The sequence below is a fragment of the Alterinioella sp. genome, assembly GCF_058343375.1.
The window spans coordinates 1-43,075 of the sequence record NZ_JBTUJH010000061.1 but is presented as its reverse complement, the minus strand read 5'-3'; the positions used below and the strand labels follow the sequence as shown (position 1 = coordinate 43,075).

42 protein-coding genes and 2 tRNA genes are annotated in these 43,075 nt (G+C 61.5%); 20 read left to right on the top strand and 24 right to left on the bottom strand.

Annotated elements, in window-relative coordinates:
- Positions 1-167 precede the first annotated feature (167 nt).
- A complete protein-coding gene (locus tag ACW8PS_RS09195) occupies positions 168-506 on the top strand; it encodes a P-II family nitrogen regulator (protein ID WP_491527070.1) in 339 nt (112 codons plus the stop codon).
- A 60-nt stretch (positions 507-566) separates the two neighbouring features.
- Positions 567-1,973 (top strand): type I glutamate--ammonia ligase, encoded by a 1,407-nt coding sequence (gene glnA / locus ACW8PS_RS09190; RefSeq protein ID WP_491527069.1) that lies wholly within the window; start codon positions 567-569, stop codon positions 1,971-1,973.
- A gap of 110 nt (positions 1,974-2,083) precedes the next feature.
- Here glnA and ACW8PS_RS09185 read toward each other — a convergent pair whose 3' ends face one another.
- Positions 2,084-2,740 (bottom strand): CDP-alcohol phosphatidyltransferase family protein, encoded by a 657-nt coding sequence (locus ACW8PS_RS09185; protein ID WP_491527068.1) that lies wholly within the window; start codon positions 2,738-2,740, stop codon positions 2,084-2,086.
- A 242-nt stretch (positions 2,741-2,982) separates the two neighbouring features.
- On the opposite strand from ACW8PS_RS09185, the gene ACW8PS_RS09180 reads away from it, so the two are divergent.
- Complete coding sequence (locus tag ACW8PS_RS09180; protein WP_491527067.1) at positions 2,983-3,471, top strand: FAD synthase family protein; 489 nt, start codon at positions 2,983-2,985, stop codon at positions 3,469-3,471.
- A gap of 228 nt (positions 3,472-3,699) precedes the next feature.
- Here the strand turns inward: ACW8PS_RS09180 and ACW8PS_RS09175 are convergent, their stop codons facing one another.
- The 14 genes from ACW8PS_RS09175 to ACW8PS_RS09110 all read right to left on the bottom strand — a co-directional run bounded on the left by ACW8PS_RS09175 (position 3,700) and on the right by ACW8PS_RS09110 (position 14,527).
- Complete coding sequence (locus tag ACW8PS_RS09175) at positions 3,700-4,971, bottom strand: ABC transporter permease (RefSeq protein WP_491527066.1); 1,272 nt, start codon at positions 4,969-4,971, stop codon at positions 3,700-3,702.
- Positions 4,971-5,777, bottom strand: coding sequence for a taurine ABC transporter ATP-binding protein (locus ACW8PS_RS09170; protein WP_491527065.1), 807 nt, complete (start codon positions 5,775-5,777; stop codon positions 4,971-4,973). Before ACW8PS_RS09170 ends, ACW8PS_RS09175 begins: the two co-directional genes overlap by 1 nt.
- 89 nt (positions 5,778-5,866) lie before the next feature.
- Positions 5,867-6,868, bottom strand: a complete 1,002-nt coding sequence (locus tag ACW8PS_RS09165; RefSeq protein ID WP_491527064.1) for a taurine ABC transporter substrate-binding protein — start codon at positions 6,866-6,868, stop codon at positions 5,867-5,869.
- 344 nt (positions 6,869-7,212) lie between these two features.
- Entirely contained in the window at positions 7,213-7,395 is a 183-nt protein-coding gene (locus ACW8PS_RS09160; protein ID WP_491527063.1) for a DNA gyrase inhibitor YacG, read from the bottom strand.
- Entirely contained in the window at positions 7,392-8,441 is a 1,050-nt protein-coding gene (locus tag ACW8PS_RS09155; protein ID WP_491527062.1) for a ribonuclease E/G, read from the bottom strand. Before ACW8PS_RS09155 ends, ACW8PS_RS09160 begins: the two co-directional genes overlap by 4 nt.
- Positions 8,438-9,013, bottom strand: coding sequence for a Maf family protein (locus ACW8PS_RS09150; protein ID WP_491527061.1), 576 nt, complete (start codon positions 9,011-9,013; stop codon positions 8,438-8,440). Before ACW8PS_RS09150 ends, ACW8PS_RS09155 begins: the two co-directional genes overlap by 4 nt.
- Positions 9,014-9,024: 11 nt before the next feature.
- Positions 9,025-9,243, bottom strand: a complete 219-nt coding sequence (infA, locus tag ACW8PS_RS09145; protein ID WP_008186030.1) for a translation initiation factor IF-1 — start codon at positions 9,241-9,243, stop codon at positions 9,025-9,027.
- A 489-nt stretch (positions 9,244-9,732) separates the two neighbouring features.
- On the bottom strand, positions 9,733-10,134 hold the full coding sequence (locus ACW8PS_RS09140; RefSeq protein ID WP_491527060.1) for an arsenate-mycothiol transferase ArsC: 402 nt from the start codon (positions 10,132-10,134) through the stop codon (positions 9,733-9,735).
- A 68-nt stretch (positions 10,135-10,202) separates the two neighbouring features.
- Entirely contained in the window at positions 10,203-10,685 is a 483-nt protein-coding gene (locus ACW8PS_RS09135) for a UPF0262 family protein (protein ID WP_491527059.1), read from the bottom strand.
- Position 10,686: 1 nt separating this feature from the next.
- Positions 10,687-11,994: a histidinol dehydrogenase gene (gene hisD, locus ACW8PS_RS09130; protein ID WP_491527058.1), complete on the bottom strand. Its 1,308-nt coding sequence runs from the start codon at positions 11,992-11,994 to the stop codon at positions 10,687-10,689.
- Positions 11,995-12,065: 71 nt separating this feature from the next.
- Positions 12,066-12,581: a GNAT family N-acetyltransferase gene (locus tag ACW8PS_RS09125; protein ID WP_491527057.1), complete on the bottom strand. Its 516-nt coding sequence runs from the start codon at positions 12,579-12,581 to the stop codon at positions 12,066-12,068.
- Positions 12,578-13,048, bottom strand: coding sequence for a DUF2948 family protein (locus tag ACW8PS_RS09120; protein ID WP_491527056.1), 471 nt, complete (start codon positions 13,046-13,048; stop codon positions 12,578-12,580). Before ACW8PS_RS09120 ends, ACW8PS_RS09125 begins: the two co-directional genes overlap by 4 nt.
- A complete protein-coding gene (gene murA / locus ACW8PS_RS09115; protein ID WP_491527055.1) occupies positions 13,041-14,312 on the bottom strand; it encodes a UDP-N-acetylglucosamine 1-carboxyvinyltransferase in 1,272 nt (423 codons plus the stop codon). Before murA ends, ACW8PS_RS09120 begins: the two co-directional genes overlap by 8 nt.
- A gap of 44 nt (positions 14,313-14,356) precedes the next feature.
- Positions 14,357-14,527, bottom strand: a complete 171-nt coding sequence (locus tag ACW8PS_RS09110; protein ID WP_491527054.1) for a hypothetical protein — start codon at positions 14,525-14,527, stop codon at positions 14,357-14,359.
- 130 nt (positions 14,528-14,657) lie between these two features.
- Here ACW8PS_RS09110 and ACW8PS_RS09105 point away from each other — a divergent pair.
- Positions 14,658-14,732: transfer RNA gene (locus ACW8PS_RS09105), tRNA-Thr, on the top strand.
- An 88-nt stretch (positions 14,733-14,820) separates the two neighbouring features.
- Here the strand turns inward: ACW8PS_RS09105 and ACW8PS_RS09100 are convergent.
- The 5 genes from ACW8PS_RS09100 to ACW8PS_RS09080 all read right to left on the bottom strand — a co-directional run bounded on the left by ACW8PS_RS09100 (position 14,821) and on the right by ACW8PS_RS09080 (position 20,747).
- A complete protein-coding gene (locus tag ACW8PS_RS09100) occupies positions 14,821-16,713 on the bottom strand; it encodes an acyl-CoA synthetase (protein WP_491527052.1) in 1,893 nt (630 codons plus the stop codon).
- Between the two features lie 121 nt (positions 16,714-16,834).
- Positions 16,835-18,643, bottom strand: a complete 1,809-nt coding sequence (locus ACW8PS_RS09095; RefSeq protein ID WP_491527051.1) for an ABC transporter transmembrane domain-containing protein — start codon at positions 18,641-18,643, stop codon at positions 16,835-16,837.
- Between the two features lie 87 nt (positions 18,644-18,730).
- Positions 18,731-19,540: a metal ABC transporter permease gene (locus tag ACW8PS_RS09090; RefSeq protein ID WP_491527050.1), complete on the bottom strand. Its 810-nt coding sequence runs from the start codon at positions 19,538-19,540 to the stop codon at positions 18,731-18,733.
- Positions 19,537-20,268: an ATP-binding cassette domain-containing protein gene (locus ACW8PS_RS09085; RefSeq protein WP_491527049.1), complete on the bottom strand. Its 732-nt coding sequence runs from the start codon at positions 20,266-20,268 to the stop codon at positions 19,537-19,539. The genes ACW8PS_RS09090 and ACW8PS_RS09085 overlap by 4 nt, the downstream gene beginning before the upstream one ends.
- A complete protein-coding gene (locus ACW8PS_RS09080) occupies positions 20,265-20,747 on the bottom strand; it encodes a Fur family transcriptional regulator (protein ID WP_491527048.1) in 483 nt (160 codons plus the stop codon). Before ACW8PS_RS09080 ends, ACW8PS_RS09085 begins: the two co-directional genes overlap by 4 nt.
- 94 nt (positions 20,748-20,841) lie before the next feature.
- On the opposite strand from ACW8PS_RS09080, the gene ACW8PS_RS09075 reads away from it, so the two are divergent.
- Complete coding sequence (locus ACW8PS_RS09075; protein WP_491527047.1) at positions 20,842-21,747, top strand: zinc ABC transporter substrate-binding protein; 906 nt, start codon at positions 20,842-20,844, stop codon at positions 21,745-21,747.
- 36 nt (positions 21,748-21,783) lie between these two features.
- Here ACW8PS_RS09075 and ACW8PS_RS09070 read toward each other — a convergent pair.
- Positions 21,784-21,857 (bottom strand) — tRNA-Gly (locus ACW8PS_RS09070).
- Positions 21,858-22,251: 394 nt separating this feature from the next.
- Here ACW8PS_RS09070 and ACW8PS_RS09065 point away from each other — a divergent pair.
- Positions 22,252-24,048 carry a PHA/PHB synthase family protein gene (locus tag ACW8PS_RS09065; protein ID WP_491527046.1) on the top strand — a complete coding sequence of 599 codons (1,797 nt, stop codon included), beginning with the start codon at positions 22,252-22,254 and terminating at the stop codon, positions 24,046-24,048.
- On the opposite strand, the gene ACW8PS_RS09060 is transcribed toward ACW8PS_RS09065, so the two are convergent.
- Positions 24,039-26,804: a cation-translocating P-type ATPase gene (locus ACW8PS_RS09060; RefSeq protein ID WP_491527045.1), complete on the bottom strand. Its 2,766-nt coding sequence runs from the start codon at positions 26,802-26,804 to the stop codon at positions 24,039-24,041. The two genes, ACW8PS_RS09065 and ACW8PS_RS09060, sit on opposite strands and share 10 nt — an antisense overlap.
- Positions 26,805-27,311: 507 nt before the next feature.
- On the opposite strand from ACW8PS_RS09060, the gene ACW8PS_RS09055 reads away from it, so the two are divergent.
- The 9 genes from ACW8PS_RS09055 (at position 27,312) to ACW8PS_RS09015 (ending at position 36,264) form a co-directional block, all read left to right on the top strand.
- The gene (locus tag ACW8PS_RS09055) at positions 27,312-27,803 is read left to right on the top strand and encodes a hypothetical protein (protein WP_491527044.1); all 492 of its coding nucleotides are present in this window, start codon (positions 27,312-27,314) and stop codon (positions 27,801-27,803) included.
- A 274-nt stretch (positions 27,804-28,077) separates the two neighbouring features.
- Positions 28,078-28,974, top strand: a complete 897-nt coding sequence (locus ACW8PS_RS09050) for a DMT family transporter (RefSeq protein WP_491527043.1) — start codon at positions 28,078-28,080, stop codon at positions 28,972-28,974.
- Between the two features lie 144 nt (positions 28,975-29,118).
- On the top strand, positions 29,119-30,210 hold the full coding sequence (locus tag ACW8PS_RS09045; RefSeq protein WP_491527042.1) for an OmpP1/FadL family transporter: 1,092 nt from the start codon (positions 29,119-29,121) through the stop codon (positions 30,208-30,210).
- A 139-nt stretch (positions 30,211-30,349) separates the two neighbouring features.
- Positions 30,350-31,222 carry an ATPase gene (locus tag ACW8PS_RS09040; protein WP_491527071.1) on the top strand — a complete coding sequence of 291 codons (873 nt, stop codon included), beginning with the start codon at positions 30,350-30,352 and terminating at the stop codon, positions 31,220-31,222.
- A gap of 15 nt (positions 31,223-31,237) precedes the next feature.
- Positions 31,238-32,182, top strand: coding sequence for a homoserine O-succinyltransferase (locus ACW8PS_RS09035; RefSeq protein WP_491527041.1), 945 nt, complete (start codon positions 31,238-31,240; stop codon positions 32,180-32,182).
- Positions 32,183-32,286: 104 nt separating this feature from the next.
- Positions 32,287-33,174 carry a polyphosphate kinase 2 gene (gene ppk2, locus ACW8PS_RS09030; RefSeq protein WP_491527040.1) on the top strand — a complete coding sequence of 296 codons (888 nt, stop codon included), beginning with the start codon at positions 32,287-32,289 and terminating at the stop codon, positions 33,172-33,174.
- The gene (locus ACW8PS_RS09025; RefSeq protein ID WP_491527039.1) at positions 33,167-33,784 is read left to right on the top strand and encodes a TetR/AcrR family transcriptional regulator; all 618 of its coding nucleotides are present in this window, start codon (positions 33,167-33,169) and stop codon (positions 33,782-33,784) included. The genes ppk2 and ACW8PS_RS09025 overlap by 8 nt, the downstream gene beginning before the upstream one ends.
- Positions 33,785-34,051: 267 nt before the next feature.
- Entirely contained in the window at positions 34,052-35,230 is a 1,179-nt protein-coding gene (locus ACW8PS_RS09020; protein WP_491527038.1) for a phosphoglycerate kinase, read from the top strand.
- 140 nt (positions 35,231-35,370) lie between these two features.
- Positions 35,371-36,264, top strand: a complete 894-nt coding sequence (locus ACW8PS_RS09015) for a fructose bisphosphate aldolase (protein WP_491527037.1) — start codon at positions 35,371-35,373, stop codon at positions 36,262-36,264.
- Positions 36,265-36,308: 44 nt separating this feature from the next.
- On the opposite strand, the gene ACW8PS_RS09010 is transcribed toward ACW8PS_RS09015, so the two are convergent.
- Both ACW8PS_RS09010 and ACW8PS_RS09005 read right to left on the bottom strand, forming a co-directional pair.
- Positions 36,309-36,791: a bacterioferritin gene (locus ACW8PS_RS09010; RefSeq protein ID WP_491527036.1), complete on the bottom strand. Its 483-nt coding sequence runs from the start codon at positions 36,789-36,791 to the stop codon at positions 36,309-36,311.
- A gap of 119 nt (positions 36,792-36,910) precedes the next feature.
- Positions 36,911-38,509: an acyl-CoA dehydrogenase family protein gene (locus tag ACW8PS_RS09005; RefSeq protein WP_491527035.1), complete on the bottom strand. Its 1,599-nt coding sequence runs from the start codon at positions 38,507-38,509 to the stop codon at positions 36,911-36,913.
- 157 nt (positions 38,510-38,666) lie between these two features.
- On the opposite strand from ACW8PS_RS09005, the gene ACW8PS_RS09000 reads away from it, so the two are divergent.
- The 5 genes from ACW8PS_RS09000 (at position 38,667) to ACW8PS_RS08980 (ending at position 43,048) form a co-directional block, all read left to right on the top strand.
- A complete protein-coding gene (locus ACW8PS_RS09000; protein WP_491527034.1) occupies positions 38,667-38,960 on the top strand; it encodes an FtsB family cell division protein in 294 nt (97 codons plus the stop codon).
- 129 nt (positions 38,961-39,089) lie between these two features.
- Positions 39,090-40,097 carry a pyruvate dehydrogenase (acetyl-transferring) E1 component subunit alpha gene (gene pdhA, locus ACW8PS_RS08995; RefSeq protein WP_491527033.1) on the top strand — a complete coding sequence of 336 codons (1,008 nt, stop codon included), beginning with the start codon at positions 39,090-39,092 and terminating at the stop codon, positions 40,095-40,097.
- 15 nt (positions 40,098-40,112) lie between these two features.
- A complete protein-coding gene (locus ACW8PS_RS08990) occupies positions 40,113-41,483 on the top strand; it encodes a pyruvate dehydrogenase complex E1 component subunit beta (RefSeq protein WP_491527032.1) in 1,371 nt (456 codons plus the stop codon).
- Positions 41,484-41,486: 3 nt separating this feature from the next.
- On the top strand, positions 41,487-41,744 hold the full coding sequence (locus ACW8PS_RS08985) for a hypothetical protein (protein WP_491527031.1): 258 nt from the start codon (positions 41,487-41,489) through the stop codon (positions 41,742-41,744).
- Positions 41,745-41,749: 5 nt separating this feature from the next.
- Entirely contained in the window at positions 41,750-43,048 is a 1,299-nt protein-coding gene (locus ACW8PS_RS08980) for a pyruvate dehydrogenase complex dihydrolipoamide acetyltransferase (protein ID WP_491527030.1), read from the top strand.
- Positions 43,049-43,075: the final 27 nt, after the last annotated feature.

Below are 43,075 nucleotides of genomic sequence, written 5' to 3'. Positions count from 1 at the left end.
GCCCCCTTTTTACAAACTGCCCGCTTTATGGGCGCATCGCATAATTATTGGGCACTGCGCAGGATTTCCCTGCGCCAAACCCGCCCCACCCCATGCTACCTGATTGCCCCCCGCCCGCGAAAGTGGTGTCACGGGCCCCAGATATGGGGCCACAGGGAGTCGGGCAGATGAAAAAGATCGAAGCCATCATAAAACCCTTCAAACTCGACGAGGTGAAGGAAGCGCTGCAAGAGATTGGCATTCAGGGCCTCAGCGTGACCGAGGTCAAGGGCTTTGGCCGCCAGAAGGGCCATACCGAACTGTATCGCGGGGCCGAATATGTGGTCGATTTCCTGCCCAAGGTGAAGATCGAGGTGGTGCTGTCCGATGATATGGTCGATGGCGCGATCGAGGCGATCGTGGAGGCCGCCCGCACCGACAAGATCGGCGATGGCAAGATCTTCGTCTCGAGCATCGAGCAGGCCATCCGCATCCGCACCGGCGAAAGCGGCGACGACGCGCTTTAGAAATATCCGGGGGGCCGAACGCGCCCCCTCAAGACACACAGAAACCAAGGAACACTGGACATGAGCAACGAAACCGTTCTGAACCTCATCCGAGACGAGGATATTGACTATGTCGATATCCGTTTCACCGACCCGCGCGGCAGGCTGCAACATGTCACCGTCGTGGCCGATCTTGTCGACGAGGATTTTCTTGAAGAAGGCTTCATGTTCGACGGCTCGTCGATCGCCGGCTGGAAGTCGATCGAAGAATCCGACATGAAGCTGATGCCCGACACCAGCAGCGGCTATATCGACCCGTTCTATGCCGAGAAAACCCTGTGCCTGCATTGCACCGTGGTCGAACCCGATACCGGCGAAAGCTATGGCCGCGATCCGCGTGGCACCGCAGAGCGGGCCGAGGCCTATCTGATCTCCTCGGGCATTGGCGACACCTCCTATTGGGGCCCCGAGGCCGAGTTTTTCCTGTTTGACGATGTGCGCTTCTCGGTCGAGATGAACAAGGTTTCCTTTGAAGTCGACGCCCAGGACGCCTCGTGGAATTCCGACAGCGAATATGAGATGGGCAATATGGGCCACCGCGCCGGCATCAAGGGCGGCTATTTCCCGGTCAACCCGACCGATTCGGCACAGGATCTGCGTTCGGAAATGCTGTCGACCATGAAGCGGATCGGCATGAAGGTGGACAAGCATCACCACGAGGTGGCGTCCTGCCAGCATGAGCTTGGCCTGATCTTCGGGTCATTGGTTCATCAGGCCGATGAGCTGCAGAAATACAAATACATCATCCACAATGTCGCCCATGCCTATGGCAAGACCGCGACATTCATGCCGAAACCCATCTCGGGCGATAACGGCACCGGAATGCATGTCAACATGTCAATCTGGAAGGATGGCAAGCCATTGTTTGCAGGCGATAAATACGCCGACCTGTCCGATCAGGCGCTGTATTTCATCGGCGGCATCCTGAAACACGCCAAAACCCTGAATGCCTTCACCAACCCCGCGACCAACAGCTACAAGCGCCTGATCCCGGGCTTTGAAGCGCCGGTTCTGCGCGCCTATTCGGCGCGCAACCGCTCTGGCTGTGTGCGGATCCCCTGGGCCGAAAGCCCGAACGCCAAACGGGTCGAGGCCCGCTTCCCCGATCCGGCCGCCAACCCCTATCTGTGTTTCTCGGCGCTTTTGATGGCAGGCCTTGACGGCATCACCAACAAGATCCACCCCGGTGAGCCGTCGGACAAGGATCTGTATGATCTGCCACCCGAGGAACTGGCCGGCATCCCCACGGTTTGCGCCAGCCTGCGCGAGGCGCTGGAAAGCCTGGAGGCCGATCACGATTTCCTGCTGGCCGGTGGCGTCTTTACCAAGGATCAGATCGACGGCTATCTGGAGCTGAAATGGGAGGAGGTCTATGCCTATGAGCACACCCCCCACCCGGTAGAATACAAGATGTATTACAGCTGCTGAACGGCCGCGCATTCCAATGACATCAAAACGGGTGCCGACCATGTCGGGCACCCGTTTTTCATCACCGGTTATCGGTGGCTGGTCCAATCAATTGCCATTTCAGGCCATATTCAAACCAAAGTCCAACCATAGAAAATGGATACGGCCAGCGTATAGATCGCAAGAAGGGCAACGTTGACGGGATTGCCGGAAAGCTTTGGCGTCTTTATCTGGGAAACATTCAAGGCCGCGAGGCATAAACCGCTGGCCGCGAGAATGATCGCAAATACCGGGCGATCGACATAGCCGGCGAACATAAAGATGAAGACAAGAATGATGCTGTTATTATCAATAGCCAAGCCAGTATACCTGGCATTATCCGATAGCCCGAAAGTGCTGAAATAGCTCAGCCGGATTGCGCCAAAAACCAGCATTATGAACGCCACTGGCAAAAAGGCGGGGCTGAAATTTGCATAGCTCAAGATCAAGATGGCGGGTGTGACGCCATAGCTTACGATATCAATGAGCAGATCAAGCTGGCCGCCGAATTTCCGATCAGCGCCCGTTCTTCCCGACATCCTGCGCGCGATCAGCCCATCAGCCCAGTCAAAGGCGACCGCCCAGATCATGCCAATCATGGCTGCGGCATATACACCCACTATAAGAAAATAGATCGCCAACAACGTGCAACCCAGGCCTGCGAGCGAGCAGATATTGGGAAGATCCCTGACATATGACAGGATCGGTCTTGTCGGTAGCTCTGGGTCTGCGGCGTTTTTGGTTGTCATGGCATGTCCTTTGAACTATAGCATCAGGTTCCTGGTCAACGTTTGACAGGTAAGCACTGCTTCACATTCTGCGTGCATTTGAAACGTGTAGTTTTCAAAACACCAACCGTCTCCGGGCTTCTGTCGGGCTGGAGACATCTCAGTTTAATTGTTTGAAGCTAACGGTTAAATTTCACGTTTGCGTGCATTCAGACGCTGCTTGCTAGCACTGTTTCCGGGTGGACAAAAGGATAAAGCGAATAATGATCGTCTATACAGTTGGTACCTTTGATTTACTTCATGTCGGGCATGTTGCCCTGTTGAACCATTGCAAAACACTGGGCGATGTCCTTGCTGTCGGCGTTGCTTCAGATGAGGTCGTGAACCTTTACAAACCCAATGTTCCCGTCGTTCCTTTGGAACAACGCGTGGAGATGTTGCAAGCGTTACGCTGTGTCGACATTGTCCGCCCCTACCATGAACTTGAATATGTTTCAGGCTGCAAAGCGGTAAACGCGGATATATTTGTGGTTGGCGAGGATTGGGGGACAAAACCTCACAACCTGGATGTGGTTGCCTATTTGAAAGAAATGGGGAAAGAGATTTCCCAGGTTCGTTACAATCCGCGAACGTCTTCCACGAAAATCAAGCAAATGGTTCTGGCGCAGTCCCGGGCACGGGCAAGGCCAAGCAAGATGCTCTCCCCAAGGGTTTTCGGTTACCATCAGCAGAACCTCGAGGCGACTGAATAGCTCTTGCCTGTTCGATCGGCCCTGTTGCACGCGTCGGTTGAAAGAGTCATGGCGTGAAACCGGTGTGGTGGCTGGCGGTCATGAGTATCTCGATACCAACGGCCTCGCACACAGGATTGCTGACAGTCCCGCGCATTGAGCGATACTGCCCGCTCAGTGCCTCTCTGCGCGTGACTTCGACCGACAGGCACCGAAGTTCCGGATCCGCGCCGGACAGTCCGCGCCAGGTCAGGATTTACCCTTCCACGGAACCAGCAGACGTTCGGCCCAGCGCATCAGCATGTCGATGCCATAGCCGATGATGCCAATCAGGATGATACCCATGATCACGATATCGGTCAGCTGGAACTTGGACGCCGCCACGATCATCTGACCGGCACCTTGTTCGGCCGCCACCAGTTCCGCTGCCACAACCGTGCCCCAACAGACCCCCATCGCCACCCGCGCACCGGTGAATATCTCGGGCAGGCTGTTGGGAACGATCACATGGCGCATGATCTGGCTTTTCGACGCCCCCAGCGAATAGGCCGCATGGATCTTCGAGATGCTGACACCCGATACCCCTGCCCTTGCCGCGATCGTCATGATCCAGAGCGACGCGAGGAACAGAAGGAATATCTTGCCGCTTTCGTCGATCCCGAACCAGATGATCACCAGCGGGATCAGCGCCAATGGCGGCACCGGGCGCATGAATTCGACAATCGGGTCAAACCAGCCGCGGAACCAGTTGCTGAGCCCCATCGCATAGCCAAGCGGAATGCCCAGCAAAGCCCCAAGAGCAAAGCCCGCCAGCACCCGGAACAGCGAATAGCCCAGATGCTCGGCCAGGGTGAAACCGCGATAGCCATCGCGGGAAATTTCCACCAGGCGCAGCCAGACATCCTCGGGCGCGGGCAACCAGATCTTTTCCATCTGCCAGCCGGCATAGGGGGTGAAGCGCACCGTGCCCCGGCGGCTGAGCGTCACGACCCCATCGCCGATATCGACCTCACCCAATTCCGGCTCCAGCGGCTCGCCGTTGATCGCGACCACGCGGAACCCGTCCGCATCGGCCCCTTCGTCATTTTCGCCGGTCTGGATCAGGCTGGAGCGCCCGACACCAACCGCGACACTGTCATCACGGGCAAAGCCGCCACCGCCGCCATCGCCCTCGGGCAGCTCCACATTCTGGCCCACCGGTCTGACAATGACGCGCACCGTGGCGTCATCGCGTTCGCCCGCCGCGTTTTCGGCGGTATAGGTGAACTCGGTTTCGCCCAGAAACGGCCCCGGAACATGGATCGGTGTAATGCTGGAACCGGTGAAAGCGCCCCAGATCAGAAAGATCGAAATGACCGAGATGACCGAGGCGGCCCGGTTCGGGCGCACCGCGCTTTCGTCGCCAAAAGTCACCGTCTTCAGCGAGGTGAAATCATGGCGCGATTCGCGCATCGATGTGAAGGCTTTGACCGAATAGTAGGCGACGACAAAGATCGTAATATAGATAGCTGCGATAAACATCAGGCCGCCCCTTCCATGCGGCCCATGATCTCTTCTTCCATATCCCAGATCATCGACAGTATTTCATCGCGCGTTTCGCCAAAAAGATCGGTTTTCTTGATATCGCGCAGGTCTGCGTCAACCCCCTGTTCCGCAAATGGCAGCCTGTATTCCTTTTGAATCCGGCCCGGGCGCGGGGCCATGACCAACAGGCGCTCGCCCAGAAGCAGCGCTTCTTCCACCGAATGGGTGATCAGGATGATGGTCTTGCCGGTCTCTTTCCACAGTTTCAGCACCAGGCCCTGCATCTTTTCACGGGTCAGCGCGTCCAGCGCGCCAAGCGGCTCATCCATCAAGATCACATCGGGATCATTGGCCAGACAGCGCGCCAGGGCCACACGCTGCTGCATGCCGCCAGACAGCTCATAGACCGCCTTTTCCTTGAAATCATGCAGGCCCACGACCTCCAGCAGGTGGTCGGTGATCTCATCGCGTTCGCGTTTGGCCATACCTTTCATGCGGGGGCCGAAATCGACGTTCTGACGCACGCTCATCCATTCAAAAAGTGCGCCCTTCTGAAACACCATGCCGCGTTCGGCACCGGGGGCCGTCACGTAATGGCCATTCAGCTCGATGGTGCCCTCGGTCGGTGCCAGAAACCCTGCCAGGATATTCAGCAGCGTTGTCTTGCCGCAGCCCGAGGGCCCCAGAACCGACATCAGCTCACCCTCCCCGATGGTCAGCGTGATGTCCTTCAGCGCCTGAACCGACCCTCCGTCGGGCAGGTCGAAACGCATGGAAATCCTGTCGAGCACAAGCCCAGTCATGGCGGCCATTCCTTCCAGGTGGCAGGGGTCGTCGATGGCAGGATCAGCGGCAGGAAAACCTGTCCCATGCCGCTGATCCAACTGGATTTCTACATATCGCCGTTTGCGATCATCAGCGGGCCGATATTGACCGCGCTGTCATAGCTGTCGCGCGCGGCGTCGATATTGCCGGTGGCGACAAAGAAATTGCCGACCTCCAGCAAGAACTCCTGCGTGCCGCCACCCAGCCAGGTCTCACTCAGCTGTTCCTCGATCGAGGGAAACTCGAAACCGGCCAGCGTTGCGGCGGTGGCATCTTCGTCCATACCGGCATCAGCCGCGATAACGGGCAGCATCTCGTCGGTGTAGTCGCCCGAATTCCACATATCATTCATGCGACCGGTGATGGCGAGGAACCCGGCCAGAAGCTCGGGCTCTTCTTCCGCGAAGGACGCCGGAACCGAGGTCACGTCAAAGACGTAGATACCAAGCTCCTGCTTTTCAGCGCCGCTCAGCAGCACATTGCCATGCTCCAGCATGCGGCGCAGCGCGCCGCCCCAGCCACAGGCCATGTCAAGCGAGCCTTGCGCCAGCGCCGCGGCGGAATCGGCGGGGGCCATATCCACCACTTCGAGACTGCTCACATCGATACCGAAATATTCCATCTGGCGCAAAAACCCATAATGGGCCGCGGTGCCGATCGGCACGCCGACACGGGCACCGGCCAGATCCTCGACGTTGCTGGCGTCGATCTCCATCGCTGCATTCACAACGCAATTGTCATTCTCGGAATAGCTCACCGCCACATCGACAACCTGCAAATCCTGACCGGCAGAGGCCGCGACGACGAAAGGTGGCACGCCCTGGCTGACTGCGATCTGCACATCGCCCGACGCCATCGCCGCCGACATTGCAGTGCCGGTATCAAAGGACCGCCAGTTGATGGTCACGCCCAGTTCTTCCTCATAGATGCCCATCTGCTTGGCATATTGGAACGGCATCGGCCATTCGAGAAAATAGGCGACGGTCAGTTCATCCATGCCCTGTGCAAAACTTGATGTTGCAGACATGACGAGGCCGATGGCGGCCCCGGAAAGAAGCGTCTTTTTCATTTAAATCTCCCTGTGTGTTACGTGGCCGATCTTGTTGCACGGCCTGTCGCGTCCATCAGCTTGCGTGGCAGGCAGGGCTTGCGTCAAGAAATTCGTTTTATCTGGACTGATGGAAGGCGGAGTCTGGACTGATGCGATTTCAGGCCCTCTGCGCCGAATCGGACCTGGGCACACCGGCAGAAAACGGCCAATATGTCTGTATTTCCTGATAAACACGGCATTTTCCACCCGCGCAGCGGCACACGGGGCAAAGGTCAGAACCCGAAGCGCCGGGGTCCGCGATAAGTCCAGTTTCAGCGGAATTTGTTACCAGTAACGTGCATTGTTCAGGTCCTGCCGCAGCTCTAATGTAAGCGCTTGCCCTCAGCGGTGATTGCGGCGGCGACCTGTTCCGCCTCCTCGGGCTCATCCGAAGGCACGGCGTAGCTGCCATTCAGCCAGCGGCCCAGATCGACATCGGCGCAGCGGCGCGAACAAAACGGACGGTAGGACCTATCCGTCGGTTTCTTGCAGATCGGGCATGTCATGACGGCAGCAAATCCTTCAGCGGCCAGCGGTCGCGTTTTCGTTGCAGTTCATAAAGCCCCAATGGGGTCCAGCCTGCAAGAACCGTGTCAGTGGCGTCGGCCCTAAAGGCGCGGCGCAGGGCATCCTCGAACTGGCGACGGTCCTTCTTGGGCATCGGCGCGACATCCAGCGTGATCTGCCCGCCCAGCCCGCGCAGGCGCAGCTGGCGCGGCAAGTCGCGCGCGGCGGCCAGATTGGCCTTGAGACCCGCGGCAAGGCTGGCATCGGCCCCGGTATTCACATCAACCGCGACAAGGGCCGAGGTCGGCTCGATGATCATCGAGGCCCCGGCAACCAGCGGCACATGGCGCGTCAGGGCCGCATCGAGCGCCTCCCGGACGCCATGCGTGGCAAACGCCCCGGCCCCGTCTTCGATTGCATCAGGGGCAGGCGATGACCAGTCGCGCCAGGCCAGCAGATGCGCGTCCGGCGCATCCAGCAGCAGTTCAGGCACGCCGTCCCGATCGGCCGTTACCGCCGCTGCCAGATCGCGCATCGCGGCGATATCATCCAGCAGCAGATCCTCAGCCAGCCCATCACTGGCCGATCGCAGGATCAGGCCGAAATGGTCCGGCGCGCCGGCCATGCCGATATGGGCAATCTCCAGCAGCCGGTCGCGTTCTGCATCATCGCGGATCGAGCGGGCGATATTGAGCCCCGGCGCATCGGGCGTGACAATTGCATAGCGGCTTTTGAACAGCAGCCGCGTGGTCACCGGCGTGGCCTTGGCACCCTGGCCCAGGCCGGTCACCTGCACCAGCAGAACCTGCCCGGGGCTGAGGCCCCTGGCCTGACGCAAAAACCCGCTTTGACCATCGGGCAGGCGCAGGATCATGCCGCCCTGCCCTTTCAAGGGCCGGTCACAGACCGCGCGCAGGATGGCACCGGTGCCGGGCGGCCCACCTTCAGGCGGGTCGATCAGGACATCCTCCAGACGGCCATCGACCATCAGCGCCGCGGCGGCGCGATCCTCGATCCGGTCCAGAATGATGATCCGCCCCTTCACGACCCCCTCCAGACCGGCCAGCCCGCCGCAGCCAGCAATTGCGCGGTTTCCGCCAGCGGCAGCCCCATGATGGCCGAATGGCTGCCCGAAATCCACGGGATGAACGCGCCGGCCGGTCCCTGAATCGAGTAGCCGCCCGCCTTGCCCTGCCAATCGCCACTGGCAAGATAGCCGTTCAATTCAAGATCGCTGAGGCGCTTCATCCGGACCCGGCTTTCGACATCGCGCTGCCATAGCCGGGTGCCCCGGCGCACCGCCAGCGCGGTATGGACCCGGTGGCGACGCCCGGCCAATGCGGTCAGGAATGCCGCCGCCTCGCCTGCGTCGCGTGGTTTGCCCATGATCCGGCGGCCCATGGCGACGGTGGTATCGGCGCAGAGCACGATATCATCCGGCCCGGCCTCAACCGCCATTGCCTTTTGCCGCGCCACACGGGCGCAATAGGGGCGCGGCAGTTCGCCCTTTTGCGGATCTTCGTCAATATCGGGGGGGCAGACCGCATCGGGAGTGATACCCAGAACCCGCAACAGTTCCAGCCGCCTGGGGCTTGCCGATCCGAGGATGAGGCGCATGGGCGCGCTACTTATTTGAAACGGTAGTTGATCCGACCCTTGGTCAGATCATAGGGGGTCATCTCGACCTGCACCTTGTCGCCAGCCAGAACACGGATGCGGTTCTTGCGCATCTTGCCTGCCGTATGTGCGATGATCGTATGGCCGTTTTCCAACTCGACCAGGAATGTCGCATTCGGCAGGAGTTCCTTTACGACACCGGGGAATTCGAGCAGTTCTTCCTTGGCCATGGTCTCTCCTGAGTGTTTACGCCGCGACAGGCGCGGAATGGCGGCTAGATGCGCCCGAATGCCAAGGAATTCAAGCCAAAACTGCCAATGTCGCGATTTCGGCCTCAGAAGTGTTGATTTTTCGGGGCCCGGATTGCTGATCCGCAATTATCCCTGCAATCCACGCGACTTATAGCGCGTCGCGCCTGATCGGGTTCGAGCATTCATCGGCCGGACCGAGGCAGCGTTCGCGCAATCGAATGCGTTCGGGTCGGCCGGTGAATTCGATTTGGCGCGACGCGACTTAGCGTGTCGCGTTCATTCGCATTCACGCGAGACGCTCTAACGCCTTGTTTTCGCATGTCCGAGAAGCTCAAAACCGGTTCCCACTTTTGAGCGACATGCTCTAGGGTCGGGGCCCATCAATCCTGCCCATTTCCCGCGAAACGCGCATTCAGACGGGCGGACAGGCCGGCGACGTGAAGTGATGCAAACGGGCGGCAACCGGCGTCAGGCATCAGGCTGGGTGGGCGGGCCGAACTTGGCCTTGATCCGATCCACCAGCATATCGCGCGATTGCCGATAGGCGGCCAGCTTCGCCTCGCGCTCTTCGCTCAGGCCGGTCGGATCCAGAACCGGCCAATATTCCACATCGACATGGAAAAGACGCGTCAGATCCAGCGCCCGGCGCTGGCTGGCGGGCGAGAGCGCGACGATCAGGTCAAATCCCGACAGGTCATCGCCCCATTGCTCCATCTCGTCGAAACTGCGCGACCGGTGGCTGTCCAGTTCGACCCCCATTTCGGCGCAGACCGCGATGGCAAAGCCGTCAATCTCAAGATCATTATGGACCCCCGCCGATTGCACATAGGCGGTGTGGCCATAGAATTTCTTCATCAGGCCCTCGGCCATGGGGGATCGTATCGCGTTGTGATCGCAACAAAACAGGACAGAACTGGGAAAGTCCTCACCCAAGTTGATCAGCCCCCGAAATGCAAGACACAGACAAGGGTAAAGAGGCGCCGGGCGGTGTCGTGATCAATATCGGCCTTGCCTTCCAGGCGTTCCTGCAACACCCGTGCGCCTTCGTCATGGATCCCGCGCCGCCCCATATCTATCGCCTCGATCTGACTGGGCGGCAGTTTCTTCACCGCGTCATAATAGCTTTCGCAGATCTGCCAGTAATCCTTGACCACTTGCCGGAACGGGCTGAGCGACAGGTGAAATTCGGCCGCATCCTGGCCGTCTTCGGTATCGACGTCAAACACCAGGCGGCGTTCGCGAATACCCAGATGAATGCGATAGGGGCCTTGCGGGGTGACCCGGCCATCGCGCAGGGGCAGCGAAAAATTATTGGCTTCCAGCAGGTCGAAAATGGCAACCTTGCGTTCCTGCTCGATCTCGGGCGTGGGCGCAGGCAGGCCGCTATCGTCGATCTCGATCTGGTAGATATCACCGCTCATTTCAGCCCCCCTCATTCAACCGGTCCAGACGCGCCCGCACCGATAATCCATGCGCCTCGAGGCTCTCGGATTTGGCCAGAGTCTCGGCCGCCGGTCCGATCGAGCTGAGCGCCGCCGGGGTCATCTTTGCCACAGTCGTGCGCTTTAGGAAATCCATCACCGACAGGCCGGAGGAAAACCGCGCCGAGCGGGCCGTGGGCAACACGTGATTGGGCCCGCCGACATAATCGCCGATCGCCTCGGGCGTCCAGGGGCCCAGAAACAGCGCGCCCGCATGTCTGACGCGGGCCGCAAGCGCGTCGACATCGGCCACGCATAGCTCCAGATGTTCGGGCGCGATCCGATCCGACAGGGCGGCGGCCTCCTCCAGCGATTGCACCGTAATCACCGCGCCGAAATCGCGCCAGCTTGCGCCCGCGATGGCGCGGCGTTGCAGCGTTTGCAGGCGGGTTTCGACAGCCGCGGCCACAGCCTGGCCAAAACCCGCATCATCGGTGATCAGGATGGATTGCGCGCTTTCGTCATGTTCAGCCTGGCTGAGCAGATCGAGCGCGATCCAGTCGGGGTCATTGTCGCGGTCGGCAATCACCAGAATTTCGGACGGCCCCGCGATCATGTCGATGCCCACCTTGCCGAACACGCGCCGCTTGGCCGCCGCGACATAGGCGTTGCCCGGCCCGGTGATCTTGTCGACCGGCGCGATGGTTTGCGTGCCATAGGCCATGGCGGCAATCGCCTGCGCGCCGCCGATACGGTAGATGGTCTGGACGCCCGATAGATGCGCCGCCAGCAGAACCAGCGGATTGACCTTGCCGCCCGGTGTGGGGGCGCAGATCACCAGGTTTTCGACGCCAGCAACCTGCGCCGGTATCGCGTTCATCAGCACCGAGGACGGGTAAGAGGCCAGCCCGCCCGGCACGTAAAGACCCGCCGCGCCAACCGGCGTCCAGCGCCAGCCCAGCGTGGCCCCGGTCTCATCCTGCCAGGACACATCTTCGGGCATCTGGCGGGCGTGATAGGCGCGGATGCGGGCGGCGGCCAGCTCCAGCGCGGCGCGTTCCGGGGCTGGCACCGCCGTGACGGCCTGCGCGATCTCCTCGGCGGTAAACGCCAGCGTATCGGGCGTCAGCGCAAGCCGGTCGAACCGCTCGGTCAGTTCGATCACCGCCACATCGCCGCGCGCCCGCACATCGGCGATGATGCCGGCCACCACATCATCGACCTCGGGCGCATCTTCGCGCTTCATATCCAGCAGGGCAGCAAAACGAGCCTCAAAATCGGCATCGCGCGTATCGAGGAACTGGGGCATCTGGCTCTCCTTGATCGGGCCTTGACCGGGCCTTGCCCGGGCCTGCCAAATACCGGCTTGGTGCGGCGGCCTCAAGCGCGGATCGGTCGCATCATGCGGATAAGGTCGAGAAGCTGGCCATCGCGGGCCAGCGCGCGCGGCCCCTGCCCGGCGGGCCGGAACCCCGCCGCCTTGTAAAACCGCAGCGCCGGATCATTGCCAAGCGCCACCGTCAACGCCAGCCGCGCCATGCCGGCCCCCTTTGCCTGCGCCTCGACCACGCGTAGCAGATCCTGCGCGATACCCTGCCCGCGATAGCCCGTTTTCACGTAAACGGCGGTCACAAGCCCGATCTCGGGAATGTCCGGATCAGGGTCCAACGCGGTGGAGCCGACCAGTGCGCCCTCGCGAAACGCGCCCAGAATGATGCCCGATGTCAGCCGCTCGGCAAAGGCCTGCAAGGGCTGCCCGGCCCAGTCATCATGGCTCGATCCATAGGCTTCGGGATGCCGCAACAAGGCCTCGAGCCGCAGATCCCGCCAGATCGCGGCATCCCTCGCCAACAGACGGCGGATGGTGGCGCGCGTCTTGCGCCGGTGCCAGATCATTCAGGATGGTCCGGCACCTTGCCCGAGGGCGCAAAATAGGGCCGGGTCACGTCGCGCAATGTCACCTCGAGGCATTCCACATCCACCGCCACCGCACCGTCACCGGCCAGAATCAGCGACAGCCGCCCGGTGCCGTCCTCCCCCGGGCTCCAGTCGATGGTCAGAAGCGACAGCACCGTTTCGCTGTCGGACAGGTCAATGCCCTGGCTGGCCACCGCCATCGCATCCTCGATCACCAGCACCGATTGCACACGCTCGGGCTTGTGGTCGCCGATGCGGGCCCCCTCCTCCCACCGGAACCGGTTGATCAGCAGCGCAAAACGGCGCGCCTTGCGGTCCCATGTCATCTCGTTGATCGGAAAGATCGCATCCTGCGTCAGGGTCGAGATCACCTTCAGATCATCGGCGTCAAGTGCGCGCAGCGCCAGCGGTGCTTCGCCGCCATCTTCAAACCGTGCATCAGACATTTTCGGCAACCCGTTCAATTTGTGCGCCGCAGGCGCGCAGCTTTTCCTCGACCCGTTCATAGCCGCGATCAAGGTGATAGACCCGGCTCACCACGGTTTCGCCCTCGGCCGCCAATGCCGCAAGGATCAGCGATACCGACGCCCTGAGATCGGTTGCCATTACCGGCGCGCCGCGCAGCCGGTCAACCCCCGTCACCGTGGCATGACCGCCATGGACATCAATCCGCGCGCCCATGCGCATCAGTTCGGGCGCATGCATGAACCGGTTTTCAAAGATCTTTTCCTCCAGCACCGAAACCCCGTCGGCGGTGCACATCAGCGCCATCATCTGGGCCTGCAGGTCGGTGGGAAAACCGGGGAAAGGCGCGGTCACCACATTTACGGCATTCACCCGGCCATTGGCGCGTTTGACGCGCAGGCCGCGGTCGGTCTCGGATACGTCAATGCCCGCCTCATGCAGCTTTTCGGCAAAGCTTTCGACCAGATCCAGGCGGCCGCCGATCAGTTCGACATCGCCGCCGGTAATGGCCGGGGCCAGCATATAGGTGCCAAGCTCGATCCGGTCGGTGACAACCGGGTGGGTGGCACCATGCAGCCGGTCAACGCCTTGAATGGTGATCTCGCCGGTGCCCTCGCCCGCGATCTCGGCCCCCATGGCGCGCAGGCAATGCACCAGATCCACGATCTCGGGCTCGCGGGCGGCATTTTTCAGCACCGTGGTGCCCTTGGCCAATGTCGCCGCCATCACGGTGTTTTCCGTGGCCCCGACCGAGGCAAAGCCAAGCGTATGGACCATGCCTTTCAACCCGCCCGGGGCCTCGGCATGCAGATAGCCGTCGCGCAGCTCGATCCTGGCACCCATCGCCTCCAGCGCGGTGATATGCAGATCCATCGGCCGCGCGCCAATGGCGCAGCCGCCCGGCAGGCTGACCTCGGCCCGGCCATGGCGCGCCAGCAACGGGCCCAGAACCAGATTGGAGGCCCGCATCTTGCGCACGATGTCATAATGCGCGACCGGATTGTCGGCCTTATGCGAGGACAGGGCGATGACCTTGCCGTCATTGAGCGATGACACCTCGGCCCCAAGCGATTGCAGCAGCTCGGTCATGGTGGCGATATCGGACAGGCGCGGCGCATTGGTCAGCGTCAGCGGCTCATCGCTGAGCAGGGTCGCGGGCATCAGCGTCAGGCAGGCGTTCTTGGCCCCTGCAATGGGTATTTCGCCGGCAAGCTTCGCGCCGCCCTGAATTATGATCCGATCCACTGCTCGTACGCCTTTTCTGCCCGTTCCGGCCTGCCTGTCACAGCTCAGCCCTGGTCTTTGTCGTCATCGGCGGCAGCCCGTGCGCGCGCGCGGGCCTGTGCCTTGCGACGGCCCATATTCGCCTTTAGCGCCGCCTTCAACCGATCCTCGCGGGTCGGCGCGGATCTGCCCGCTTTCGGTGTCGCGCTTTGGCTGGTGGTCTTCGATGTGCTCATATCAGCTCTCTTACAGGCTGCGGGAAAAAGCGTCCAGATAACGCTTGCGCCCGTAGGGAATTGGGGCTAATTCACCGCCCACACTGTCAAGCCTGACCGATCACAGATCGCTTGGGCACGATGCTGGAATGCTGTGGTAGCTCAGTGGTAGAGCACACCCTTGGTAAGGGTGAGGTCGGGAGTTCGATCCTCCCTCACAGCACCAGCCGATCCCGCCAAAATCCGGCAATCTCTGTTCAGATCCCGCCCTCATCCCCAATCGCACTCATCAAAGGCGCGGACGACCCCCTTGATCACTCCTCAGCCCAGGCCCAGGGGCGGGTGAACTCACCCAGAACCGCATTGATCGCGGCCTCATCGACATCGCCCGATTTGGTGACCTGCGCCACCAGCCCCAGTTTCTTGCTTTCGATGACCGATGTCACCTGCGCCGCAATCCCGGCCTCCTCCAGCGCGGCATTATAGATGCGCGTGATGGCCCGCTTGCGCAGATCGGGCTTGAACACTTTCCCGACCGCCGTTTTGGGCAGCTCATCCATGATTTCCAGATATTTGGGCTTGGCTGCACGTTCATGCACGTTTTCGTCGCAATGCGCCTTCAACTCGGCGATGCTGACCTCGGCCCCATCGACCAGTTCGACATAGACGCAGGGCAATTCCCCGGCAAAGGCATCGGGTTGCCCGATGGCCCCGGCAAAGGCCACGGCCGGGTGGCTGGCCAGCGCCTCCTCGATCTCGGCGGGGTCGATATTATGGCCGCCGCGAATGATCAGATCCTTGGCGCGGCCGGTGATCCACAGATACCCGTCCGCATCAATCCGCCCCAGATCGCCGGTGCGCAGATAGATGTCATCGTGAAACAGGTCGATATTCTTGTCGCTCTCGGTATAGGTCGAGCCTTCGAACACGCCGGGATTGTCGATGCAGATCTCGCCCACCTCATCGGTGCCGCAGACGATCACACCTTCGGGTGTATGATTCAGAATGCGCACTTCCGTATGGGGCAGCGGCACACCGACCGAGCCGATCTTCTTTTCACCTTCCACCGGGTTACAGGCGACCAGACAGGTGGCTTCGGTCAGGCCATAGCCCTCGACCAGGGTCACGCCGGTTGCGCTCTCAAAGCGTTTGAACAGCTCCACCGGCAACGGCGATGACCCGGAAAACGCCGTCTTGATCGACGAAATATCGGCATCAACAGGGCGCTGCATCATCGCAGCAATCGCCGTCGGCACGGTGATGATGAACGTGACTTGCCAGCGTTCGATAAGCTTCCAGAAATTATCAAACACGCCCTCGCCGCGATAGCCCTGCGGCGTCGGAAACACCACATGCGCCCCGGACGCGATCATCGCCATCAGGATCACATGGCAGGCAAAGACATGAAACAGCGGCAGCGGGCAGATGATGGTATCACCATCATCAAACAGCAGCGTGTCACCCAGCCAGCCATTATAGATCATGCCGGAATATTTATGCTGCGCCACTTTGGGCATGCCGGTGGTGCCGCCGGTATGGAAATAGGCCGCGACACGGTCCTTTGTGCTGTCGGCGAAGGTCAGGCTGTCGGCGGGCTGTTTTGCCACTTCGGCGGTGAAATCGAGCACCCGCGCGCGATGCGTGACCGGGTTTTTCGGCCGGATCAGCGGCACGATCCAGCTTTTGGGCGGGCTGAGATAGCGCAGCAGATCCACCTCGAGCACGGTTTCCACATTGGGGGCCAGTGTCAGCGCCTCGGCCACTTTCTGCGCCACGTCGGTCTTGGGAAAGGCGCGCAATGTGACCAGAACCTTGGCATTGGTTTCGCGCAGGATGGCCGCGATCTGTTCGGCATCCAGCAGCGGGTTGATCGGATTGGCGATGCCCGCGACGCATCCGCCCAGCAGGGTCGTGGTGGTTTCGGTGCAATTGGGCAGCACATAGGCCACCGTGTCGGTTTCTCCGATGCCAAGCTCGCGCAACAGGTTTGCGACCTGCGTGACCTTGCGATGATATTGCCGCCAGGTCAGGGTCTCGGCCTTGTCTTTCGGGCCCGAAAGCAGCTGGAACGACACCGCGTTGTTGTCGGGCACGCGATCTGCGGTTTGTGACAGCAGTTGATACAGCGTTACCGCCGGTTGGCATTCAGGCCATGGTTGCGCCTTTTCAATAGCGCGCACATCAGCGATATTCGCAAAACGTGACATCCGGTCTCCTCCCATTCATCCGTCATCCGGCCCGTCATTTTGATATCGCGGGCCGTCATTTCAGATCAGGATGGGCAGAACCGGCCTGCAACGCAAGCGATTCAGGACAATGCGGGCAGGATTACTCTGCGGCAAGCCCTTCGGTGAACTGAAGCCGCGCCAGCCGGGCATAAAGCCCGCCCTGAGCCACCAGCGCGTCATGGCTGCCCTCGGCCACGATCCGGCCCGCGTCAAACACCACGATCCGGTCGGCCTGTTTGACGGTGGCCAGACGATGCGCGACAATCAAGGTGGTGCGGTTGGCGCTAAGCTCGGCCACCGCCCTCTGCACCGCGCGTTCGCTTTCAGCATCCAGCGCCGATGTCGCCTCATCCAGCAGCAATATCGGCGCATCACGCAGGATCGCGCGGGCGATGGCGATGCGCTGTTTCTGGCCGCCCGACAACATGATGCCGCGTTCCCCGACATAAGTGTCGTAGCCATCCGGCAGCGCGGCAAGAAAATCATGCGCAGCAGCGGCGCGGGCGGCATCCTCGACCTCTGCATCACTGGCACCGGGGCGGCCGAACCGGATGTTTTCGCGCGCCGAGGCGGCAAAGATCACCGGATCCTGCGGCACCAGTGCCATCGCCGCGCGAAAGGTTTCGCGGGTCATGTCGCGCAAGGGCACGCCGTCAATCGTGATCTGCCCCGAAATGGGATCATAAAACCGCAGAAGCAGCTGAAATATCGTTGATTTTCCGGCCCCCGACGGGCCGACCAGAGCCACGGTTTCGCCTGGATTGATGGTCAGGCTGACCCCGGAAATTGCCGCCGCATCGGGGCGCGTGGGGTAATGGAAATGCACATCCTCAAAGGCGATTGCGCCGGCCCCGCCCTGCGGCAGCGGCAGGCCGCGGGCGGGGTCGGCCACGCTGTCCTCATCCTGCAACAATTCCACCAGCCGTTCGGTGGCCCCCGCGGCGCGTTGCAATTCGCCCCAGATTTCCGACAGTGACCCGACCGCGCCTGCCACCATGATCGCATAGATCAGGAACTGGATCAGCTCGCCGATGCTCATCATCTCGGCGCGCACATCGCGCGCGCCAATCCACAGCACGCCCACCACGCCCGAAAACACCAGTGCAATGACGATCACCGTCATGATGGCGCGGGTGCGGATGCGGGCCTTGGCGCTGTCAAAGCTGGCTTCGGTGACGGTATCGAACTGCGCCGCGATGGCGCGTTCATTGGTGAATGCCTGCACCGCCTGCGCACTCAGCAGCGCCTCGGATGCCTTGCCCGAGCTTTCGGCGATCCAGTCCTGGTTCTGGCGGCTCAGGTGGCGCAGCCGCCGCCCCAAAAGGACGATTGGCACGATGATCACCGGCACGATCAGCAGCACAAGACCCGTCAGCTTGGGCGAGGAATAGAGCATAAGGCCCAGGCCACCGAGAAAAATCAGCAGGTTGCGCAGCGCCACCGAAACCGACGATCCGATCACCGACAGCAACAGCGTGGTATCAGTGGTGATCCGGCTCAGCACCTCACCGGTCATGATGCGCTCGAAAAACGCCGGGCTCATGTGAATCATCCGGGCAAACACCGCTTTGCGGATATCGGCCACCACCCGTTCGCCCAGCCGGGTCACCAGATAATAGCGCAGGCCGGTGCCAAGTGCGAGCAAACCCGCAATCGCCAGCGCGCCCAGAAAATACTGATCCAGCAGCGCCGCCGATTCCGTCTCGAACCCGTCAACCACCCGGCGCACGGCCAGCGGCAGCAAGAGCGATACGGTCGCCGTCAGGACAAGCGCGCATATGGCCGCAAGCACCAGCAGCCGATAGGGGGCCATGAACGGGGCCAGCGCCCGCAATGATCCGACGCTGCGCGATTTCTCACGTTCTTCCTCGGACCTCAGAGGCGCAGGGGGCGGGTTGGTGTCGGACATGCGGGTTATTCTGCCATATGAGGTTCCGGCAGGAGATACCCGCCCATCCGCGGGCAAGCAAGGGCAGGAAGGCCATCCTAGGGTAACTTACCGCAACGGTGCGCGCCGCAAGGCCATGCGCGCCAGAACAGACAGCACGAAAAGCCCCGCCGCCAAGCTCACGATGCTCGGCCCCGCCGGCGTGTCATAGGCCAGCGAAATCTGAAGCCCGCCCAGAACGGACACCGCACCGGATGCGGCCGCCAAGATCGCCATCCGCTCGGGCGTGGCCGCAAAGGGCCGGGCCGTGGCCGCCGGAATGATCAGCATCGCACCGATCAGCAAGACCCCCACCACCTTGATCGCCACCGCGACCACCAGCGCCAGCGCCACGGTCAGCACCAGTTCCTCGCGCCTGGGATTGATCCCCGCCGCATAGGCCAGATCAGGGTTCAGCGTTGCCGTCAGCAGGGCCTGCCACCGCCAGCCGACCAGGATCACAACCGTCACGGACCCGCCCCAGATCATCGCCAGATCCCCCCGCCCGACCGACAGGATATCACCAAAGAGATAGGCCATCAGGTCGATCCGAACCCCTTGCAGGAACGACACCGCGACCAGCCCGAAGGCCAGCGCCGAATGCGCCGCCACACCCAAAAGCGTATCCATCGCATAGCCGCGCCCCGACAGGGCCGTGACGCTGAGCGCCATGATCAGCGCCACGGCCAGCACGCCGGCAAAGATATTTATCGACAGCGCCAGCGACAGGGCCACGCCCAGGATCGCCGCATGTGCCGTAGCATCGCCGAAATAGGCCATCCGCCGCCACACCACGAAACACCCCAAAGGGGCCGCGGCCAGCGCCACGCCAAGCCCGGCCAGGGTGGCGCGGATCATGAAACTGTCAAGCAGGGTCATTGCGCGACCTCGTGATCATGGTCGTGACTATGGCTGTGTTCATGCCGATATAGCGCCAGCGCGCCGCCGGTCCCGGTGCCAAACAGAGCCCGGTATTCGGGGGCCGACGCGACTTGTTCGGGCGCGCCTTCACAGCAGATATGCCCATTCAGGCAGATCACCCGATCAGACGCCGCCATGACGACATGCAATTCATGGCTGACCATCAGCACCGCGCATCCCAGATGATCGCGCAATTTGGCGATGGTCTGATAAAACGCCGCCGATCCCGGTTGGTCCAACCCTTGCGTCGCCTCATCAAGGATCAGCAGTTCAGGGGCGTTCAGCACCGCGCGCGCCAGCAGCACACGCTGAAATTGCCCCCCCGACAGATCGGCCATCTGACGCGTTGCCAGGGCCCCGGCCCCGGCCTCGCTCAGGGCCGCGCCCGCCTGCGCCGCGCTCACCCGTTTTGGCAGGTCGAGAAACCGGCGCACGGTCAATGGCAGGGTCGGGTCGATATGCAGCTCTTGCGGCACGTAACCCAGCTGCAGCCCCGGTTTGCGCGTGATGGTCCCCGAGTCCGGCGAAAGCGCCCCGATGACGGCGCGCAGCATGGTCGATTTGCCCGACCCGTTGGGGCCGACAATGGTCACGATCTCGCCGGGTTCGATTGCAAAATCAACCTGATGCAGCACAATCTGCCCGCCAAGGCGCACGCAAAGCCCGCTAAGTTGCACAAGGCTCATTCTGCGCCCGCCTTCTGGCAATTGGGGCAGATGCCCCGGGCCTCGGTGACCAGGCGTTCAATCAAAAACCCGGCCTCTTCTGCTGCCCGGCCCAGATTGCCGCTGGCTGGTTCCACCAGCGCCTCGGCCACCGATGCGCAGACCCGGCAAATCAGGAACGCCGCCGAATGATCGGTGCCGGGATTGGTGCAGGCGATGAAGGCATTCAGTTGCTCGATCCGATGCGCAAATCCGTTCTTCACCAGAAAATCCAGCGCACGATAGGCCACCGGCGGCTGGCTGGCATGGCCCTCATCGCGCAGCCGGTCAAGGATTTCATAGGCCCCCAGGGCGCGATGTTCCTCCAGCAGTATTTCCAGCACCCGGCGGCGCACTGGTGTCAGCTGCAACCCCGCAATGCGGCACTGGTCTTCAACCTGCGCGATATTGCCCCGGCGACAGGCAGAATGGTCATGTTGTTCAAAGCCGATCGGATCCATGGCGCGGCCTTTGCCGTTTGAGTGTATTTCGACTTGCTATGTGATATCATCACATATATCAAGCCGCGCTGTTACATTATTGCGAGGAAAGCCGATGCTGCGCCCTGCCCTGATTGCCCTGTCATTGATTGTCGCGCCGATGGCCCGGGCCGAACCGCCGCGGGTCGCGGTCGATATCGCGCCGATCCACGGGCTTGTGGCGCAGGTCATGGGCGATCTTGGCGCGCCCGATCTGGTGATGACGCCCGGGGCCTCGCCGCATGATTACGCGCTGCGCCCATCCCAGGCGGCAGCACTTGAAGCCGCCGATCTGGTGATATGGATCGGCCCCGAGCTGACCCCATGGCTGGCGCGCAGCCTGGCAAACCTGGCCCCCGATGCGCAGGCAATTTCGCTGCTGGACGCGCCGCAAACCCTGAGCCTTGATGCCCGCGAGATGGCCATTTTTGCCACCCCAGAGCCGGATCAATCCGGTCACCGCACCCGCGACCCGCATGCCTGGCTGGACCCCGAAAACGCATATATCTGGGTCGGGCTGATCGCCGATGCGCTGGCAGATATCGACCCTGAAAACAGCGCCACCTACCGCGCCAACGCCGCCGCCGCCCTGACCGAAATCGCCGCCCTGCGGGCCGAGATCTCGGCCCGGATCGCCCCTGTTCGCGCCACGCCATTCATTGTGTTTCACGACGCCTACCAGTATTTCGAAACCCGGTTCGGCCTGAATTCCGTGGCGGCCATCGCGTTGACCGATGCCGCTGACCCCGGTGCCGCGCGGATCGAAGAGCTGCGCGCCATCATGGCCGCGCAGGATGTGGCATGTGTCTTTTCAGAGCCTCAGTTCAATGCCGGTCTGGTCGATACCGTGATGGCAGGGCGCGACGCCCGAACAACCGTGATCGACCCGATGGGCGTCGGTATTGCGCCCGGGCCGGAATTCTACCCGACTTTGCTGCGCAATGTCGCCGCGGCCTTTGTCGCGTGCCTGTCGGGCACTTGACCGCTTGTCGGGCATTTGGCCGCTTGTCGAAAAGGCTGGAGCGGGCGACGGGAATCGAACCCGTGTCTTCAGATTGGAAATCTGAGGTCTTACCATTACACAACGCCCGCGCGCGGTTTTCTTATGCCAAGCCGCATGGATGGTCAAGAAGTCCCAGACAATGCGACGGCAGGGCGGCAGATATCTGGGGTCGGCTCATCGGGCCGTCTCGATTTATCGACCATCCGAGACCGAAACGGGTTTGATCTGGTGATCCGGATGATCGGCCACGCCGGATTTGCGATGGCTATCTTGCGCTTGCGGTCCATCTTTGCGCGGGTCCTGCACCCATGGTGGCTTTTGGCATGTGTCCCGGTCCGGCCCCTGCCCGGCAGGGGCGCATCTTTTTCACCGCCCCTGGAATGATGCAGATCAATGAGGCCCGGAGCATTTTCACCTATCGTTCGGGCATGTTGCCCTGACATCGTGGTCTGGGCAGGTCTGTCAATCACACCGGAGACCCCAATGGCGAAGACCGCCCCCCGGCGCGGCACTGGAAAACCCGATCTGGCGCAGGTTCAATCATCGGCGAGGGTCACCGATCCACACCCGCACCAAAATCTTGATCGCGCATTGCGGGCGGCGGTTGCACGGTTGACCGGAGGCGTGTCGCCACATTCCGCAATAGCGGCCTGGAGTGACTGGGCCCTGCACCTGAGCCGCTCGCCCGGACGGCAATTGGAATTGGCTGAACGCGCCCAGAGCAATGCCCTGAAACTGCTCGAATTCTCGATGAGCGCTCAGAATCCCGAACCGAAGGCACCGCCTTTCGTTGCGCAAGACCATGATCACCGGTTTGCGGACAAGTCCTGGCAGAAACCGCCATTCAACCTGTGGCAGCAAAGCTTCCTTGCGGTTCAGGATTGGTGCGACGCCGCCACCGAAAACATGCGCGGCCTGCGCAAACAGGACGCCGACAGGACACGGTTCCAGGTTCGCCAGGCGCTTGACCTGATATCGCCATCCAATTTTCCCTGGATGAACCCCGAGATCATCGAAGAGACCCAAAAGCGTGGCGGCAGAAATCTGATCGAAGGTGCCCGGCACTTTTCACAGGACCTGTTCCAGACCCTGACGCAAAGCCGCAAGCCCGCCCCGCAGGGCTATCAGATTGGCAAAGACATCGCCTGCACGCCCGGGCAGGTGGTGTATCGCAATGACCTGTTTGAACTTATCCAGTATTCTCCGCAAACCGAAAAGGTTCACGCCGAACCGATCCTGCTGGTTCCGGCCTGGATCATGAAATACTATATTCTTGACCTTTCGCCGCATAATTCAATGGTGAATTACCTTGTGGGTCAGGGCTTTACCGTGTTCTTGATTTCGTGGTGCAACCCGACGGCCGATCAGGCCGAACTATCGCTCGAGGATTACAGGAAGACAGGCGTTTTAACCGCTCTGGATGCCATCAACGTGATCGTGCCGGGGGTCAGGATCCACGCCAACGGCTATTGCCTTGGCGGCACCCTGCTGGCGATAACGGCTGCAACCATGGCCCGCGATGGCGATGACAGGCTGGCCTCGATCACCCTGATGGCGGCACAGGTCGATTTCGCCGAAGCGGGCGAATTGCTGCTGTTTGTCGACGAAAGCCAGGTCGCCTTTGTCGAAGACATGATGTGGGATCAGGGCTATCTGGATCGCCCGCAAATGGCGCGGACCTTCGCCTCGATCCGGGCCGAGGATCTGATCTACACACGGGCCGTTAACCGGTATTTCCTTGGACGTGACGACCTGCCGACCGATATCGGCGTCTGGAACGGCGATACGACGCGGATGCCGGCCCGGATGCATTCGGAATATCTGAGATCTCTCTTTCTGGAAAACCGGCTTACAGCGGGGCGCTTTTCAGTCGAAGGAAAAGTGATTGCCCTCAAGGACATCGCCGCGCCCATGTTTGTGATCGGCACGGAAACCGATCATATCGCGCCGTGGCAATCCGTCTATAAGACCAAGCTCTTTACCGACTGCGACCTGACCTTCGCGCTGACCAAGGGCGGCCATAACGGCGGCATCATCAGCGAACCGGGGCACAAGGGCCGTCACTATCGGATCAGCCATCGCCCCGAGGGCGCTCTTTACGTCGGACCGGACGCCTGGCTGGCTCAGACCGCGACACAGCCCGGTTCCTGGTGGCCCGCCCTTTGCGAATGGCTGACATCTTGCAGCAGTGGAAAGGTCGAACTGCCACCAATGGGGGCTGCGGAAAAGGGGTTTGCGCCCATGGCGGCCGCCCCCGGCAGCTATATATATCAAACCTGACGGGCGGCAGTGCGATGCCGGATCGCCGATATAATCAGTCCGATCTGCCCCGAGACCAGCGGCACCAGGCTCATTCCGGAAATCAGCATCCAAGACGCGGCATCCGGCATGTGCAACTCAAGCGCGTCCGACGCCACGGGTATGAACAAAACCAGAAACAGCAGCCCCAAGCTCAGGGCGATGGCACCCCAGACAAATTTATTGCGGGTGATTTCATTGACGATCAGGCCCGATCTTGGATCGCGCATATTGAAGACATGCCACAGCTGCGCAAACGCAAGCGTCAGGAATGACACCGTGACCGCCTGCTGGATCGCAAGGTCGAGGAATTGTATCGCGATCACCAGCGCCCCCAGGGTTGCAGCCGTGATGCTCAGGCTGTGCAGCACAACCGCCACCCATATCGGGCGTGTCACAATGGGTTTGCCGGGGTCGCGGGGCGGATGTTGCAGGATTTTCGAACTGCCTTCGCCGGCAGCCAATGCAAAGGCCGGAAACACGTCCGTGACAAGGTTGAGGAACAGAATTTGCAAAGGCATCAGCGGCAGCGGCAGGCCCGAAAGGATCGCGAGGCCGACCACCAACACCTCGCTCAGATTGCATGACAGCAGATAGATGACAAATTTCTGGATATTTCTGAATATGATCCGTCCTTCACGGATTGCCGCGACGATCGAGCCAAACGCGTCATCGCGCAACACCATGGCAGCAGCTTCGCGCGCGACCTGCGTGCCGCGCAGGCCCATCGCAATACCGATATCGGCCTCCCGCAGGGCTGGCGCATCATTCACGCCATCCCCCGTCATCGCGACGATCTCGCCGTCATTCCGGTAGATCGAAATCAGGTCGAGTTTCTGGTCCGGGCTGACCCTGGCAAAAATATCCGCAGATTTGAGGGCGTCGATCTCGCTGCCCGACATTGCCGGCAATTGCGGCAAGCGCCTGCCTTCGATCACGACGGGATCGCCGTCGGCAAGTCCCACGGCGATCGCGATATTCCTTGCAGTCACCGCATGATCGCCTGTCATCATGATAACCCGAATTCCCGCTGATCTGCATTGTGCAATCGCTCTGTGCACATCGGGCCTGGGGGGATCGGACAAGCCGATCAGGCCCAGAAAGGTAAGCCCCGCATAATCGGCCGCCGCAACGTCACTGACCCGCCTTTTGGCAATTGCCAGAACACGCATACCCCGGGCGGCCATTTCATTCGTGCGCCTCTGCCAGATATCCGCCAGATCGCCGGACAGCTCTGCCACCGACCCGTCATTGCTGACAATTTCAGTGCAGGCATCCAACACGGCTTCGGGCGCGCCTTTGACCCACATCACATGATGACCCGCCGCCTGGTGAATCGTCGCCATCAGCTTGCTGGTCGAATCGAATGCAATCTCGCGCAGTTTCGGGAATTGCCGCGCATAATCGGATTTGTTTCTTGCCGCAGCCCTTCCTGCAATCAACAACGCCTGCTCCAGCGGGTCTCCTGTGTCGGGGTCGTCGCCCAGGCCAAGCTCGGCACTGTTGCACAGCACACTGGCCGTCAGGATCATGTCCAGACAGGGCAATTGCGCGGGGTTGACGGGTTCACCGGCCAAGGTGATGGCCGTATCCGACACCGAATAAACCGCCTCCGGGCAGTCTATTTCCTGCACGGTCATCTTGTTTTCGGTCAGGGTGCCGGTTTTGTCGGTGAAAATGATCGTCGTTGCCCCCAGCGTTTCAACCGCCGACAGACGCTCGATCAAGGCATTCTGTCTGGCCATGCGCCACATGCCGCGCGCCAGGGCCATCGTCGCGACCACAGGCAGGCCTTCGGGGATCGCGGCCACCGCCAATGCGATCGAGGCTTCGATCATCAAAACCACATCGCCGCCCTTGAGAATGCCCAGCACCCCCAGAACCGCGACCACGCCCAGCGTGAATTTGATCAATTGTCCGCTCAGCAGTTTCAACTGACGTTCAAGCGGTGAGCGTTCCGGCGCGGCCGCTTCGACAAGTTTGGATATCCGCCCCAGTTCGGACTGCATGCCCGTGGCCACAACCACCCCGACGCCACTGCCACGCGTCACGGCGGTCCCCTTGAACAACATGCAGGGCCGGTCCCCGATGGCGCAATCGGCATCAACGGCGGCGACAGTCTTGTCGACGGCAACGGATTCGCCCGTCAAAGCCGATTCGTCGGCAGACAGGTTTGAAGCCTCGACAAGACGAATATCTGCCGTAACCACATCCCCGCCCTCCAGAAGAACGATATCTCCGGGGACGATCTCGATTGCGGGCCGCATCACCGCGCGACCATCCCGCCTCAGCCGGGTCGCCTGACTGCCCAATGTGCGGAGCGCCTCCATCGACCGGGCCGCACGCCATTCCGTAACAAAGCCGATCAGCCCGTTGATCAGAAGGACCAGACAAACTGCAATGCTTTCTTTCCATTGCCCAAAGGCAAGTGCGATCGCAGCTGCCGCAGCCAGAAGCAGCACAACCGGGCTTTCGAACTGATGGATCATCAGGCGCAGCGCACTGGTCCGGTCCCGGAATTTCAGGGTATTGCGGCCGTATTCCAAAAGCCTCGCGGCAGCCTGGCGGTCAGACAGGCCGCTGGTTTGGGAGGTTTGCAGCAATGCGATCACACTGGCCGCACTTGCCGCATGCGGATTTGTGACGCCGGATTTGCGAACAGCCTGCTCCAACCCATCGGGTGGCATCACGCCCTGCGTCATGTCGTTTCTCGCCGGGAACGGGTTTTTGATGAGCATGTGCTGTTGTCCCTACCGAAACCGAAGACACCCCCCTTTGAGTTGGGCATTTCAGGGGCTCGAATTTTCCGCCCGGAGGCTTGCAGCCCGCTGCTGCCAAACATGGTGCCGATACGCCGCCATTTGACGCGATACCTGACCTTGTCTGCGCCAAAACCACCGTGAAGGAATTGATGCACGTCAAATCCGCCGCATAGGGTCAGGGCCCAATAGCCCGGATGAACGAATCCGCCCCAAGGTCAAACCGCCAATCACATGTTCGCCAGCCCAAGGGGCACCTGTCGCCAAAAGCGCGGATATATCCCTGCAGCGCCCGCCTCAATCTGCCCGATGATGACCTTGTGCTGACAAACCGGGAAATCGAACAGCTGCGACACATACCTGACATTAATTCCGCCCGGGATTGACTTTGATCAGCCGCCGTGGCGTCGGAATTGCGCCTTTGTCGCGCCGCACTGACCTGTGAAATCACGTATCAGGTAAAATAAATCAAACGGAGATCTTCTGATGACATTCCAACAGTTTATCAAATCCGAGAATGGCGCAGTGACCGTCGATTGGGTCGTGCTGACCGCCGCGATCGTGGGCCTGGGCCTGGCTGTCATGGCGGTCGTGTCCGGTGGCGTCGAGGATCTGTCGGGTGACACTGCGACAGAACTGGCCAGCGTCGAACCCGGCAGCATGTATGACTGGGCCTCCGGCGGCGCGTTGACGAATAGTGGCTGGGGCGATTTGGGAATTTTCTCGACCTCTCAATCCGCAACGGAAGCGGAATCCTATGCCGCGTCGGTATTGGCCGATAATGGCGGCGACTATCAGGCGGCCTATGACCAGCTTTATCAACAGGCGCTGGACATGACCTACGGGGATGGTGAATCCATCGACGATTTCGGCGCGTTCGAGGCGCTGGCCGCGGCAAATGGAGCCACGATCGATACCGGCAACAACCAGACCTATGCGGAACTGCACGCGACCTACAGCGCGAACGGCACTCTCTGAGCCTTGTGCCCGTTTCCCGCATATGACGGCCGATCTGCGACTGGATCGGCCGTCATTTGCCATCGGCCCAAGGCATTGTGCCCGGGAAATGTCGGCGCATGGATGCCGATGCTTTTGCGGCGCAGCAGGCCCGCGCAAAAGCCTCTGACCGGGGCCGGATCAGTGCCGGGTTGATGCGCGACCAAGCGCCCGAGGCTCTCTGACCGAGCGCTTGCCAAGGCCACGCCGCAATGTCACCACTGTGGCCTGCCCTTGCAACGCCCGAGCCCCGCCCATGTCCACCACTCCTTCTGCCCCGATGAACCCGGGCCGCGCCGCCCTGTGGATGATCGGGGCGATCGTGTCTTTCTCGGCCATGGCGGTGGCGGGGCGGGCGCTGGCGTCAAATCTCGATACGTTCGAGATGATGACATACCGGTCGATCATCGGGGTGGTGATCGTGGTCACCACCGCCGGGCTGACCGGTCGCCTGCACGAGATCACGACCCGCGACCTGGGCCATCACGCGATCCGCAACATTGCCCATTTCATCGGCCAGAACCTGTGGTTTTTCGCGCTGACCCTGATCCCGCTGGCGCAGGTCTTCGCGCTTGAATTCACCTCGCCGCTATGGCTGACGCTGCTGGCCCCGTTCTTTCTGGGCGAGCGCCTGACGCCGCTGAAACTGGTGGCGGTCGCGGCCGGGTTCCTGGGCATCCTGCTGGTGGCACAACCCGGCACCACGCCGCTGTCGATCGGCACGCTCGCCGCCGCCGCATCGGCCATTGCCTTTGCCTTTACCGGCATCTTCACCAAACAGCTGACGCGCCGGGCCTCGGTCACCTGCATCCTGTTCTACCTGACCGTGATGCAACTGGCCCTGGGGCTGATCACCGCCGGTATCGACGGCGATATCGCGCTGCCCGTCCTGGCCGACCTGCCCTGGATCCTGGTGATCGGGTTTGGCGGGCTGGCGGCGCATTTCTGCATCACCACGGCGCTGACCCTGGCCCCCGCCACCATCGTCCTGCCGATCGACTTTGGCCGCCTGCCGGTGATCGCGCTGATCGGGGTCTGGCTCTATGACGAGCCGATCAATCTGGCCGTGATTCTGGGCGCGCTGATGATTTTCGCCGCAAATTACCTGAATATTTCTTCCCAAACCCGCGACCGCCGCGCAGCCGGGCTGTAGCAAAAGAGCCACAATACGGGGGCCGCCTTGGGCACAAACCACCCCTGAAGCCACTTTACGCAAGGGAAGAATTGACCCCAATGGCTGATTTTTGTGACATCTATGGGAAGAGTTGGCCCAATGAGGCCTTGTGGAGGGACGAATTTGAAACACCTGATTTGGGCAACGACAGCCCTGATAGCCAGCACCGCACTGACACAGGCCGGTGGCATCGAACGCAACGCGCAAAGCGTCGGCATATTGTTTGAGGAAGGCACCTATGCCGAACTGGGCTTTGCCTGGTCCGATCCCGACGTTTCGGGCGACTGGAGCCTCCTGCCGGTAAGTTCGGGCGATATGGCCCCGTCCTATCTGGTCCCGTCGCTCAGCTACCGGATGGACCTGACCGATCAGCTGTCCTTTGCTTTCATCATGGGTGACCATGTCGGAGCTGACGCCAATTACCCGACCGGCACCGTGTATCCGGTGGCCGGCTCGACCGCGGAATTGAACGGCATGGCCTATACCGCGCTGCTCCGCTATGAATTCCGCTCCAATGTGTCGGTCTATGGCGGTCTGCGCATCAGCCAGTTGGATGGCGTGGTTTCCCTGCCCTGGTTTCCACCCGTCGGCTATACTGTTTCGGGTGATGCCGGAACCGAGCTTGGCTATGTCGTCGGTGCCGCCTATGAGCGCCCCGATATCGCGCTGCGCGTGTCGCTGACCTACAATTCGGCCATTGATCACACCTGGCAAGCAACGGAAACGCTTAACGGGGCCACCACCGCGACCACGTTCGAGACCACGATCCCGCAATCGCTGAACCTCGAATTTCAGTCCGGTGTGGCGGAAAACACGCTTGTTTTCGGCTCGATCCGTTGGGTCGACTGGTCCGAGTTCGACATCACCCCCCCCGTCTATACCGCTGCCACCGGCGGCGGATCGCTGGTGAATTATACCGATGACCGGATCACCTATACGCTTGGTGTCGGACGCCGCTTCAACGAGAACTGGGCCGGCGCGATCAGCGTGGTCCACGAACCTTCGGTGGGTGGCCAATCGGGCAATCTGGGCCCGACCGACGGGCGCAATGCCCTGGGCGTCGGCCTGACCTGGGAAAACGAGCAATTCGAGATCTCGGGCGGGGTGCAATATTCCTGGCTTGGCGACACTTTCACCGTGCCCGCCGTGGGGATCGGCACATTCTCCGACAATACGGCCATTTCGGCAGGCCTGCGGATCGGCATCCGTTTCTGATCCTTCCGCCTGACTTGAATTGGCCCCGTGCGACACCCCGCACGGGGCCTTTTTCGTTGCGCATTTCCGGATAGACCCCACCGCCCCTGCGCGGTATCCAAAGGCGTTCCCTGACCAGGAGGATAAAGGCAGCATGGGCCTGATCTACGAAACCGCCGGCGATTGGGCTGCTGCCCCCGAAAAACGGGTGCTGTTTTTCGGCATGTCGGGCCTGGGCAAGACCCATCTGGCAAATCTGCTGCGCGATCAGGGCAGCTGGTTCCATTACTCGGTCGATTACCGCATCGGCACCGCCTATATGGGCGATCACATCACCGATAACCTGAAGCGTCAGGCCATGCAGGTGCCGTTTCTGGCCGAGCTTCTGCGGTCGGATGCCATTTATATCGGATCCAACATTTCCTTCAACAATCTTGATCCGCTGTCGAGCTATCTGGGCAAACCCGGCGATCCCGACAAGGGCGGCCTGGCCTTTGCCGAATATATGCGCCGTCAGGATCTGCACCGCCGGGCCGAGATCAACGCGCTGCTGGATACGCCGCAATTCATCAAGCGGGCGCATGATCTCTATGGGTATGACAATTTCGTCTGCGATACCGGCGGGTCAATCTGCGAGGTCGTGGATCCCGCCGACCCGCGCGATGAGGTGCTGCGCACGCTTGGTGCCAACACGCTGATGGTCTGGATCGAAGGCAGCGAGGATCACACCGAGGAATTGATCCGACGGTTCGACAAATCCCCCAAGCCGATGTATTATCAGCCCCGGTTCATGCGAAAATTATGGGACGATTACAAGAATGAAAACAATCTTGTAGGAACTGACGTTAATCCTGATGCCTTCGTCCGATACGCCTATGGCCGTGCCTTGCGTCACCGCACGCCTCTCTATGATGCCATGGCGCGCAACTGGGGAATTTCGGTGCAAGCGGGCGATGTTGCCACCGTGCGCGACGCGGCCGATATCGATGCGCTGATCGCCTCGGCCCTGGCCGCCCGTCCCTCCTCTTCCTGATCCCGGACCGCTTTCATGCCCATCAAACTGCCCGCATCCCTGCCCGCCTATGAAGTCCTGTCCCGCGAGGGCATTCAGGTCATGGCCGAGGATGCCGCCGCGCGTCAGGATATTCGCCCGCTCAGGATCGGGTTGCTGAACCTGATGCCGAAAAAGATCCAGACCGAAAACCAGTTTGCCCGCCTGATCGCGGCCACCCCCCTGCAGATCGAGCTGAGCCTGATCCGGATGAGCGAACACCGCACCCGCAACACCGCCGCCGAACATATGGCCGAGTTCTACCGGCCCTTTTGCGAGGTGGCCGACTCGGGCGAGAAGCTCGACGGCCTGATCATCACCGGCGCGCCGATCGAGCACCTGCCCTTCGAGGAGGTGACCTATTGGGATGAACTGACCCGCGTCTTTGACTGGACGCAGACCCATGTGCATTCCACCTTTGGCGTCTGTTGGGGCGGCATGGCGATGATCAATTATTTTCACGGTGTCGCGAAACACATGTTGCAGGCCAAGGCCTTTGGCTGTTTCCGGCACCAGAATCTGGCCCCCGACAGCCCCTATCTGCGCGGATTTTCCGATGATTGCGTTATTCCCGTCAGCCGCTGGACAGAAATGCGCACCGATGAGATGCTGGCCGCAGATGGCCTGAAGATCCTGCTCGATTCATCCGATGTCGGCCCGGCGCTGGTTGAGGATCGGAGACATCGGGCGCTCTATATCTTCAACCATTTCGAGTATGACAGCAGCACCCTGAAACAGGAATATGACCGCGATATCGCGGAGGGAACGACGGTCAACGTGCCGATCAACTACTACCCCGGCGATGACCCCGCCAAACAACCGCAGAACCGTTGGCGCAGCCATGCGCATCTGCTGTATGGCAACTGGATCTCCGAGATTTATGGGACGACGCCCTATGACATGGCGCGGATCGGACAGGAGAAAACGGATCTGCGCGGCTAGGGGTGCAGGCTCTGGCCGGCCGGCCCTGCCGCGCCGGATTGCGCTGGACGCGCGCGCGGCCCATATTGAATCGCAAGAACAGCGCCAATGACATGAGGATTTCCATGGCCGATCTGCCCTTTGACGGCGCGATATCCGCATTTTTCAACGACGCGGCCCCAACGCATGTGCGCACGGCCATCGAGACGGCCAAGAAGGACCGCGTGCTGGATCCGTCCTTTCCCTATGGCAAGCGGATGGACCGCAAGGAATATGAGCGCGATCTGGCGGCGCTTCAGGTGGAACTGGTAAAATTCCAGGCCTGGGTCAAGGCGGGTGGCGCGCGGGTCGCGGTGGTGTTCGAGGGCCGCGATGCGGCAGGCAAGGGCGGCGCAATCAAACGGGTGCGCGAAAACCTGAACCCGCGGGTGGCTGGCGTGGTGGCGCTGTCGAAGCCCACCGACCGCGAGGCGCGGGAATGGTATTTCCAACGCTATATCCAGCATCTGCCTGCCGGCGGCGAGATCCGTCTGTTCGACCGGTCCTGGTATAATCGCGGCGTGGTCGAGCAGGTTTTCGGCTTTTGCGAGCCGGCACAGCGCGAAACCTTCTTCCGGCAATTGCCCGATTTCGAAAACATGCTGGTCGATGACGGCATCCATCTGGTGAAAATCTGGCTCAATGTCGGGCGCGCCGAACAGCTGCGCCGGTTTCTCGACCGGGAGGGCGATCCGCTCAAGCAATGGAAGCTGAGCTGGATTGATGTCGAGGGCCTGAAGAAATGGGACGCCTACAGTGCCGCAATCGGAGAAACGCTGACCCGCAGCCACAGCAAGCGGACCCCCTGGACGGTGATCCGGTCCGATGACAAACGCCGGGCGCGTCTGGCGGTGATCCGGCGCATCCTTGCCGGGCTTGACTATGCGGGCAAGGATCATCGGCTGGTGGGGCAGCCGGACCCAACCATCACCGGCGGCCCGGAAATCTGGACCGATGCGGGCCCGGATGTCTAAACGCGGCTATCACCACGGCAATCTGCGGCAGGCGCTGGTCGATGCGGCCCTGGTGCTGATCGAAGCGAAGGGCCCGACCGGGTTTACCCTGTCCGAGGCCGCCAAGACGGCGGGCGTGACGCCTGCGGCGGTCTATCGGCATTTCGAAGGCCGCGAAGATCTGATCGCCGAAGGCGCGCGACAGGGCCACGAAATCTTTGCCGATCTCATGGAATACGCGCTGGAAACCGGCGGCCCCACGGCGCTGGCCGCTTTTGAGGCCACCGGCCGCACCTATCTGGCCTTTGCCCGCAAATATCCCGGCCACTATATGGCGATGTTCGAAAGCGGCATCTCGGCCAATGCAAACCCCGCTCTGGCGGCGGCATCGGCGCGTTCCCGCGCCATCCTTGAACGCGCCGCCGAAGCCCTGTCGGAACATATTCCGCCCGACAAACGCCCGCCTGCGCGGATGTTTTCTGCCCATATCTGGGCGATGAGCCATGGCGTGGTAGAACTGTTCGCCCGCGGCAAGCCCGGCGGCAACGCCCCCTTCCCGCCCGAGGAATTGCTTGAGGCGGGGATCGGCATCTACCTGCGCGGGTTGGGGCTGATTGCGCCGGATCAGTGAGGATCGGACCACAGCCTCAAGCCGCGCATGCGAATGATGGGTCGGAATTTTGGATATTTGAAGCGCAAAGAAGGCCAGGCCGGGACTCAGGGCGGCGGCCGTTAACCTTAATATATGGGCTGTTAAGGTTAACGCGCACCCTTGATGGCCAGAATGATCCGCAGGCCTTCTTTGCGCTTCAAATATCCAAACCCTGCCCTCGCGGCCCGCGCCGCCGGGTGATATGACGCACCCGATCCGATCCAAACCGCCCGGAGGCACATTGCGATGACCTGGAAAACCCTCGATGACATGGACCTTGCCGGCAAGATCGTCCTGACCCGCGTTGACATCAACGTGCCGGTCAAGGATGGCGTGGTCACCGATGCCACCCGGATCAAGCGTATCGTGCCCACGATCACCGACATTCTGGCCAAAGGCGGCAAGCCGGTCCTGCTGGCCCATTTCGGCCGCCCAAAGGGCCAATATGTCCCTGAGTTGAGCCTGCGCGTGACCGTGCCCACCCTTGAGGAAAAAATGGGCCGGGCCGTCACTTTCGTTGAAAAGCCCGACCGGGCAATGCTGGAGGGTGCGGCAGCGGGCAGTATCATCCTGATCGAGAACACCCGTTTTTCCCCCATGGAGGAAGCCAACGACCCGAAAATGGCCAGGTTTCTGGCCTCTCTGGGCGATATCTACTGCAACGATGCTTTCTCGGCCGCGCATCGCGCCCATGCCTCGACCGAAGGCGTCGCGCGGTTGCTGCCCGCCTGCGCCGGGCGCCTGATGCAGGCCGAGTTGCAGGCGCTTGAGGCCGCGTTGGGCAACCCCGCGCGCCCCGTGGCCGCCGTGGTCGGCGGGGCCAAGGTGTCCTCCAAGCTCGACCTGCTGGGCAATCTGGTGGAAAAGGTCGATCACCTCATTATCGGCGGCGGCATGGCCAATACCTTTCTGGCAGCACAAGGTTTTGCGGTCGGCAGATCGCTGGCCGAACATGATCTGGCCGACACCGCGCGCGCGATCCTGGCCAAGGCCGCGACCACGGGTTGTGCCGTGCATCTGCCGGTCGATATCGTGGTTGCGCGCGAATTTGCCGCCCACGCGCCGCATCAGATCCTGGCCGCCGACCAGTGCCCCGAAGATGCCATGATCCTTGATGCAGGCCCAAAAACCGTGGCCGCACTTGCCGCCGTTTTTGCGAGTTGCAAGACGCTGATCTGGAACGGCCCGCTTGGCGCGTTCGAGCTTGAGCCTTTCAACGCAGCCACCAACGCGGCAGCCAGGATCGCGGCTGAACTGACCCAGGCCGGTGATCTGGTCTCGGTTGCAGGTGGCGGCGATACGGTCGCGGCGCTCAATCAGGCCGGCGTGGCCGATCAGTTCACCTATATCTCCACCGCGGGCGGGGCCTTTCTGGAATGGATGGAAGGCAAGACCCTGCCCGGCGTCGCGGCGCTGCAGGGTTGAGGCACTGTCCTTGCGCGCCCGATTGCACCGCCTATCCACGCCCTGTTAGCGTAACCAGAATTGCAGCCCGCCAAGTGCTGCAATATGACCGGGCCTGACCGGCAGGCGCGCCCTGCATCAAAAACCCGGGGGACACCCAGATGCCGAACCCAGACCAGACCGCCTGTATCCGCGCCGGACAGGGATTTATCGCAGCGCTTGACCAATCGGGCGGATCGACGCCCAAGGCGCTCAGGCTTTACGGGATCGAACCCGATGCCTACGCCACGGAATCCGAGATGTTCGACCTGATCCACGCCATGCGCGCCCGCATCGTCAATTCCCCGGCTTTTTCAGGCGACCGGGTGGTCGGCGCGATCTTGTTCGAGATGACCATGGACCGCCAGATCGGTGGCAAACCCGCCGCCGCCGCCCTGTGGGAAGACAAAGGCGTTGTCCCCTTTCTCAAGGTCGACAAGGGGCTGGAGGAGGCCCATGACGGCGTCAGGCTGATGAAACCGATGCCGGATCTTGATGCATTGCTGACCCGCGCCAAGGGACTGGGAATCTATGGCACCAAGATGCGCTCGGTCATCGACGCGGCCAACCAGGACGGCATCAATGCCATCGTGGATCAGCAATTCAAGATCGGCGCGCAGATCATCGACCATGGGCTGGTGCCGATTCTGGAACCCGAGGTGACCATTTCCATCGCTGACAAGGCCGAGGCCGAAACCCTGCTGCGCGACGCGCTCCTGGCCCGGCTGGATCAGCTGCCCGAAGACCAGATGGTGATGCTGAAGCTGACCCTGCCTGAGGTCGACAACCTGTATAAACCGCTGGTCGATCACCCCCGCGTGCTGAAGGTCGTGGCGCTGTCGGGTGGCTATGACCGTGACGAGGCCAATGCCCGCCTGGCGCGCCAGACCGGCGTGATCGCCAGTTTCAGCCGTGCTTTGACGCAAGGGTTATCGGCCGATCAGAGCGATGCCGAATTCAACGAGACCCTGGAGACGGCCATTGCCTCGATTGCGGCGGCCTCGGTCGCGGGCTGACAGCCCCCCGCGCCCGAGCATTGCTCTGGCGCGGGCGTTTTGGCTCAGGCCTCTGCGTCGGACCCGATATAGATCTGGAAAAAGGCCGGCTCACCCATCCGTTCGAGCAGCGCCAGCTGCTGATCCAGCCAGGCCCAATGGCCTTCCTCATCCAGCGCGATGGTTTCAAACAGGATCCGCGTGCCGATATCATTGGCCTCCGACGCCTCCCGCGCGGCCTGGGTATAAAATTCTATGGCATCGGCCTCATCCTTGCGGTCGGTCTCGAACATTTCGGCCAGCGTGTCGGAGCGCACCGGTTTCTTGGCGGGCACCACTTCGGGATTGCCGCCCAGAAACAGAATTCGGTCGATGAAATTGCCGGCATGGCCAAGCTCTTCGGTCATTTCCTCACGCATCTTGGCGGCCAGCTTGTCCAGCCCCCAATCGCTCAGCACATGGGCGTGCAGCAGATATTGCTGAACCGCCGACATCTCCATCGCCAGGCCTTGTTGCAGGGCGGCTATACTTGTCTGTTTTCCGGGCATGAATGCATCCTTTTCCATCTATTGCAGCGGGCTGTCGCAGCACCCGCAATGTTAACTTAGAATCAATCTAATATACCAGAGGCCGCATGCAACCCCACGGTCAGAAATGCCGCAGCTGCCTATCCGATCCGCTCCAGAATGGCGCTTGTATCCATCGCCGCCATGCTGCCCGCCACCTGCCCGCGCGGCGCGCCCAACCGGGTATCCGCATAGGCGGCGGCGATGGCATCAGGGGCCTGATCCAGCAGCACGGCAGCGCTCAGCAAACGGGCCAGGCTTTCGGCAAACCAGCGCGCCTCGGCCTCGGGCGGCGGGGCGGGCCAGCGGTCCCGATGCGCTGCCAATGCCGCGTCATAGGCGCGGCAGCCGCCGGTGGCCGCCTGCAATTCGGCGTCCAGAACCTCGCCGGCCAACGGGCTGCGCGCCAATGTGCGCAGGATATCAAGGCAGATCACATTGCCCGAGCCTTCCCAGATCGAATTCAACGGGGCCTCGCGATAGAGCATCGGCAGACCGCTTTCGACAACATATCCGGCCCCGCCAAGCACCTCCATCGCCTCATAGATCAGACCCGGGCAGAGCTTGTTATTGAGGAATTTCGCCAGCGCCACCGCGATACGGGCAAAGGCGCGGTCGGCCTCCGTGGCGCCATCAAAGGCGCGCGCCACCCGCAGCCCAAGCGCCGTCGCCCCTTCCCAATCCAGCGCCAGATCGGCCAGAACCGCCTGCATCAGCGGCGCATCGATCAGCCGGCGCTGAAACGCGCTGCGGTGGCGGACCCAATGATGCGCCTCTGCCAGCGCCGCCCGCATCAACCCGGCCGGGGCCAGCGCCGTATCCAGCCTTGTGTGATGCACCATATCCAGGATCAGGGCGATACCGCGCCCGGCCTCACCCAGCTGCAGGGCAAGAGCATCGTGATATTCGATCTCGGCCGAGGCATTGGCGCGGTTGCCCAGCTTGTCCTTCAGCCGCATCAGATGAATGGCATTGCGCTCACCCTCCAACCAGCGCGGCACCAGAAAACAGGTCAGCCCGCCAGGGGCCTGCGCCAGGGTCAGAAACCCGTCCGACATCGGGGCCGAGCAGAACCATTTATGCCCCGTCAGCCGCCAGCCGCCATCGCCTTGCCGGGCCAGGGTGGTGTTGGCGCGCAGATCGCTGCCGCCCTGTTTTTCCGTCATCGCCATGCCGATTGTGACGGCGCGTTTTTGGGCAATCGGCAAAGCTGCGGGCTCATATCCGGCCACCGTCAGCTTTGCCGCCCAATCGGCCAGGTCGGGCACCGCCCGGATCAAGGGCACGGCGGCGTAGGACATGGTCATCGGGCAACAGGTTCCCGGCTCGACCTGGCTGTGCAGATAGACCATCGCGGCATGGGTCACATGGGCCCCGCCGGTCCAGGGCTTGGCGGCATAGCCCGCGCCAAGACCAAGCCGCATCATGTGATGATATCCGGTGGGAAACGCGACCTCATCCAGCCGCCGCCCACCGCGGTCAAAGACCCGCAGTTCCGGCCCGACCCGCTCTGCCTCCTGCGCTGCGGCCTGGGTTTCCGCTGTGCCCAAAGCCGCCCCATATGCGGCCAGCGCGACCCGATCCGCCCCGATCGCATGGTCGCGCAATACCGGGTCATCGGCCCAAAGATCGCGCCCGCCGCGAAGTGGCGGCTGGTTGGTGACCGCGTGGGTCGGCAGGTCGGACCGGGCGTTGTTCATGGCGCATCATACCCCAGAAGCATGTCGCGCCAAATCGAATTCACCGGCCGATCAGGCGCGACGCGCTATAATCAAACCGAATGGGGGGATTCCCTTTTGCAGGATAATATGCGAGTCTGCCCGCAGTCGCCCATTCAACGAGGCGGCAGGATGGCAGATGCAGAAAAAGCGATCTTTGATCGGGCTCTTGGTGCCCATGGGGCTGCTCTTTGTCGGGGCCTATTTCACCTTTGCCGCCGTGCAGGGCGATTACGGTCTGTTTCGCCGCATTCAGATCGAGGCCGAGCGCGATATCTATCAGGCCGAGCTGGACGCGCTGACCGCGCAAACGGCGGAAATGACCCTGCTGACGCGGCGGCTGTCGGATGATTATCTGGACCTTGACCTGCTGGACCAGCAAGCCCGCGAACGGCTTGGCTACATGCGCGCCGATGAGGTCGTGCTGCCCTGACCCCTGTCATTCGACGTGATTTCGGCGCATTCTGACGCAACGGCAATTCTTTGCGTGATTTTTTGCACGCAATGCGATAGAGGGTAGTTCAACGTTAAACTATCTACCCAAAACGCAGGAGGGGCTCGCATGGCCGCACGCAAGGCATCTGCGAAAAGTGCCGCAAAACCAAACGTTTCCGCAGAAGAGCTGCTGAATTTTTACCGCGAAATGCTGCTGATCCGCAGATTCGAGGAAAAGGCCGGCCAGCTTTACGGAATGGGTCTGATTGGCGGTTTCTGCCATCTTTATATCGGTCAGGAGGCTGTCGTTGTCGGTCTTGAGGCCGCAACCAAAGAGGGCGACAAGCGCATCACCTCCTATCGCGATCACGGCCATATGCTGGCCTGCGGCATGGACCCCAAAGGCGTCATGGCCGAGCTGACGGGCCGCGAAGGCGGCTATTCCAAGGGCAAGGGCGGCTCGATGCACATGTTCTCGAAAGAGAAGCATTTCTATGGCGGCCACGGCATTGTCGGTGCCCAGGTGCCGCTTGGCGCAGGCCTGGCCTTTTCCGACAAATACAAGGGCAATGACAATGTCACCTTCACCTATTTCGGTGATGGCGCGGCCAATCAGGGCCAGGTCTACGAGACCTTCAACATGGCAGCACTTTGGCAATTGCCGGTGATTTTCGTCATTGAAAACAACCAATACGCCATGGGCACGGCGCAGGCGCGATCGACTTCCTCGGCCGATATCTACACCAGAGGCGCGGCCTTTGGCATTCCTGGCGAAACCGTCGATGGCATGGATGTGCTTGCGGTCAAAGCGGCCAGCGTGAAAGCCACCGCGCATTGCCGCGCCGGCAAGGGCCCCTACATTCTGGAATTGAAAACCTACCGCTATCGCGGCCATTCCATGTCGGATCCGGCAAAATACCGGACCCGCGAGGAAGTGCAGAAAATGCGCGAGGAACGCGACCCCATTGAACATGTCCGCACCATGCTGCTGGCCGGCAAACATGCCAGCGAGGACGACCTGAAGGCAATCGACAAGAAGATCAAGGGCATCGTCAACGATGCCGCCGAGTTCGCCAAGCAAAGCCCCGAGCCCGCGCTCGCGGAACTTTGGACCGATATTTACGCTGACGCCTGAGGGGAGACGACACTTATGGCAATCGAAATTCTCATGCCCGCCCTGTCCCCCACCATGGAGGAAGGCACATTGGCCAAATGGCTGGTGAAAGAAGGCGATACTGTCACCTCGGGCGACATTCTGGCCGAGATCGAAACCGACAAGGCCACGATGGAATTCGAGGCCGTCGATGAAGGCGTGATGGGCAAGATCCTGATCGCGGAAGGCAGCGAAGGCGTGAAGGTGAACACCGCCATCGCGATACTTCTGGAAGAGGGCGAAGATGCCTCTGCCGTGGCCGCGCCACAAGTCGAGGCACCGGCATCCGCCGCCGAAGCAGCCCCCGCCGCAACCCCTGCCCCCGCGCAGGTCGCAGCGCCGGTGCCGACGCTCAATGTCGAACCGGATTATCCGGCCGGCACCAAAATGAAGATCCAAACCGTGCGCGAAGCCTTGCGCGACGCCATGTCCGAGGAAATGCGCCGCAACGAAAATGTCTTTCTGATCGGCGAGGAAGTTGCCGAATATCAGGGTGCCTACAAGATCAGCCAGGGCATGCTGGATGAATTTGGCCCAAAGCGCATCATCGACACGCCGATCACCGAACACGGCTTTGCCGGTATCGCGGTCGGCGCGGCCTTTGGCGGGCTCAATCCCATCGTCGAGTTCATGACCTTCAACTTTGCCATGCAGGCGATTGACCAGATCATCAACTCAGCCGCCAAGACGCTTTACATGTCGGGCGGTCAGATGGGGGCACCGATGGTGTTTCGCGGGCCGAACGGGGCCGCCGCGCGGGTCGGCGCGCAACACAGCCATGATTATGCCGCCTGGTATGCCCAGGTGCCCGGTCTGAAAGTGGTGATGCCCTATTCGGCGGCCGATTACAAAGGCCTGATGAAAACCGCCATCCGCGACCCCAACCCGGTGATTTTCCTGGAAAACGAGATCCTCTATGGCCGCACCGGCGAGGTTCCGGTGCTGGAGGATTTCACCATTCCCTTCGGCAAGGCGCGGATCTGGCGGGAAGGTTCGGATGTGACCATCGTCAGCTTTGGCATCGGCATGCAATACGCGCTGGAGGCCGCCGACAGGCTGGCCGAAGACGGCATTTCAGCCGAGGTGATCGACCTGCGCACCCTGCGCCCGCTTGATTACGACACCGTGCTGGCCTCGGTAATGAAGACCAACCGCTGCGTCACGGTCGAGGAAGGCTTCCCCGTCGCCTCGATCGGCAACCACCTGTCTGCAACCATCATGGAACGCGCCTTCGATTATCTCGATGCGCCGGTGATCAACTGCACCGGCAAGGATGTGCCGATGCCTTACGCCGCCAATCTGGAGAAACTCGCGCTGGTGACAACGGAGGATGTCATCGGTGCCGTCAAACAGGTGACTTACAGATAAGCCATGGAAATTCTTGGAAAAGACAAGTTTGCCGAAGCCTGCCGCATGTCCGTTCAACTGGACGGAATCGCGGTGGTCGCGCTGGTATCGGATGCAATGCTCTCGGCCGAATTCGGGCGTGGCGCAAAGGTCAGCCACCGGCAAGCTTACGAATGGATTGCCGCCAATCAACATGACCTGACCGATGCGATCAGGGCGTTATTGGCCGGAAAGCCGCCGCGCGCAGCCTTCGGGGCCGTGGTGCTTGAACAGGAGACATAAAGAAGATGCCTATTGAAATTCTCATGCCCGCCCTGTCCCCGACAATGGAGGAGGGCACATTGGCAAAATGGCTGGTGAAGGAAGGCGATGAGGTCAGCTCGGGCGACCTTCTGGCCGAGATCGAGACCGACAAGGCCACGATGGAATTCGAGGCCGTCGATGAGGGCGTGATCGGCAAGATCCTGATCGCGGAAGGCACCGAAGGCGTGAAGGTGAACACCGCCATTGCGGTGCTGCTCGGCGAGGGCGAAAGCGCGGATGATATCGGCGCGGCCACCCCGTCTGCCGCTGCTGCCCCCGCCCCGGCGGACGCCGCTGCACCTGTTGCCCCGACACAAGCCGCGCCCCCTGCCCCGGCCGCCCCCGCTGGTGCCGATGGCAGCCGCATCTTTGCCTCGCCTCTGGCCCGCCGGATCGCGTCGCAAAAGGGTCTGGACCTCGCCCTGATCGCGGGCACCGGCCCGCGTGGCCGGATCGTCAAGGCCGATGTGGAAGCGGCAACTGCTGCCGCGCCCGCGCCCGCTCCCGCGCCCGCTGCGACCCCGGTGGCTGCCACCACCGCCATGCCCACCGGCCCCTCCACCGATATGGTTCTGAAAACCTACGCGGATCGCGAGTTTGAGGAGGTCAAACTGGACGGCATGCGCAAGATCATCGCCGCCCGCCTGACCGAGGCCAAGCAGACCATCCCGCATTTCTACCTGCGCCGCGATATCCGTCTGGATGCATTGCTGAAATTCCGCAGCCAGTTGAACAGGCAGCTTGAAGCGCGTGGCGTGAAACTGTCGGTGAATGATTTCATCATCAAGGCGGTCGCGGGCGCATTGCAAGCGGTGCCCGAATGTAACGCGGTCTGGGCGGGCGACAGGGTGCTGAGCCTCAAGGCCTCCGATGTGGCCGTGGCCGTCGCCATCAAAGGCGGGTTGTTCACCCCGGTGCTGCGCGATGCGGATATGAAATCGATCTCGGCGCTGTCGGCCGAGATGAAAGACCTTGCCGCGCGCGCCCGCGAGCGCAAGCTTGCGCCGCATGAATATCAGGGCGGATCCTTCGCCGTGTCAAACCTCGGCATGTTCGGCATCGACAATTTCGACGCCATCGTGAACCCGCCCCATGCCGGCATTCTGGCCGTCGGCGCGGGCGTCAAGAAACCCGTTGTCGGCGCGGATGGCGAATTGGCTGTCGCAACCGTGATGTCGGTCACCATGTCGGTCGATCACCGCGTCATCGACGGCGCGCTTGGCGCGAAGCTGCTGAATGCCATCGTGGACAATCTTGAAAACCCGATGACAATGCTGGCCTGACAGCCGGGCCCTGAAATACAAAAAAGG

What these genes read in the sequence shown, in the direction of transcription:
- ACW8PS_RS09140 (WP_491527060.1), bottom strand. Translation starts at nt 10,134, where the DNA reads ATGGCCGAGGGCCTGATGAAGAAATTCTATGGCCACACCGCCTATGTG.
- ACW8PS_RS09080 (WP_491527048.1), bottom strand. Translation starts at nt 20,747, where the DNA reads ATGGATCCGATCGGCTTTGAACAACATGACCATTCTGCCTGTCGCCGG.
- ACW8PS_RS09000 (WP_491527034.1), top strand. Translation starts at nt 38,667, where the DNA reads ATGCAGAAAAAGCGATCTTTGATCGGGCTCTTGGTGCCCATGGGGCTG.
- ACW8PS_RS09025 (WP_491527039.1), top strand. Translation starts at nt 33,167, where the DNA reads ATGTCTAAACGCGGCTATCACCACGGCAATCTGCGGCAGGCGCTGGTC.
- ACW8PS_RS09095 (WP_491527051.1), bottom strand. Translation starts at nt 18,643, where the DNA reads ATGTCCGACACCAACCCGCCCCCTGCGCCTCTGAGGTCCGAGGAAGAA.
- ACW8PS_RS09090 (WP_491527050.1), bottom strand. Translation starts at nt 19,540, where the DNA reads ATGACCCTGCTTGACAGTTTCATGATCCGCGCCACCCTGGCCGGGCTT.
- ACW8PS_RS09175 (WP_491527066.1), bottom strand. Translation starts at nt 4,971, where the DNA reads ATGTTTATCGCAGCTATCTATATTACGATCTTTGTCGTCGCCTACTAT.
- ACW8PS_RS09065 (WP_491527046.1), top strand. Translation starts at nt 22,252, where the DNA reads ATGGCGAAGACCGCCCCCCGGCGCGGCACTGGAAAACCCGATCTGGCG.
- ACW8PS_RS09160 (WP_491527063.1), bottom strand. Translation starts at nt 7,395, where the DNA reads ATGACATGCCCGATCTGCAAGAAACCGACGGATAGGTCCTACCGTCCG.
- pdhA (WP_491527033.1), top strand. Translation starts at nt 39,090, where the DNA reads ATGGCCGCACGCAAGGCATCTGCGAAAAGTGCCGCAAAACCAAACGTT.
- ACW8PS_RS09055 (WP_491527044.1), top strand. Translation starts at nt 27,312, where the DNA reads ATGACATTCCAACAGTTTATCAAATCCGAGAATGGCGCAGTGACCGTC.
- ACW8PS_RS08990 (WP_491527032.1), top strand. Translation starts at nt 40,113, where the DNA reads ATGGCAATCGAAATTCTCATGCCCGCCCTGTCCCCCACCATGGAGGAA.
- ACW8PS_RS08985 (WP_491527031.1), top strand. Translation starts at nt 41,487, where the DNA reads ATGGAAATTCTTGGAAAAGACAAGTTTGCCGAAGCCTGCCGCATGTCC.
- ACW8PS_RS09005 (WP_491527035.1), bottom strand. Translation starts at nt 38,509, where the DNA reads ATGAACAACGCCCGGTCCGACCTGCCGACCCACGCGGTCACCAACCAG.
- ACW8PS_RS09120 (WP_491527056.1), bottom strand. Translation starts at nt 13,048, where the DNA reads ATGTCTGATGCACGGTTTGAAGATGGCGGCGAAGCACCGCTGGCGCTG.
- ACW8PS_RS09100 (WP_491527052.1), bottom strand. Translation starts at nt 16,713, where the DNA reads ATGTCACGTTTTGCGAATATCGCTGATGTGCGCGCTATTGAAAAGGCG.
- glnA (WP_491527069.1), top strand. Translation starts at nt 567, where the DNA reads ATGAGCAACGAAACCGTTCTGAACCTCATCCGAGACGAGGATATTGAC.
- ACW8PS_RS09020 (WP_491527038.1), top strand. Translation starts at nt 34,052, where the DNA reads ATGACCTGGAAAACCCTCGATGACATGGACCTTGCCGGCAAGATCGTC.
- hisD (WP_491527058.1), bottom strand. Translation starts at nt 11,994, where the DNA reads ATGCCCCAGTTCCTCGATACGCGCGATGCCGATTTTGAGGCTCGTTTT.
- ACW8PS_RS09060 (WP_491527045.1), bottom strand. Translation starts at nt 26,804, where the DNA reads ATGCTCATCAAAAACCCGTTCCCGGCGAGAAACGACATGACGCAGGGC.
- ACW8PS_RS09010 (WP_491527036.1), bottom strand. Translation starts at nt 36,791, where the DNA reads ATGCCCGGAAAACAGACAAGTATAGCCGCCCTGCAACAAGGCCTGGCG.
- ACW8PS_RS09085 (WP_491527049.1), bottom strand. Translation starts at nt 20,268, where the DNA reads ATGAGCCTTGTGCAACTTAGCGGGCTTTGCGTGCGCCTTGGCGGGCAG.
- ppk2 (WP_491527040.1), top strand. Translation starts at nt 32,287, where the DNA reads ATGGCCGATCTGCCCTTTGACGGCGCGATATCCGCATTTTTCAACGAC.
- ACW8PS_RS09110 (WP_491527054.1), bottom strand. Translation starts at nt 14,527, where the DNA reads ATGAGCACATCGAAGACCACCAGCCAAAGCGCGACACCGAAAGCGGGC.
- ACW8PS_RS09170 (WP_491527065.1), bottom strand. Translation starts at nt 5,777, where the DNA reads ATGACTGGGCTTGTGCTCGACAGGATTTCCATGCGTTTCGACCTGCCC.
- ACW8PS_RS09180 (WP_491527067.1), top strand. Translation starts at nt 2,983, where the DNA reads ATGATCGTCTATACAGTTGGTACCTTTGATTTACTTCATGTCGGGCAT.
- ACW8PS_RS09075 (WP_491527047.1), top strand. Translation starts at nt 20,842, where the DNA reads ATGCTGCGCCCTGCCCTGATTGCCCTGTCATTGATTGTCGCGCCGATG.
- infA (WP_008186030.1), bottom strand. Translation starts at nt 9,243, where the DNA reads ATGGCCAAGGAAGAACTGCTCGAATTCCCCGGTGTCGTAAAGGAACTC.
- ACW8PS_RS09050 (WP_491527043.1), top strand. Translation starts at nt 28,078, where the DNA reads ATGTCCACCACTCCTTCTGCCCCGATGAACCCGGGCCGCGCCGCCCTG.
- ACW8PS_RS08980 (WP_491527030.1), top strand. Translation starts at nt 41,750, where the DNA reads ATGCCTATTGAAATTCTCATGCCCGCCCTGTCCCCGACAATGGAGGAG.
- ACW8PS_RS09035 (WP_491527041.1), top strand. Translation starts at nt 31,238, where the DNA reads ATGCCCATCAAACTGCCCGCATCCCTGCCCGCCTATGAAGTCCTGTCC.
- ACW8PS_RS09015 (WP_491527037.1), top strand. Translation starts at nt 35,371, where the DNA reads ATGCCGAACCCAGACCAGACCGCCTGTATCCGCGCCGGACAGGGATTT.
- ACW8PS_RS09185 (WP_491527068.1), bottom strand. Translation starts at nt 2,740, where the DNA reads ATGACAACCAAAAACGCCGCAGACCCAGAGCTACCGACAAGACCGATC.
- ACW8PS_RS09150 (WP_491527061.1), bottom strand. Translation starts at nt 9,013, where the DNA reads ATGCGCCTCATCCTCGGATCGGCAAGCCCCAGGCGGCTGGAACTGTTG.
- ACW8PS_RS09135 (WP_491527059.1), bottom strand. Translation starts at nt 10,685, where the DNA reads ATGAGCGGTGATATCTACCAGATCGAGATCGACGATAGCGGCCTGCCT.
- ACW8PS_RS09125 (WP_491527057.1), bottom strand. Translation starts at nt 12,581, where the DNA reads ATGATCTGGCACCGGCGCAAGACGCGCGCCACCATCCGCCGTCTGTTG.
- ACW8PS_RS09195 (WP_491527070.1), top strand. Translation starts at nt 168, where the DNA reads ATGAAAAAGATCGAAGCCATCATAAAACCCTTCAAACTCGACGAGGTG.
- ACW8PS_RS09165 (WP_491527064.1), bottom strand. Translation starts at nt 6,868, where the DNA reads ATGAAAAAGACGCTTCTTTCCGGGGCCGCCATCGGCCTCGTCATGTCT.